Origin of the sequence: Paraburkholderia sediminicola, assembly GCF_046027825.1 — a bacterium.
GTDB lineage: Bacteria > Pseudomonadota > Gammaproteobacteria > Burkholderiales > Burkholderiaceae > Paraburkholderia > Paraburkholderia sediminicola_D.
The window spans coordinates 1-57542 of the sequence record NZ_JAQQDU010000043.1 but is presented as its reverse complement, the minus strand read 5'-3'; the positions used below and the strand labels follow the sequence as shown (position 1 = coordinate 57542).

At 60.6% G+C, this 57542-nt stretch carries 49 protein-coding genes and 1 pseudogene; 30 read left to right on the top strand and 20 right to left on the bottom strand.

Going from position 1 to position 57542, the window contains the following annotated elements:
• The first annotated feature begins 33 nt into the window (after positions 1-33).
• The 3 genes from PQQ96_RS22910 (at position 34) to PQQ96_RS22900 (ending at position 4275) form a co-directional block, all read left to right on the top strand.
• Positions 34-753, top strand: a complete 720-nt coding sequence (locus tag PQQ96_RS22910; protein WP_408296931.1) for a hypothetical protein — start codon at positions 34-36, stop codon at positions 751-753.
• A 483-nt stretch (positions 754-1236) separates the two neighbouring features.
• Positions 1237-2817, top strand: coding sequence for an isocitrate lyase (locus tag PQQ96_RS22905; protein ID WP_408296930.1), 1581 nt, complete (start codon positions 1237-1239; stop codon positions 2815-2817).
• 504 nt (positions 2818-3321) lie between these two features.
• Complete coding sequence (locus PQQ96_RS22900) at positions 3322-4275, top strand: alpha/beta hydrolase family protein (RefSeq protein ID WP_408296964.1); 954 nt, start codon at positions 3322-3324, stop codon at positions 4273-4275.
• Between the two features lie 114 nt (positions 4276-4389).
• On the opposite strand, the gene PQQ96_RS22895 is transcribed toward PQQ96_RS22900, so the two are convergent.
• Positions 4390-5280 (bottom strand): LysR family transcriptional regulator, encoded by an 891-nt coding sequence (locus tag PQQ96_RS22895; protein ID WP_408296928.1) that lies wholly within the window; start codon positions 5278-5280, stop codon positions 4390-4392.
• Between the two features lie 167 nt (positions 5281-5447).
• Here PQQ96_RS22895 and PQQ96_RS22890 point away from each other — a divergent pair, with 167 nt between their 5' ends.
• Positions 5448-7022: an MFS transporter gene (locus tag PQQ96_RS22890; RefSeq protein ID WP_408296926.1), complete on the top strand. Its 1575-nt coding sequence runs from the start codon at positions 5448-5450 to the stop codon at positions 7020-7022.
• Between the two features lie 355 nt (positions 7023-7377).
• Here the strand turns inward: PQQ96_RS22890 and PQQ96_RS22885 are convergent, their stop codons facing one another.
• Positions 7378-8247: an alpha/beta hydrolase gene (locus tag PQQ96_RS22885; RefSeq protein ID WP_408296924.1), complete on the bottom strand. Its 870-nt coding sequence runs from the start codon at positions 8245-8247 to the stop codon at positions 7378-7380.
• 364 nt (positions 8248-8611) lie between these two features.
• Here PQQ96_RS22885 and PQQ96_RS22880 point away from each other — a divergent pair, with 364 nt between their 5' ends.
• A complete protein-coding gene (locus PQQ96_RS22880) occupies positions 8612-10069 on the top strand; it encodes an NCS1 family nucleobase:cation symporter-1 (RefSeq protein ID WP_408296922.1) in 1458 nt (485 codons plus the stop codon).
• Positions 10070-10197: 128 nt separating this feature from the next.
• On the top strand, positions 10198-10581 hold the full coding sequence (locus tag PQQ96_RS22875; RefSeq protein ID WP_408296920.1) for a hypothetical protein: 384 nt from the start codon (positions 10198-10200) through the stop codon (positions 10579-10581).
• A 77-nt stretch (positions 10582-10658) separates the two neighbouring features.
• Here PQQ96_RS22875 and PQQ96_RS22870 read toward each other — a convergent pair whose 3' ends face one another.
• Complete coding sequence (locus tag PQQ96_RS22870; RefSeq protein WP_408296919.1) at positions 10659-11108, bottom strand: hypothetical protein; 450 nt, start codon at positions 11106-11108, stop codon at positions 10659-10661.
• Between the two features lie 228 nt (positions 11109-11336).
• On the opposite strand from PQQ96_RS22870, the gene PQQ96_RS22865 reads away from it, so the two are divergent.
• Positions 11337-12758: a carotenoid oxygenase family protein gene (locus tag PQQ96_RS22865; RefSeq protein WP_408296917.1), complete on the top strand. Its 1422-nt coding sequence runs from the start codon at positions 11337-11339 to the stop codon at positions 12756-12758.
• 85 nt (positions 12759-12843) lie between these two features.
• Here PQQ96_RS22865 and PQQ96_RS22860 read toward each other — a convergent pair whose 3' ends face one another.
• A complete protein-coding gene (locus PQQ96_RS22860; RefSeq protein ID WP_408296915.1) occupies positions 12844-13782 on the bottom strand; it encodes a helix-turn-helix domain-containing protein in 939 nt (312 codons plus the stop codon).
• Between the two features lie 87 nt (positions 13783-13869).
• On the opposite strand from PQQ96_RS22860, the gene PQQ96_RS22855 reads away from it, so the two are divergent.
• The gene (locus PQQ96_RS22855) at positions 13870-15297 is read left to right on the top strand and encodes a cytochrome P450 (protein WP_408296913.1); all 1428 of its coding nucleotides are present in this window, start codon (positions 13870-13872) and stop codon (positions 15295-15297) included.
• Positions 15298-15418: 121 nt separating this feature from the next.
• On the opposite strand, the gene PQQ96_RS22850 is transcribed toward PQQ96_RS22855, so the two are convergent.
• Complete coding sequence (locus tag PQQ96_RS22850) at positions 15419-16393, bottom strand: zinc-binding dehydrogenase (RefSeq protein WP_408296911.1); 975 nt, start codon at positions 16391-16393, stop codon at positions 15419-15421.
• Between the two features lie 92 nt (positions 16394-16485).
• Between PQQ96_RS22850 and PQQ96_RS22845 the strand changes: the two genes are divergently transcribed.
• Positions 16486-17376: a LysR family transcriptional regulator gene (locus tag PQQ96_RS22845; RefSeq protein ID WP_408296909.1), complete on the top strand. Its 891-nt coding sequence runs from the start codon at positions 16486-16488 to the stop codon at positions 17374-17376.
• A gap of 154 nt (positions 17377-17530) precedes the next feature.
• Positions 17531-18223, top strand: a complete 693-nt coding sequence (locus tag PQQ96_RS22840; RefSeq protein ID WP_408296962.1) for a Crp/Fnr family transcriptional regulator — start codon at positions 17531-17533, stop codon at positions 18221-18223.
• Between the two features lie 40 nt (positions 18224-18263).
• Here the strand turns inward: PQQ96_RS22840 and PQQ96_RS22835 are convergent, their stop codons facing one another.
• Positions 18264-19919, bottom strand: a complete 1656-nt coding sequence (locus PQQ96_RS22835) for an AMP-binding protein (protein ID WP_408296907.1) — start codon at positions 19917-19919, stop codon at positions 18264-18266.
• 300 nt (positions 19920-20219) lie between these two features.
• Between PQQ96_RS22835 and PQQ96_RS22830 the strand changes: the two genes are divergently transcribed.
• The 3 genes from PQQ96_RS22830 (at position 20220) to PQQ96_RS22820 (ending at position 23015) form a co-directional block, all read left to right on the top strand.
• Complete coding sequence (locus PQQ96_RS22830) at positions 20220-20945, top strand: nitroreductase (protein WP_408296905.1); 726 nt, start codon at positions 20220-20222, stop codon at positions 20943-20945.
• 88 nt (positions 20946-21033) lie between these two features.
• Positions 21034-21798 carry an SDR family NAD(P)-dependent oxidoreductase gene (locus PQQ96_RS22825; RefSeq protein WP_408296903.1) on the top strand — a complete coding sequence of 255 codons (765 nt, stop codon included), beginning with the start codon at positions 21034-21036 and terminating at the stop codon, positions 21796-21798.
• Positions 21799-21827: 29 nt separating this feature from the next.
• Complete coding sequence (locus tag PQQ96_RS22820) at positions 21828-23015, top strand: acetyl-CoA C-acyltransferase (protein WP_408296901.1); 1188 nt, start codon at positions 21828-21830, stop codon at positions 23013-23015.
• 136 nt (positions 23016-23151) lie between these two features.
• Here the strand turns inward: PQQ96_RS22820 and PQQ96_RS22815 are convergent, their stop codons facing one another.
• Complete coding sequence (locus PQQ96_RS22815; RefSeq protein WP_408296899.1) at positions 23152-23826, bottom strand: hypothetical protein; 675 nt, start codon at positions 23824-23826, stop codon at positions 23152-23154.
• A gap of 253 nt (positions 23827-24079) precedes the next feature.
• Between PQQ96_RS22815 and PQQ96_RS22810 the strand changes: the two genes are divergently transcribed.
• Positions 24080-26026 carry an SMP-30/gluconolactonase/LRE family protein gene (locus PQQ96_RS22810; protein ID WP_408296897.1) on the top strand — a complete coding sequence of 649 codons (1947 nt, stop codon included), beginning with the start codon at positions 24080-24082 and terminating at the stop codon, positions 26024-26026.
• A gap of 96 nt (positions 26027-26122) precedes the next feature.
• Here PQQ96_RS22810 and PQQ96_RS22805 read toward each other — a convergent pair whose 3' ends face one another.
• The 4 genes from PQQ96_RS22805 to gcvA (PQQ96_RS22790) form a co-directional block, all read right to left on the bottom strand.
• Positions 26123-28150: a phosphocholine-specific phospholipase C gene (locus PQQ96_RS22805; protein ID WP_408296895.1), complete on the bottom strand. Its 2028-nt coding sequence runs from the start codon at positions 28148-28150 to the stop codon at positions 26123-26125.
• 325 nt (positions 28151-28475) lie between these two features.
• Complete coding sequence (locus PQQ96_RS22800; protein ID WP_408296893.1) at positions 28476-30143, bottom strand: ankyrin repeat domain-containing protein; 1668 nt, start codon at positions 30141-30143, stop codon at positions 28476-28478.
• 162 nt (positions 30144-30305) lie between these two features.
• Positions 30306-31199 carry an EamA family transporter gene (locus PQQ96_RS22795; protein ID WP_408296891.1) on the bottom strand — a complete coding sequence of 298 codons (894 nt, stop codon included), beginning with the start codon at positions 31197-31199 and terminating at the stop codon, positions 30306-30308.
• 179 nt (positions 31200-31378) lie between these two features.
• Positions 31379-32278, bottom strand: a complete 900-nt coding sequence (gene gcvA / locus PQQ96_RS22790; RefSeq protein ID WP_408296889.1) for a transcriptional regulator GcvA — start codon at positions 32276-32278, stop codon at positions 31379-31381.
• A gap of 144 nt (positions 32279-32422) precedes the next feature.
• On the opposite strand from gcvA (PQQ96_RS22790), the gene PQQ96_RS22785 reads away from it, so the two are divergent.
• Positions 32423-33727 (top strand): adenylosuccinate synthase, encoded by a 1305-nt coding sequence (locus tag PQQ96_RS22785; RefSeq protein ID WP_408296960.1) that lies wholly within the window; start codon positions 32423-32425, stop codon positions 33725-33727.
• A 193-nt stretch (positions 33728-33920) separates the two neighbouring features.
• Here the strand turns inward: PQQ96_RS22785 and PQQ96_RS22780 are convergent, their stop codons facing one another.
• Complete coding sequence (locus tag PQQ96_RS22780; protein WP_408296887.1) at positions 33921-34055, bottom strand: entericidin A/B family lipoprotein; 135 nt, start codon at positions 34053-34055, stop codon at positions 33921-33923.
• Between the two features lie 322 nt (positions 34056-34377).
• Here PQQ96_RS22780 and PQQ96_RS22775 point away from each other — a divergent pair, with 322 nt between their 5' ends.
• A complete protein-coding gene (locus tag PQQ96_RS22775; protein WP_408296885.1) occupies positions 34378-35571 on the top strand; it encodes an alpha/beta fold hydrolase in 1194 nt (397 codons plus the stop codon).
• On the opposite strand, the gene PQQ96_RS22770 is transcribed toward PQQ96_RS22775, so the two are convergent.
• Both PQQ96_RS22770 and PQQ96_RS22765 read right to left on the bottom strand, forming a co-directional pair.
• The gene (locus PQQ96_RS22770) at positions 35568-36572 is read right to left on the bottom strand and encodes a LysR family transcriptional regulator (protein ID WP_408296883.1); all 1005 of its coding nucleotides are present in this window, start codon (positions 36570-36572) and stop codon (positions 35568-35570) included. The two genes, PQQ96_RS22775 and PQQ96_RS22770, sit on opposite strands and share 4 nt — an antisense overlap.
• Positions 36573-36595: 23 nt before the next feature.
• Positions 36596-37375, bottom strand: a complete 780-nt coding sequence (locus tag PQQ96_RS22765; RefSeq protein WP_408296881.1) for an AraC family transcriptional regulator — start codon at positions 37373-37375, stop codon at positions 36596-36598.
• 128 nt (positions 37376-37503) lie between these two features.
• Here PQQ96_RS22765 and PQQ96_RS22760 point away from each other — a divergent pair, with 128 nt between their 5' ends.
• The 4 genes from PQQ96_RS22760 to PQQ96_RS22745 all read left to right on the top strand — a co-directional run bounded on the left by PQQ96_RS22760 (position 37504) and on the right by PQQ96_RS22745 (position 41628).
• On the top strand, positions 37504-38493 hold the full coding sequence (locus PQQ96_RS22760) for an alpha/beta hydrolase (protein ID WP_408296878.1): 990 nt from the start codon (positions 37504-37506) through the stop codon (positions 38491-38493).
• A 9-nt stretch (positions 38494-38502) separates the two neighbouring features.
• Positions 38503-39132: an FMN-binding negative transcriptional regulator gene (locus PQQ96_RS22755; protein ID WP_408296875.1), complete on the top strand. Its 630-nt coding sequence runs from the start codon at positions 38503-38505 to the stop codon at positions 39130-39132.
• 62 nt (positions 39133-39194) lie between these two features.
• On the top strand, positions 39195-40340 hold the full coding sequence (locus tag PQQ96_RS22750) for a branched-chain amino acid ABC transporter substrate-binding protein (protein WP_408296872.1): 1146 nt from the start codon (positions 39195-39197) through the stop codon (positions 40338-40340).
• Between the two features lie 160 nt (positions 40341-40500).
• On the top strand, positions 40501-41628 hold the full coding sequence (locus PQQ96_RS22745; protein WP_408296869.1) for a porin: 1128 nt from the start codon (positions 40501-40503) through the stop codon (positions 41626-41628).
• A 174-nt stretch (positions 41629-41802) separates the two neighbouring features.
• On the opposite strand, the pseudogene proC reads toward PQQ96_RS22745, so the two are convergent.
• A pseudogene (gene proC, locus PQQ96_RS22740) lies at positions 41803-42576 on the bottom strand (pyrroline-5-carboxylate reductase); the annotation flags it as partial.
• A gap of 271 nt (positions 42577-42847) precedes the next feature.
• Positions 42848-43297 carry an ester cyclase gene (locus tag PQQ96_RS22735; RefSeq protein ID WP_408296866.1) on the bottom strand — a complete coding sequence of 150 codons (450 nt, stop codon included), beginning with the start codon at positions 43295-43297 and terminating at the stop codon, positions 42848-42850.
• A 384-nt stretch (positions 43298-43681) separates the two neighbouring features.
• Between PQQ96_RS22735 and PQQ96_RS22730 the strand changes: the two genes are divergently transcribed.
• From PQQ96_RS22730 to PQQ96_RS22720, 3 genes are all read left to right on the top strand, one after another.
• Positions 43682-44359, top strand: coding sequence for an HAD family hydrolase (locus PQQ96_RS22730; protein WP_408296863.1), 678 nt, complete (start codon positions 43682-43684; stop codon positions 44357-44359).
• A gap of 239 nt (positions 44360-44598) precedes the next feature.
• On the top strand, positions 44599-45246 hold the full coding sequence (locus PQQ96_RS22725) for an HAD family hydrolase (RefSeq protein WP_408296860.1): 648 nt from the start codon (positions 44599-44601) through the stop codon (positions 45244-45246).
• A 259-nt stretch (positions 45247-45505) separates the two neighbouring features.
• On the top strand, positions 45506-46900 hold the full coding sequence (locus PQQ96_RS22720; RefSeq protein WP_408296857.1) for a short-chain fatty acid transporter: 1395 nt from the start codon (positions 45506-45508) through the stop codon (positions 46898-46900).
• A 16-nt stretch (positions 46901-46916) separates the two neighbouring features.
• Here the strand turns inward: PQQ96_RS22720 and PQQ96_RS22715 are convergent, their stop codons facing one another.
• Positions 46917-47954 (bottom strand): methyl-accepting chemotaxis protein, encoded by a 1038-nt coding sequence (locus tag PQQ96_RS22715; RefSeq protein WP_408296854.1) that lies wholly within the window; start codon positions 47952-47954, stop codon positions 46917-46919.
• A gap of 369 nt (positions 47955-48323) precedes the next feature.
• On the opposite strand from PQQ96_RS22715, the gene PQQ96_RS22710 reads away from it, so the two are divergent.
• Positions 48324-49625 carry a UDP-N-acetylglucosamine 1-carboxyvinyltransferase gene (locus PQQ96_RS22710; RefSeq protein WP_408296852.1) on the top strand — a complete coding sequence of 434 codons (1302 nt, stop codon included), beginning with the start codon at positions 48324-48326 and terminating at the stop codon, positions 49623-49625.
• 139 nt (positions 49626-49764) lie between these two features.
• Here the strand turns inward: PQQ96_RS22710 and PQQ96_RS22705 are convergent, their stop codons facing one another.
• Both PQQ96_RS22705 and PQQ96_RS22700 read right to left on the bottom strand, forming a co-directional pair.
• Positions 49765-50415, bottom strand: coding sequence for a flavodoxin family protein (locus PQQ96_RS22705; RefSeq protein ID WP_408296849.1), 651 nt, complete (start codon positions 50413-50415; stop codon positions 49765-49767).
• Between the two features lie 160 nt (positions 50416-50575).
• Positions 50576-51610 (bottom strand): MDR family NADP-dependent oxidoreductase, encoded by a 1035-nt coding sequence (locus tag PQQ96_RS22700; RefSeq protein ID WP_408296846.1) that lies wholly within the window; start codon positions 51608-51610, stop codon positions 50576-50578.
• Positions 51611-52060: 450 nt separating this feature from the next.
• On the opposite strand from PQQ96_RS22700, the gene PQQ96_RS22695 reads away from it, so the two are divergent.
• Entirely contained in the window at positions 52061-52360 is a 300-nt protein-coding gene (locus PQQ96_RS22695) for a hypothetical protein (RefSeq protein WP_408296843.1), read from the top strand.
• 28 nt (positions 52361-52388) lie between these two features.
• Here PQQ96_RS22695 and gcvA (PQQ96_RS22690) read toward each other — a convergent pair whose 3' ends face one another.
• Positions 52389-53309, bottom strand: coding sequence for a transcriptional regulator GcvA (gene gcvA / locus PQQ96_RS22690; protein ID WP_408296840.1), 921 nt, complete (start codon positions 53307-53309; stop codon positions 52389-52391).
• Positions 53310-53632: 323 nt separating this feature from the next.
• On the opposite strand from gcvA (PQQ96_RS22690), the gene PQQ96_RS22685 reads away from it, so the two are divergent.
• The 5 genes from PQQ96_RS22685 (at position 53633) to PQQ96_RS22665 (ending at position 57282) form a co-directional block, all read left to right on the top strand.
• A complete protein-coding gene (locus PQQ96_RS22685; RefSeq protein WP_408296837.1) occupies positions 53633-53998 on the top strand; it encodes a CidA/LrgA family protein in 366 nt (121 codons plus the stop codon).
• 23 nt (positions 53999-54021) lie between these two features.
• On the top strand, positions 54022-54711 hold the full coding sequence (locus PQQ96_RS22680; protein ID WP_408296834.1) for an LrgB family protein: 690 nt from the start codon (positions 54022-54024) through the stop codon (positions 54709-54711).
• Between the two features lie 218 nt (positions 54712-54929).
• A complete protein-coding gene (locus PQQ96_RS22675; RefSeq protein WP_408296832.1) occupies positions 54930-55523 on the top strand; it encodes an energy transducer TonB in 594 nt (197 codons plus the stop codon).
• 99 nt (positions 55524-55622) lie between these two features.
• Positions 55623-56129 (top strand): hypothetical protein, encoded by a 507-nt coding sequence (locus tag PQQ96_RS22670; protein WP_408296829.1) that lies wholly within the window; start codon positions 55623-55625, stop codon positions 56127-56129.
• A gap of 430 nt (positions 56130-56559) precedes the next feature.
• Positions 56560-57282 carry a hypothetical protein gene (locus PQQ96_RS22665; RefSeq protein ID WP_408296826.1) on the top strand — a complete coding sequence of 241 codons (723 nt, stop codon included), beginning with the start codon at positions 56560-56562 and terminating at the stop codon, positions 57280-57282.
• The last annotated feature ends 260 nt before the right edge of the window (positions 57283-57542 follow it).

Below are 57542 nucleotides of genomic sequence, written 5' to 3'. Positions count from 1 at the left end.
CTGATTGCTCAACTCGTAAGGAGATCAAGCATCATGAGCATACAAAGTGTAAGTGGTTCGCAAACGAGCACGAACCTGCTTTCTGTCGGCACGACTCGTCGCTCGGCTGGCGGCGGCTGCGAAGCGGCGTCGTCCTCGTCGTCCTCTTCAACCAGTTCGACGGACTCAAACCCGCTGTTGTCGGCACTCGAGGCGGCGTTGTCGGCGCTGGGGATCAGCAGCACGTCGTCGACCACCGCTACCTCGGGTACGTCGAGCACGACGGCTTCTTCGAGCTCGTCCAGCACGGCAGCTTCTTCCACCGCCTCCACGAGCGATGCGACGTCAACCAGTTCGGTTTCCGGCGCGCTGCAGGCTTTTCTCGGGGCGCTGTTTCAGACACTCGGGTCGCTTCAGCAACCGGGCAGTAGTGACGGCTTCACGTCTAACAGCACGAGCAGCTCGACGAACTCGATAGCGACTTCTTCCTATGGGGATATTGGCGGGGCGCTGAATGCGCTCGCACAGCAACTCGGGTCTGGCAGCACGACGAGTTCGAGTGCTGCGTCCACGACCTCGGATGCAAGTAGCGATTCTTCTTCGTCTTCTTCGCAGACGTCGACGCTGCAGACGGATTTTCAGGCGCTGTTGAGCTCACTCGGCGATAGCAACTCGGGCACGTCGTTGCAGTCGTTTGTGCAGACGCTCGCGAATAACCTCAAAGGAAACTCGCATATGCCGACGGTTGGGAGCTTAGTGTCGACCACGGCTTAAGGTAACGAAAGTACAGGCCGTTTTCCGTCCTTCCTGATGACGCCATCAGGAAGGACGGCGGCCAAACGCGTCTGGACGCGATGCCACACGGTGATCGTTGTCGCGTATCCGTGGCCATAGCGATTCAGCGCGTGCAGGTCGCTCATCGTAGTCGATACGTCTACAAAATCATCCCGCCAGCCATCGTTGCTCAAGCCATCCGTTCTTGTCCTGCCACCAACAACCGAAAGCACGTTTCACATTGTGGAATTCGGTTCAAATTTCCGCAGCTTCACCTTCCCGCGCCTTGAAAACATGTTTCACATCGCAATAATCATTTTGTATCTCATTGAAAAATAAGAGAAAAGTATGTCATATGTCTTATATAAGACTGTGATGCAGCGCGTCAAAACGGTCCTACAATTTAGTCATGCAGTTCGCTTCGAAACACGTGGCGGCACACGCAACTATTTCTCAAATGCGCTTTGCTCTTAGGAGATACACATGACCCAATATCAAGACGACATCAAGGCAGTTGCTGGTTTGAAGGAGAAACAAGGCAGCGCGTGGCATGCCATCAATCCCGAGTCTGCCGCACGCATGCGTGCCCAGAACAAGTTCAAAACGGGCTTGGACATCGCCAGGTATACGGCCGGGATCATGCGCGCCGACATGGCCGCCTACGATGCCGACTCGTCCAAGTACACCCAGTCGCTGGGCTGCTGGCACGGCTTCATCGGTCAGCAGAAGATGATCTCGATCAAGAAGCACTTCAACAACACCGACCGCCGCTACCTTTACCTCTCCGGCTGGATGGTGGCCGCGCTGCGCTCCGAGTTCGGTCCGCTGCCGGACCAGTCGATGCACGAAAAAACCTCGGTCAGCGCGCTGATCCGCGAGCTGTACACCTTCCTGCGCCAGGCCGACGCCCGTGAACTGGGCGGCCTGTTCCGTCAATTGGACGCGGCCGAAGGCCCTGCCAAGGCCGCCATCCAGGAAAAAATCGACAACCACGTCACGCACGTCGTGCCTATCATCGCCGACATCGACGCGGGTTTCGGCAACGCCGAAGCCACCTACCTGCTGGCCAAGCAATTTATCGAAGCGGGCGCGTGCTGCATTCAGATCGAAAACCAGGTGTCGGACGAGAAGCAGTGCGGCCACCAGGATGGCAAAGTCACCGTGCCGCACGAGGACTTCCTGGCCAAGATCCGCGCGATCCGCTACGCCTTCCTGGAACTGGGCGTGGACGACGGCATCATCGTGGCGCGTACCGACTCGCTGGGCGCAGGCCTCACCAAGCAGATCGCCGTGACCAACACGCCGGGCGACCTGGGCGACCAATACAATTTCTTCCTCGATTGCGACGAAATATCGGCCGACGCACTGGGCAATGGTGACGTCGTCATCAAGCGCGAGGGCAAGCTGCTGCGTCCCAAGCGCCTGCCTAGCAACCTGTTCCAGTTCCGCGCCGGCACGGGCGAAGCGCGCTGCGTGCTGGATTGCGTCACCGCGCTGCAAAACGGCGCTGACCTGCTGTGGATCGAAACCGAAAAACCGCATATCGCCCAGATCGGCGGCATGGTCAGCGAGATTCGCAAAGTCATCCCGAACGCCAAGCTGGTGTACAACAACAGCCCGTCGTTCAACTGGACTTTGAACTTCCGCCAGCAGGTGTATGACGCGATGAAGGCCGCAGGCAAGGATGTGTCCGCCTACGACCGCGCCCAGTTGATGAGCGTGGAATACGATCAGACCGAATTGGCGACCGTCGCCGACGAAAAGATCCGCACCTTCCAGGCCGACTCGGCGCGCGAAGCAGGTATCTTCCACCACCTGATTACGCTGCCGACCTACCACACGGCCGCACTGTCGACCGACAACCTGGCCCGCGAATACTTCGGCGACCAGGGCATGCTGGGTTATGTGGCTGGCGTGCAGCGTAAGGAAATCCGTCAGGGCATCGCCTGCGTCAAGCACCAGAACATGTCCGGCTCGGACATCGGCGACGACCACAAGGATTATTTCAGCGGCGAAGCGGCCCTGAAAGCGGCGGGTAAAGACAACACCATGAACCAGTTCTGATACCCGTCATACCCCAAGCAAAACGCCAACCCACAGGTTGGCGTTTTTTTATCCGGCGAGATCCTACCCACGCCGGTTTCTTCCGCCTCTCAAACCTCTTAACCCTCTCAACCCTCGCAGGCCGCTGACGCTCCTCACATCTCTGATGTCTCCCACGCTCCGGACGTCGGGCACATCACGTCTTTCGAGTGCGCCTCGCAGCACCCGCATGCCTCGTGGATCTCGCGCACCGCGTTTGCCACGAAGAAGGCCCGATCGAGCAATGGCTACAGCGACCCAGCAAGCCACACAGATCAACACGACAACATCCGTCGAAAAACTCATTCTTTCGCAATTCTTTCATTTTTTGCCGGTGCCTACGTGATCGACAAGGTTACCGTCAAAACATCGCCCTTCGCGCAAGAGAATAAAATCTGGACCTGGTCGAGTTCAGCCTTTGAGCAGTTTCGCCGTGATACCGCCAATCAGCGTATTGAAAGCAGACAACTTGCCTCTCAAAACTCTATGAAAACGTTCATATCCGCCGTTCTGTTGTGCCTGGCTACGACAATCGCGCACGCCGCGGGAATAAAGTTCGTTCAAATTCCGCCTGATGCCAACGGCCCGGCGTTAAGAGCGATGGTGTGGACGCCGTGCGCAGAGCCCTCCCAGGAAGTACCGATCGGGCCATATGTCCTGAAGGGGCGGCGCGACTGTCCGACCGTGGGCGATAAGCTTCCCCTGGTTGTCATTTCACACGGCCATGGCGGATCATTCCTTGGCCACCATGATCTTGCCGAGACGCTTGCCGACGCGGGCTTTGTCGTAGCCGCAATCAATCATCCAGGCGATACATTCTCCGATTCGAGTCGCGCGGGCGAGATGTCTGAGTTCGTCGAGCGACCGACCGACATAAAACGTCTTATCGATTACATGTTGAGCGCCGCGCCCGACGCAGCCAGAATCGACCCGGAACGGATAGGTTTTTTTGGCTTTTCGCGTGGCGGCTACACGGGGCTGGTGCTGGCCGGCGGCAACCCGGATTTCCTGCACGCCGATGTTCCCTGCCCGGAACCCGCCCCGATTTGCGGCCAGATCCGACGCGGAGAGGTACCCACCGATCCTCTGACGCATGACGCGCGGATCAAAGCCTTTGTCATCGCGGACCCGCTCAATGTATTCCCAACCGCGGAGAGCCTGAACAATGTGAAAGCGCCAATTCAGCTTTGGGCGTCTCAGTTCGGCGGCGATGGCGTGCTGCCGCACAACGCTCCCGCACTCGCCAACGCCCTTCCTCACAGACCTGACTATCACCTTGTTTCCAACTCAGCGCATTTCGCCTTTCTTGCACCATGCTCCGAGGCGATGAAGAACGATGAGCCGGAACTCTGCGTAGATGCGAACGGCTTCGACCGCATAGCCTTTCACAAGCAGCTTGACGACATGGCGCTGACGTTTTTTCAAGCGAATCTTCGGTAGATTCCAACCTGATCCGCCAGACCGCACGTGTTAGATAGGTCGGCGCGGCGAGCGGCCATTGCACCTTGAAAGCTGCTGATCGTGCCGTGAAGCAGAACATAGTGAGCGGTCGATTCAGAGGCCCCGAAACAGTTGCGCGCACATGAAATCGACGAACACCCTAAGCTTCGGCGACAACTGCCGACTCGATGGCCATAGGATCGAGAACTGTCCTGGCGCAATCCGAAGCTCGTCGAGCAGCGTCGTGAGCTGGCCTGTCGCGAGCGCGTCGCGTACCAGAAAGTCCGGCATATACCCAATGCCGAAGTCCGCGATGACAGCTGCGCGCAGCGCCTCCATATTGTTGCAGGTCATCCCGGTGCGCAGGTTTGCAGGCTCACTGCCATCCGCCAACAGTTCCCACGGCTGGAGCTTGCCCGTTGTGGGAAAACGGTAGCGCACGCACGCATGCTCTTCCAGGTCGCGCAGCGTGCGCGGCGCGTCAGCCTGCGCGAGATAGCCAGGTGAAGCGCACAGCAAGAAGCGGAATGCGCCGAGACGGCGTGACATCAGGCTCGAATCGGTCAGTGCGCCGCTGCGAATGACGGCGTCGAAACCGCCTTCAACGACGTCCACGAGCCGGTCGTTGAAATCCAGATCCAGTTCGACATCCGGATAGCGCCGCGTGAATTCCGGCAGCACGGGCAACAGGAATCGATAGCCGATCGCGGGCAGGCTGACGCGCAGCTTGCCGCGTGGCGTTTGTGCCGCCTCTGACAGCACGGCCTGGGCATCGCGTAAGTCTTCCAGTATCCGGTGACAGCGATCGTAGAAGTGACGCCCCTCATCAGTGAGCGTGACCTTTCGTGTGGTGCGGTGAAAGAGCCGCACGCCGAGCGATTGCTCCAGCTTGGCAATCGTCTTGCCGACCGCCGACGCCGAGACGCCAAGCTTCTGGCCGGCGGCGACGAAGCTAAGCGCTTCCGCCGTGCGCACAAAGGCGACGATTCCGTTGAGGTTTTCCATCCCGCTACGACACCCATCAAGACGACTGAATTCAGGAATTTAACTCCTTTATCAGCGGAATTCCACGGGGTTTTTCTCCGATTGAATCCGGATTATCGTTGATCGCTCTGCCGGGTAGTGCGCGTCCAGGAGGCGTAACGCGGACCGGCTTCCTTTGGGGAGCGTCGATGAGCCACACTTTTTCTTCCGTTTCATTGGGGCGGCCGGTCGCCATTCTCACGGCCGTTTGTCTTGCTGCGCTCGCGTTGCCGCTCAGTTTTTCGGCGGGCGCGCTGGCAACACCCGCGATCGGCCGGGAACTCGCGGGTGGCCCGGTCGAGATGAACTGGATCACGAACGCGTTCATGTTGACCTTTGGTAGCTTGCTGATGGCGGCGGGGGCGCTCGCGGACCGGTTTGGACGCAAGCGCCTGTTTGCGATCGGCGTAAGCGGATTCGCGCTGGTCTCGCTGTTGCTCGGCTTCGCGCCGTCGATCCTGGTTGTCGACCTGCTGCGTGCGATGCAGGGCGTTGCTGCGGCGGCTGCGCTGGCGGGTGGGACGGCGGCCCTCGCACAGGAGTTCGATGGCCGCGCGCGTACCCGGGCATTCAGTCTGCTCGGCACGACCTTCGGGCTTGGGCTTGCATTCGGGCCCGTGCTGGCGGGTTTCATGATCGAGCGCTTCGGTTGGCGAGCGATCTTCGCGACGGGTGCCGTAGTGGGCGCCCTGTCGCTGTTGTTTGGCGTGCCACAGATGCGAGAATCGCGCGACCCGAACGCGCAGCGCATCGACTGGGCGGGAATCGCAACGTTTACCGGCGCGTTGTCGTGCTTCACGTTCGGCGTGATCCAGTCCTCGGAGAGCGGCTGGTCGAACCCGCTCGTCGTCGGATTCCTGTTGGGCGCGGCACTGCTGGCCGCCGCGTTCTGGGTCATCGAAACACGCGTCGCGCGGCCCATGCTTGATCTGTCATTGTTCCGCTATCCGCGTTTTGTCGGCGTGCAAGTACTGCCGATCGCGACCTGCTACTGCTATATCGTGCTGCTCGTCGTGCTGCCGCTGCGTTTCGTCGGGGTCGACGGCGACAGCGAGATCGACGCGGGCTGGCTGATGCTCGTGCTGTCCGCACCGATGCTCGTCGTGCCGCTCGCCGCCGCGATGCTAACGCGCTGGATGTCCGCCGGGGTCATCTCGGGCATCGGCCTGTTGATCGCCACGGCCGGACTGTACTGGCTGACCATTGTGTTGGGCGGCGGCGCGAGCCATGCTGTCATCGCGCCGTTGCTCACCATCGGTGTTGGGGCAGGGATGCCTTGGGGATTGATGGACGGACTGTCGGTGAGCGTCGTGCCGAAGGAGCGTGCCGGGATGGCGACAGGTATCTTCAGCACCACGCGTGTGGCAGGCGAATGCATTGCACTCGCAACGGTCAGCGCAATTCTGGCCGCACTGACGCAGGCGCGCGTGCAGTCGACCCTGGGACACCAGGCCCTATCCGCCGACGTGGCCGAAGCCGCAGCGCGACTTGCTGCAGGCGATCTCAATCGAGCCTCGACACTTCTTCCGGACGTGCCTCGCGCAGCGTTGCTGCATATCTATGCCGACGCATTCGGTCTTTTGCTCGGTGGGCTGACTGTGGTCACGCTGCTGTGCGCGATTGCGGCGTTCGTGATCCTTGGCCGCACGCGTGCTGACGAGGATTCGTCGGTGGATCGCGAAAGGCGTTCACGCGTGATGACGAGTGATCGCGAACACGCCTGACTTGTCGTCAGTTAAAAAAAGGCCGCAGACGGTGCTGCGGCGAACAAACACACACGCCGAACGTTGGGGACGCTGACGTGTGTGTTCATGCTATCCAAGCTCGCTGCGGGTGCAAATCGGGTATTTCGTATGAAGTGTTCGGCCGCCTTGCCGAGGCTTGCAGGACGTGCCTGTTGCCATACCTGTGCCGAATGGACGTCGCGAAAACGCCACAGGATCGCGCATCGCGAACTTCTACCGGGCTGTCATACCGTGGTCGCGGGTGTGCCGGGGTTCAGCTTGTCCAGCGTGATCGGCAGGCTTCGGACCCGCATGCGATATTGAGGGACGCGTACGGCCGCATCGAGATGACCTGCTAGTGCGGCAGGGTTCCAACTGAACCCGGATCGGCGAGCCATTGTGAGATGGTGGACAGCACCTGCGTCTCGATGCCTAAAAAGCCATGCGGCGACTTCGCCCCGCATTCATCGGCGCGAACCCTGCCGCGCTCGCTGCTTGATACCGCCAGGAACTGAAACCGGTTGTCCTCAGCGAGCGTACGGGCCGCGCTAAACGGTGAAACCCGACATCCGTCATTTTCGTTCGACACCACCAGGACCGGTGTAGCGCCCACGTCCCAATGCATGCCAGAAAGTCCAGACTCGCCACGCGTGCCGATCGTGACGGGCGAGGTCAGGACATACGCGTCGGCCAGCCGTGGTTCCCGGTGGAGCACATTGCCAACCGAAATCGTGCCCCGACTGGTACCCACCAGAGCGATCTTTGCGGCAGGAAAGCTTTGCCGGAGAGCAGCGACAACGACGTGTATGTCCTGAGCGTGCGCTTCGCTTAGACGGAACGCGTCATTCATGCCGGATGATTGATCCGATGGCGCATCGACGATAGCAGACGCATCGCCCGCGGAAGTCCAGTATCCAGCGGTCCGAACGAGGAAGTTTCCCTTCATTGTCGTCGGACCGGCCTCGTCAAGAGCGACCACACCGTCATCTCCGGCAAACAATACGATGACCCATGGCGGAGCATTGGCTGGCTGCTCGATGAAGATAGCCTGGGTCTGTGGCCCCCGGACTGGTACCTTCGTCAGTTCACCTGAATACGCCGGTAAAGCGGTGATGACCGTGCATGCGAACGCGCACACTGAGACCGCGAATCCAAGCAACGGTTTCCAGGGCCTGTCGTTGAAACAGGTCAGTGGCCTTGCACGTGTGGCGTTCGTATTGCGCATTCTGAAGACCGCATGATTATTCCATTCACAGCATACGTGAGTTGGATATGGGGGGGCAGCAGCAATAACCTGCAATGAAGCACAGGTTTGGCCATCTGGTCTCGTTTTTTTGTCGGGCAATAATAACTTCGCTGGATGGTCTCGTGAATGACAACGGCGAACTTGCGACGGCGCCCATCGTGCGTGGGAATAGGCGCATGGCTTGCGCCAGCACGCATCTCGATCAGGGTTAACCCATTCGAATCGATGCGGCAAAGCGCATACAGTTTTCTTACATACCCACTGGCTTCAGACGCGGAGGCATCTCCACCCAGGAGTGCCCAGCGGTGTTTCCTCAGTTCCACGAACTCAAAGGAGATGACAGATGGAAATCCGCGATCCTTCCCCCGGCCTTTACAACGAAGATCTCGCGCCTGCAAGGCAGCGCAACTGGGGCGCCTTCAGCATCTTCAATGTCTGGACCTCGGACGTGCACAGCCTCTGGGGCTACTACCTCGCCGCCAGCCTGTTCCTGCTGTGCGGCAGCTTTATCAACTTCGTGCTGGCGATCGGGCTCAGCTCGCTGGTGATCTTCGCGCTCATGAACCTGATCGGCTACGCCGGCGAGAAGACCGGCGTGCCTTATCCGGTGCTGGCACGCGCCTCCTTTGGCGTGTGGGGCGCCAACCTGGCAGCCATGGTTCGCGCCGTGGTGGCCTGCTTCTGGTACGGCGCGCAGACGGCGGCCGCCTCGGGTGCGATGGTCGCGCTGCTGGTCCGCAACGACAGCCTGATGGCATTCCACAAGGACACGCAAGTGCTCGGCCACTCGGGGCTGGAGGTGATCTGCTACGTGGTCATCTGGGCGCTGCAGTTGCTCATCATCCAGAAGGGCATGGAGACAGTGCGCAAATTCCAGGACTGGGCCGGTCCCGCAGTGTGGGTCGCGATGCTGATCCTGGCGATCGGCCTGTGCGTCAAGGCAGGCGGCTTCTCGTTTTCCCATGGCATTCCGATGGACGTGCTGCTCCAGAAGACGGGCGACGCCGGCGTGAGCGGCGAGCCAGGCTCGTTCTGGGCGCTGATGGCCGTGGGCGCGACCTGGATCACCTATTTCGCGGCGCTATACCTGAACTTTTGCGACTTCTCTCGCTATGCGAAAAACCGCGACGCAGTGAAGAAGGGCAATCTGTGGGGCCTGCCGGTCAACCTGATCGCGTTCTCGCTGGTCGCTGGCGTCACCACCATCGCCGCCTTCAAGGTGTATGGCGAAGTGCTGCTCCACCCCGAACAGATCTCGGCCAAGTTCGACAGCTGGGTGCTGGCGCTCATCGCGGCGCTGACCTTCGCAATCGCCACGCTGGGTATTAACGTGGTGGCCAACTTTGTCTCGGCCGCGTTCGACATCTCCAACACGTTCCCCAAGCAGATCAGCTTCAAGAAGGGGGGCTACATCGCCGCGGCCATCGCGCTGGTGCTCTATCCGTTCGCACCGTGGGAGGGCAACGCCGCGCACTTCGTCAACGGCATCGGCGCCACGATGGGCCCGCTGCTGGGGATCATTCTGGTGGACTACTACCTGGTGGCCAAGGGCAACATCAACATCGCGGCGCTCTATCAGGAGCACGGTGAGTACCGCTACGAAGGCGGCTGGAATGTCAACGCGCTGGTCTCCGCGGCGGTCGGCAGCGTGTTCTCGACCTTCCTGCCAAACTTCACCAACCTGCTGCCGGTCTGGTGGAATACCTATGGGTGGTTCTTTGGCGTGGTGATCGGCGGTGGCATGTACCTGATCATGGCGACGCTGCGGCCGCGTACCGCGATCGCACCGACCGGCGCTTGAGGGTTTTCCAGTGGAGCGGGCAGGGGGACGCCCGAGTGCTAGTGCGCGAATCAGGCAGGGCAACAATGCTGATGGTTAACCGTCGTCGGTCATGCTAGGATTTCTCGCAAACAACTCCGGAGACTGCTATGCCGTTCATCTGCGAAAATGTTGAATGTCGCGCCGTGCTGGCCCGCGGGCAGGTCAGATCCATCCAAGAGAACGAAGGGTGGTGCTTCTACTGCCCGGACTGCAAAACGAGGAACGCGTTGAACGATGTCGGCGCGCCGGGCGGTCCTGTCGAGTTGATTCAGCCGGAGAGATCGGGTCTCCCGCATAAAGTGGTTGCAACGGCCCGACCCTTGGAGGACGGCAGGTACGCGGCGCAATTACGCGTACAAAGGGCGCTCGGTATGAAGGGGACTTACGCGGTCGAAGAACATTGGGAACAACTGGGTGTATTCCCCGACCCGCGCGAGGCCGTCGCGCATGCAAAGTCTATTGCGGCAGACTTGCTGGACCGCAAGGCATAGCCCCGAGGGGAGCACTGGATTCAGCCGGGCGTACCGGCTGCGGATGTCTACGGCCAGCCCATGGCCGTGGACATCACTCACGAAGCTTCGGCGGGCGCGAGCTTGATAAATAGTTTGGCTGCTTCATTGCCATGGGACAAAGCACGTAGTGCGAGGGTGAGCGCTAGCTGCGCGTCGTGGGCGACGGCGCTGCGGTCCTGATCGAAGAGCTTGACGGCGTGGCGCATATGCTGCGCCGCCTGATCGTGAAGCTCCGCTGCCGTGGCGTGAAGTTTTGCCGCGTCTGCGCTGTTTGCACCCGAGCCGGTCGACGCAGGCGGCGTACCGGCGCTGTGTGCGCCCGCAACGTGTGCCTGATCGATCGCGTGCAAGGTGTGGCCGTGGGCCATCATCGCCTCGTGTGCAGTGTGGGCATAGTCTTTACCCGCCTCGAAATGCCGCGATGCAGCGCGGTGGTATCGCGCGGCCTGTTCGTGATGTGACGCCGCCGCTTCAAGATGTTCTTTTTTGCTGTGCTTCGTGCTCATACCGGCTCCTGTAAGACTGTGGGACCGACTCCGATGACGACCGATTCGAAGAAGCAGTGGCGGGTCGGAAGCCACAGGCCCCAAATTTACACGCACTTGCGCTATCGATGACGTTTTCGAGTGGCCGTCGATGCTGACAGGGTGTTGTCCGGCGCGATCCCCATCTGCTTAATGGCGGCCTCGGCAACCGTACAGTACCGGCTGACCCAAAGAAACCAGGAGACTCCCGTGGCTTTGCCCTTTCCCACCGACGATCCCTTTCTCACCGGCTACTACGCGCCGCTTCACATGGAGTGCGACGCACCAAATCTGCCGATAACCGGCGAGGTGCCCAAGGCACTGCGCGGCACCCTATACCGTAACGGTCCGAATCCGCAGTTCGCGCCGCGCGGCCCGTACCATTGGTTCTCGGGCGACGGCATGCTGCACGCATTTCACATTGACGAGGGGCGCGTCGCTTACCGCAACCGTTGGGTTCGCACACCCAAATGGATCATGGAAAATGCCGATGGGGAAGGCATGTCCGGGTCGCTGACCCATCGGCACCTGACAGACCCGGCTTTGCTCGAACTCAACTCCACAACGGCCAATACCAATGTCATCTGGCATGGCAACCGTCTGCTGGCACTCGAGGAAGCGCACGCACCGTTTGAAGTGGATCCGTTCTCGCTGGAGCCCCGCGGATACCACCATTTCGAGGGCAAGCTACCGGGCAAGATGACGGCGCATCCTAAATGCGATCCCCTTACCGGCGAGTTGGTCTTTTTCGCTTATGCAGCGCGCGGCCCTTTTACCTGCGATCTGATGCTTCACGTAGCCGATCGCGAGGGGCGCTTGCAGCGTAGTCTGCATCTCGCGGCGCCGTTCCCAAGCATGGTCCACGACTTCGTCGTTACCCGCACACATATTATCTTTCCGATCTTCCCGCTCACCGGTTCAATGGAGCGGGCGCAGAGCGGTCTTCCGCCTTACGCCTGGGAGCCGGACAAAGGGACGCATATCGGCATCTTGCCGCGAAACGGGACAGCGGCGGACGTGCGCTGGTTCGTCGGCGATCCCTGTTATGTCTTCCACGCGATGAATGCATTCGACGACGGCGAGCATATCGTCTGCGACGTGATGAAATACGATGTCGCGCCCTTATTTCCGCGACCCGATGGCACGCCAGTGAGCGACGAGTCACCGCAGGCGCGACTCGTGCGGTGGACCTTCGATCTGACCGGCAATACGACGAGCTTCTCGGAGCGACTGATGGACGCCCGCTCAGGCGAGTTTCCCCGGCTCGACGAACGGTTTGCCATGTCGCGATACAGGCACGGCTATTTCAATTCCGCCCCGGTGACCGAGGGCATCAAGGGTGACGACGCGCGTGGAGGGTTGGCTCACATCGACCTGAGCACCGGCCGTACCGCCGAATGGCTCCCCTCCATAGGCGATTACTGTAGTGAACCGATCTTTGTCGAGCGCCATGCGGATGCACCGGAAGGAGACGGCTGGCTACTCAGCGTTGTCTGGCGTGGCAATGAGAACCGCAGCGATCTAGCGGTATTTGATGCAGCCGACATCGCGGCGGGTCCGATTGCATTGGCACATCTGTCGCATCGCGTGCCTGCCGGTTTTCATGGCAACTGGCGGAACGCTTTGAGTTGAGCGCCGTTCGTCGATGACCGATATGCATGAATTGCTCAAGCTACGTCGACGGGTTGAGCAATCATGCATCGCGCGTCTGCGCAGGTCATACCCATAGCCGATACATCCAGAACGATTCGTCTTCGATAAAACGGTGTGCGAAATCGCTCGGCGAGAAGCCGGTGATGCGCTTCACCGCGCGGCTAAAGTGAGCCTGATCGGCAAAGCCTTCGTCCTGGGCAAGCGCCGCCCAATCGAAAGCTTGTCCTGCGTCGAATTGCTCCCGCGCGGCGAAGAATGCACCTTCTGTTTTCACGAGTGATTGCCACTCACGCAATGATCGCCCGCTGTACGATTTGATACGCCGCTCTACCTGACGCGGACTATGCGTTCGTCGCCATTCGCCGGCCTGCCAGGCCAGCCGCCCGACCCAACGACGGCCGGCCTGGCGCAGCGAGGACATGGCAGAGCCGCGCCCTCGAGTTGCCAGCCAGCGCGGTGCGAGATACTGCTCCAGCGCTGCCAGTGTCGCCGCATCATTATCGGCATTGAGCAACGCCTCATGCAGCGGTCGCCAGGTGTCGCCGAACAGTTCCGGGGCAGAAAGAAAACGATCGTGAACGGTGGATAAATCGACGCCGAGTAATGCCTGGGCGACATCGGGGGTGAAACACACCATGCCCCCACGGCCGCTAGTCGGCGCCCAGCTTGCAGTCGGCCTGGACTGACTGCCCGACAGCGTGAGCGCCGTACCAAACGGCCGCCATATCGGGCCGTCGGTGGCATGTTCCACGAGCCCTGCGTCGAGCCCCTGGTACCAGGAAAGACATACGAGCGGCGACGCTGGGAAATGGGTTATACGCTGCGCGTCACTCAACGCGAAGCCACGCGTATCCCGGCAGATGATTGCCACGACCGCGTCTTGCAAAGCAGACCGTGGGAGATACAGCCGTGAATGAGGACTTTGGCCGTCGTTCAATGCTCGCGGAGCACGTTCAGACCGGGCGGGGCACAGTGGCAGCGTTGCTGTCAGATTAGCGGACATGGCTGAGCAGTATAGGTAAGCGTCGGGTGCCTGTCGATGTCGTTTGCGTTCAAGACAACCCTTTCAGCCGTGCTGACAATGTGGCACATGACGACCCGACCTTCATCCCACTGCCCATTCCATGCCGGCACACAGGCGCCCGTACCGCCGCGCCATCCACCCGGTGTATGGCCGCCCGGGCCACGTGCCGCCCTGACCGGCTGGGGGTTTCTGAGCCGGATGTCGCGCGACTTGCTCGGTACGCTTGCCGAATGGCAACAGGCGTTTGGCGACGTGGTGCATCTGCGTTTCTGGCCGGAGCATGCGGTCGTGGTCGCCGATCCGCAACTCGTGCGCGAGTTACTGGTGACGCACCACGATTCGCTCCGCCGCTGGGAGCGGGCTACGCAAGTATTTGCTCAGGTGCACGGACACAGCGTGTTGACCGCCGAGGGCGGCGCGTGGCGCGACAAGCGGCATGCGCTGCAGCCAAGCTTCACCCCGAAAGCAGTGCAGACTTTTGTTTCGACGATCGCTGCCGAGACTGATAAGGCACTCGCGCAGTGGCCGACTCACGATCCCGACTGGCCGGTCGAAAGCAAGCTGACATCACTCACTATGGACGTCATTGTGCGAATGATGTTTTCGGATGAAATCGGCGAGGACGCACGAGATGCCGAGAAGGCCGTACGCACGATCAGTGAGGCAGCCGACGCCGAATTCTACTGGCCTGCAAGCTGGCCCGACTGGGTGCCATGGAAGCGCAGCAAGAGACGATGCCTGACGGTGTTGAAGGGCTTGATCGATCGCCGTCTTCAGGCCCGCTTGAGCATGCCGGACGATACCTGGCCCGACGACCTGCTGTCCCGTCTTCTGCGATTGCATCGGGACGATGAAGCGACGTGGTCGTTGCAGGCGGTGCGGGACGAGTGCATGACGACGTTCCTGGCCGGGCACGAGACCACTGCTGGGACGCTGATCTGGTGGGCGTGGTGCATGGCTTCGAACCCGGCGGCCCAGGCTGGCGCGCGCGACGAAGTCGAGAGGACGCTGCGCGGCTGCGCGCCGACGACGGAGACCCTGCCAGCGCTGCGCTACCTGACGCAAACCATCGAGGAAACGCTGCGCCTTTACCCCGCTGCACCCGTGCTGATCAGTCGTCGCGCGTCGGGCCCGATCGCCTTGGGTGATTGGCATTTCCCCGCCGGCACGCTGTTCATGCTACCGGTTCAGTTGATGCATCACGACCCACGATGGTTTCCTGAGCCCGCTGCCTTTCAACCCGAGCGTTTTGCCACCGATGCACCGCGAATTCCGCGCGGCGCCTACCTGCCATTCGGCACAGGTCCACGCGTTTGCCTCGGACAACACCTTGCTATGGCTGAAATGACGGTTATCGCTGCAATGATGTTGCAACGCTTTGCGCTGTCAGTCCCGGATGGAATGGCGCATCCCAACCCCGTGATGAACGTCACCCTGCGGGCAGATCAGCCCGTGCGTCTGGCACTCACGTCGACCGTCTCCGAGGTAACCTGATCCAAGGCAGTCGACCAACGCACGCCTATTGGCATCAATCTTGTCCGGCCATGAAGGGCCATTGGCCGCGATGCCTTCGGAGGATCACTCCCGAGCCTTCCGAAGGCGTTCAAGAAATGGCTTAGATGACCACGACAAACTTACCCGCGGCCTCATTACGCTCCATCAATTCATGAGCAATCGGTACCTCGGCGAGGCTGAATATGCGTGAGGGTCGACTTTGATAACAACCGCTTGTGGCCAGCTCGACGATGTTCTGCATTGGCACATCCGATAGCGGAAAGTCTGGAGTACCGAACATGAAGCTTCCGAAAAAACTTAGCTGAACGCCGCTTGGCATCTGGCCGAGCGGATCGAACGCGGCTATTGGCGTGAGGCCGCCCAGAAATCCGGCCAGGCACACGCGGCTGCCACGACGCGTGGCGCGCAGCGAGTCGAGAAGGGTGCTGTTACCGATGAGGTCAAGCACCACGTCGGCCTTACCACCCGGCCATCCCCGCGCCGCGCATAACTCACCGGCGCTTGTCACCACATCTGCGGCTCCCCGCGAGCGCAGCATGGCTTCGCAATCCGGGCGGCGCGTGGTGGCAATGACCGTCGCGCCGAGTTGGGCGCCGATATCGATCGCCGCCAGCCCGAGGCTCGAGGTACCCCCGCGCACGACGAGTCGCTGCCCGGGCTGTACTTCGAGGTTCCGGTGAAGGCACGTCCACGCGACCGCGTAAGCTTCCGGCAGGGTGGCGAGTTCAGCCCAGTCAAGGGCAGTGTCAACGGCCACCACATTGGTGGCGGGTACGACGACGTATTCCGCATAGCTGCCGTCGATCGTTCGCCCCATCCCGCCCATCAGCGCGACGACCGTCTGGCCCTCGCGCAGGATCCCGGTCGCATCCGACACCACAGACCCGACACATTCGATGCCGCTGATTTCCGCCACCTCTCCCCATAGCCCTCGCCGCATGTAGAGCTCGGCGCGGTTCAGACCAAACGCCCGAACGCGAATCAGGACGCAGCCGGGTTGGAGGGCTGGGCGTGGCCTCTCGACGATGTGAAGCACCTCGGGACCACCAAACCTGTTTCTCACGATTGCCTTCATGTCGATCTCCTCATGGGGAGACTGAATGGTAGGATCGATATTCGTCGAAGAAAATTACTATCTTTCGACAAAGACTGAAGGCCATTTCTACAATGAACGAGCCCACGTTTTTACAGTTGCAGTGCTTTGCGGCGCTGGTTGCCGAAGGCAGCTTTGCCGCGGCTGCAGCGCGGTTAAACCGAACGCATCCAACGGTCCATGCGGCGGTGAGGGCGCTTGAAGCGCAAGTGGGAATGGTCTTGCTGGACCGGGCCGGATACCGTGTCACGCTCACCGCGGAAGGCACGGCGTATCACGAACGGGTGATGCAGTTTCTTCGTCAATATGAAAATCTCCGGCGCGAAGCGGCGCAGCTTGCTGCCGGACAGGAGGCCGAGTTACGCGTCGTGGTGGGCGACTTGTGTCCCTTGCCCGAGACGCTCGGCACGCTCAAACGGTTCTTCGAGGCGAGTAGCGGCACGCGCCTGACGCTTCTGTTCGAGGCGATTAGCGGTCCTTGGGAACGGCTGCAGAACGGCGAGTGTGACCTGATCTTCCATCACCTCGACAAACCGTCGCCCGCAATCGAATCGGTTGAACTGTTCGAGGTCAAGCTGGTTCCAGTCGCCGCGCCTGGGTATCTCAAGCAATTGACTGTCGAATCGCTCGCGCCAGCCGACTTGAGACCCTATGTCCAGTGCATCATCCGCGATACGAGCAAGCGACCCTCGGACGCCAACTACTATCTGATCGAGGGCGCCCCAACGTGTACCGTGCCCGACCAGTTGATGAAGCGCGAGTTGATTGTCCAGGGACTCGCGTGGGGACACATGCCCTATCACCTCGTCGCGGGCGACCTCGAGGCAAAGCGGCTTGTATCGCTCGAGGGGCGGCACCTGCAGGGCGCGACACTCAAACACTACGCGGCGCGGCTTCGAGATGCCGCGCACGGTCCCATTGCGCAGCGTCTTTGGAGTGAGTTGCTGGAGCGGGCCGCAGGTTGAACGCGGGCTTGCTATCGGGTTGCGAAAGCGCTGACTATTGGCCGCTGCTCGGGGCCGGAGCTTTGAGCCTATTTCAATCCAGCTAGTCGCCAGTCAACGTCGGCCGGCAAATGGTTACACTAGGACCTCCAGGTCATTCGAACCTAACTTGGCTATGCCTCTGTCAGTTGAGTTGCAGTACTTCATATCACGCTCCGCCTGGTCTGCTAAATTGACACAGGAGGAACTCGCTCGCGTCCAGAAAGATGCCTTTCAACGATCGTATTCTGCTGGCGCCCTGGTCTGTCATCGGGGAGCCCCTGCGGATCATTGGCTTGGCGTGATCGAAGGGTTAGTGAAGGTCGATACGGTCTCTAAAGGGGGGCGGGCCACAACGTTCGCCGGCGTGCCGGCCGGTTCCTGGTTTGGGGAGGGCGCTCTACTAAAAGATGAACCTCGCCCATACTCGGTGGTAGCGCTGCGCGACAGTGAAATCGCGTTCATTCCACGCAGCACAGTTGAGTGGCTGCTTGACAATAGCCATGCGTTCAGTCGATTTGTCATCGATCAACTCAACGCCCGGTGCGGATACTACGTCGGTCTGGTTGGAAACCTCCGTTTGCATAAGGCGTCTGCAAGAGTCGCTTTCTGTCTCGCCGAACTGTTCAATCCGCAACTCTTTAGCGCTACTGATCTGACACTGGGTCTGTCGCAGGAAGAAATTGGACGCCTGTCCGGCCTTTCCAGGCAGAACACCAACCGGGCGCTTCACGAGCTCGAAGATGCGGGGCTTTTGACGATCGAATATGGCTCAGTGCGAATTCTTGACCTGGCCGGGCTTCGGGATTTTGCCCACGCTGAAGATTGATGATGCCGTGGGCGAAAACCGTGCCGCAGTAGTAATTTGGCTATGCGTGAGATAGCTTCGTAATGGCATCCCGGCTGCCAGCCTGCGCTCGAAGTCGGAACTTCTGAATTTTTCCTGTGCCTGTTTTTGGCAAGGTGCCGTACACGATCCTCACAGGACACTTGTAGTGAGCGAGCCGCTCTCGACAGAACGTAATCAGCGCTTGTTCCGAAGGTGCATCGATACCCTGTTTCAATTCGACAAATGCACAAGGCACTTCACCCCACCTGGCATCGGGCTGCGCCACCACTGCCGCGATGAGTACTGCCGGGTGTTGGTGTAATACGTCCTCGACTTCTACCGATGAGATATTTTCGCCACCCGAAATGATGACGTCTTTCGAACGATCCGTGATCTGAATGTATCCGTCCGGGTGCACCAAGGCAATATCGCCCGTGTGGAACCAGCCACCCTCGAAGGCGTTTCGGGTCGCCTCCTCGTTCTTCAGATAGCCTTTCATCATGACATTGCCGCGCAGCAGTATCTCTCCCTCCGTCTTTCCGTCTGCGGGAACCGGCTCAAGCGTGACGGAATTGGCTACCCGCATGGCTTCGAGTCCGGAAGCCCGCTGACCTTGCCGCGCCTTCAGGCGCGCCTGGTCCTCGTTGGCCAGTGCGTGCCAGTTTGCCTGGATGAAGCAACTGACCGGCGTGCCGGACGCTTCGGTGATGCCGTATACGTGCTCAACCTCGAATCCCAGCTCGCTTACGGATTTCAACACGGTTGCCGGGGGCGGTGAACCCGCCGTGCGCACGCGCACGACGCGCGGCAACGGACTCCGCTCGCTGGTGGGCGCGTCGGCCAATGCGGCCAGGACGATTGGCGCCGCACAAAAGTGATCGACACCGTACTCGCGGATGGCTCTAAATATTCCCGCCGCGTTGACCTTGCGCAGACAGACATGGGTGCCACCCGCTGCTGTCACTGCCCAGGCGAAGCACCATCCGTTGGCGTGGAACATGGGGAGGGTCCAGAGATACACCGGCCCGCGCGGCATGCCCCAGTCAATCAACTGGAGCATGCTCATCAGTTGAGCCCCACGGTGACTGAAGACGACCCCTTTCGGGTCGGAGGTCGTGCCGGACGTGTAGTTCAATGCGATGGCGTCCCATTCGTCCGCGGGCCATACGCCTTCGAAGTCTGGATCACTCTCTGCCAGCAATTGCTCATAGTCAAGTTCACCTATTGATGACCCCGGCGGCGCTTCGAGATCGGCAATGTCAATCACGAGCGGCTTATTCGGAACGTGCTCGAGTGCGTCCGCAGCAAGGGCGGCGAACTCACGATCCACAAGAAGAACCTTGCATTCCCCGTGAAGCAGGATGAACCGGATGCCGTCGGCATCCAGCCTGCAATTGATCGTGTTGAGTACGGCTCCGCTCAGCGGCACCCCGAAATGCGCCTCCACCAACGCGGGCGTATTAGGCGCAATGATCGATACGGTGTCGCCGCGCGTGACGCCTCGCCGGACGAGTGCACTGGCCAGCCGGCGGCAGCGGCTGCGCGTCGCCGCCCAGGTCTGGCGCATCGCGCCATGCACGATAGCGATACGCTCTGGAAACAATTCGGCGCATCGATCCAGTGAGTGCAGCGGTGTCAGCGGCACATGGTTGGCTTCGTTTCGATCGAGTCCGCGCTCGTAGATTGGGGTGGGCATGTTATGTCTCCTCGCCGGGATGTGAAAGTGTGTCGGATACAAGCGTTGCCTGGGTGCAACCTCTGAATCGGGGCGCTCAAACCTTGCGGCACCACACCGAATTTAAACGTTGCGCTGATCCGGAACTGTCCTGAACAAGACACTCCTTCTGTTCGTTGAGGACGATGGGTTACCGGATGTCGATTGTCATGTTTGAGACAACACGTCCTTTTCTGCCTCGCTAATCTTGCTCACAAGGCAATGCTGCCGTGCAACGGAGTTGCGCGGATTTGCCGACCTTGGAGACAGATGGAGTGACCGATGAAGAGAAGTGACACACCACCGGCGATGGATGCCGATGCGCTGCGCAAGGCCATCGAATGGGCCATCCTGTCGCGTCGCAGCGTCAGGGCGTTTCTGCCCACGCCGGTTCCTCAAGAAGCGGTGGAATCGATACTGGACATAGCGCGGTTCGCTGCCACGGGCGTCAACATCCAGCCTTGGCGCGTACATGTCGTCACGGGGCGCGCCAAAGACCGCATCTGTGCCGCGATCCAGCGGGTGAATGACGATTCGGCATTAGACGAGACATGCACGGACGAGTGGGACTATTACCCGCGCGAATGGATATCGCCCTACCTTGAAAGAAGACATGCAGTGGGTTGGACGCTTTATGGGCTGCTTGGCATTGAGAAGGGCGACAAGGAACGAATGCAGGCCCAGCACAGCCGCAACTATCAATTCTTTGACGCGCCTGTCGGATTGTTTTTCACGATCGACCGCGTCATGCAGCAGGGAAGCCTGCTCGACTACGGCATGTTCCTGCAGAACATCATGATCCTCGCCCGTGCCCATGGCCTGAGCACATGCCCTCAAGCGGCATTCATGAAGTACCACAAGATCATCGCCGATCAACTTCGATTAGAGGCGAGTGAGAGGTTCGTCGTCGGTATGAGTCTTGGATTTGCGGATACCTCATGCATCGAGAACACCCTCGTCACGGAGAGGGCAGAGGTCGGCGCGTTCACAACGTTCTATCCGGATTAGCGGTGCACATCGGAAGCGAATCGATACGTCAGTTAGCGGCCCGCATACCGAATGCATCCGCGGAGCGTCACATGAAAGGAAAACGGACATGCAGATCAGAGACAACGTATTTGTAGTGACTGGGGCTGGTTCTGGCTTGGGAGCGGCCACAGCGAACATGATCGTCGAGCGGGGCGGCAAGGTGGTTCTGGCGGACGTCAACCCCGACTCGGGTGACGCCATCGCCGCGCAGCTAGGACCCAATGCCCGATTCGTTGCCACCGACGTCACCAGCGAACAGAGCGCCAAGGCAGCTTTTGCAGCAGCCATGGAAATGGGACTCCTCCGGGGACTCGTCAATTGCGCAGGTGTTGCTCCCGCCGAAAAGATCATCGGCCGTGGAGGAATCCACAAGCTGGAGTCGTTCGCTCGAACGATCAATATCAACCTGGTGGGCAGCTTCAACATGATCCGCATGGCGGCGGAGATGATGAGCGCCTGCCCGCAAGAGACCGCCGGCGAGCGTGGCGTCATCATCTGTACAGCGTCGGTGGCCGCGTTTGACGGACAGGTGGGGCAGGTAGCCTACGCCGCTTCCAAGGGCGGTGTTGTCGCGATGACGTTGCCACTCGCGCGGGAACTCTCCCGCTACGGCATCCGGGTCATGACCATTGCGCCAGGCATCATGGAAACCCCAATGCTGCTCGGCATGCCCGCTGAAGTCCAGGAGGCGCTGGGCAAAACCGTGCCGTTTCCAGCCCGAATGGGCAAGCCAGCAGAGTACGCCGCTCTGGTGGAACACATCCTCGCAAACGAATACCTGAACGGCGAAGTCATCCGCCTCGACGGCGCCATCCGTATGGCCGCCAAATGAACCACATCCCTCTTTCCAGTGAGTAAGCCATGTCCAAAGATCCCGTCGTTATTGTTTCTGTCGCACGTACCCCTATTGGCAGCTTCCAGGGGGGTCTCTCCAGTTGTACGGCGCCACAGCTCGGCGCCGTCGCCGTAAAGGCCGCTATCCAGCGCGCCGGCATTGGCGTCGACAAGGTGCAGGAGGTCATTCTGGGTTGTGTGCTGCCCGCCGGCCTCGGCCAGGCCCCGGCGCGTCAGGTGGCAATCACCGCCGGCTTGCCTCTGTCGGTAGGCTGCACCACGGTCAACAAGGTGTGCGGTTCCGGCATGAAAACTGCCATGCTGGCCCACGATCTACTGATGGCCGACAGCAACGAGGTCATTGTCGCGGGCGGCATGGAGTCCATGACTAACGCGCCGTACTTCATTCCAAAGGCACGAGGGGGCTTCCGCCTTGGTCACGGACAGATCCTCGACCATATGTCCTTCGACGGCCTGGAAGACGCTTATTTCGATAAGGGCCGTGCCATGGGGACATTCGCTGAAGAGTGCGCCGAGTCCTACGGTTTCTCGCGAGAGGATCAGGATGCCTACGCAATCGAATCCACCACCCGCGCCCAGGCTGCGATTCGGTCCGGTGCCTTTGCATGGGAAGTCGCTCCTGTGATGACCTCCGGCAGAAAGGGCGAAGTCCTGGTGGAGCACGACGAGCAGCCGTCCAGAGCTAAACTGGACAAGATCAAAAGCCTGAAACCCGCTTTCAAGACCGATGGCACGGTTACCGCCGCTAACTCCAGTTCGATTTCCGACGGTGCTGCCGCTTTGGTGCTGATGCGCCTTTCAAGTGCCGACAGATTGGGGATCAAGCCGCTAGCCGTTATCGTCGGGCACGCCACCCACTCTCAAGAGCCGAGGCTGTTTACCACCGCTCCCGCGGTCGCGATGGAGAAACTCCTGTCGAGGATCGGATGGACGACGTCCAGCGTAGATTTGTGGGAAATCAACGAGGCATTCGCGGTCGCCGTCATGGCCGCTATGCGGGACATGGCGCTCGATCACGGCAAGGTCAACATACACGGCGGCGCCTGTGCCCTCGGTCACCCCATCGGCGCTTCCGGAGCGCGCATTCTGGTCACCTTGCTTGCGGCCCTCAGATTAACGGGAGGAAGGCGCGGCATTGCCAGCCTTTGCATCGGCGGTGGCGAAGCCACTGCCATGGCTATCGAGATGATTTAACGTAAGTGGCGGTGGACGGCAAAGTCCGTTCCCCCGCGCGCTGACTCTCCAATTTCGGTGGCCGACACAGCGGACGACATGCCAGATGCCACTCATTCTTCTCGTTGCCAGCGGGCTTCGGGAAGAAGGATGCTCGCTATGGTTTCACCGCGTATCGCACTAGTTCCGCTGATGTTGTCGCGGGTGCGCCCTTTCCGGCCATGCGGCCTTGAAACTCCTCGCGGACAACGCGCTTGACGGTCGGGGCATACCACAGTGTCTCCTCCAGCGGTCCACCCCCAACGCCAGATTGCGGCGACCAGACTCCGGTCATTCTGATCCTGATCGCGGAGAATGAGCCTGCCTTTGTCTTGATCTCCTCCACACCTTGCACTTCGCACTGGGCTCGCCGCAGCACAGTCGTGCCCGCTTCGCCGGAGGCCTGGCAGTCCGCCTCATAGCGCGTTCCGGCTCGCAGCGGAAAACGAAGCGCGATACCGCAGGCGTGCTGGGCGGCCTCGTTGGGAATCACGTTTGCTTCAGAGGTCAGTTCGACGCGCCCGCCTCCGGGCCCTATCAGAAGAGAGGCACTCCCATCGGCACGGACGGACGTCACGGTTTGCGTGATGGTTTTGCTTTTCCCGGATAGCAGGTCTGACCACAGATAGGTCCAGGTGTCTCCGGTCCTGTAGTGCGGCGCATCCTGAGGCAGAAGGATGGACTCTGCGTCGGCCGCGGAACTGGTCGAAGCGTTAAACCCCGCCGCCAGCAGGCACGCGGCCGCCCAGGAGCCGATATGCATGGACAAGCGCTTGCTTTCGATTGCTTTCATGTCTACCCCTCCTGTTGGTGGACCCTGATTCATTCGTTATGCATAACGACATGCCAGGACAACGCGAAATAGTACCTCTTGCGCGCGAGGGCGAGGGAAGACTGCAATCCACGTCCGCATGCAAAGTCGCGGTGCGGCTTGTAAAGGCGCAACGAGTTGCATAGGGTCATACGTGGGTCATCCATCACGAATTTGAAATCTGGCTGGCCGACCATTCACATGAATGGTCACTACTTTCTGGAGAGCATCAGTCATGGTCGAGAAAAAACGAATTCGTGCAGCGCTCCTCGCCGCAGCGCTTCTTGCCGCAGCAATCGCCACGATTGCGCCGGCGTGTCAGGCGGAAAACTCCACCGACTGGCTGGCGAACACCTATGGCACCCTGGCCGCCCATGTGGGTAACACGGCGCGTTCCATGTGGATCGCGCCCGAGGGTGTCATCTATACGGCATCCATGTGGGACGAGTACGAGGGTGGCGTCGCTATCTACCAGGCCGGCAAGAGCCTCGGCTCGATCGGCGCGCACGGCGAGTTTCAGGGCAGCGCGATCACGGGTAATGCGACGTCGGTCTTCGTCGCACTGCAGCCCGGTGGGACGTACGGAAGCGGTGCGGTGGGACGATACAACCGCACCACCAAGGCTCGCGATCTTTTGATTCAGGTCAGTGCGTTTAACAACCTGCCTCGGGTCGACGTGGTCACCGGACTTGCCACGGCGGGCTTGCTCCTCTATGCGAGCGACTTCTATGGCAATCGCGTCCGGATCTTCACGACCGGCGGAGTCTGGAAGCAGGACATCAACGTCTCGGGCCCGGGCGCTCTCGCACTGGATGGCGCAGGCAACGTCTGGGTCGCGCAGAAGAGTGAGGGCGCGATCGTCGGGTTCAGTCCTACCGGCGCCCTGTTGAACACCATCCGGATGCCCAGCGGGTCGCAGCCATCAGCGCTCTATTTCGATGCGTCGTCGGGGCAACTCATGGTCGGGGACGAGGGCCCCGACATGAACATCAAGCGCTACACGCTCTCGGGCACGCCGACGCTCGCCGGTACATTCGGCATTCAGGGCGGTTATCTCGACACCACGACGGGAATCAAAGGTCAGGTTGGCGACAAGCGCTTCACCCGCGTCGCAGGCATCGGCAAGGACACCGCAGGCAACCTCTATGTGCTCAACAACCCGTGGGGCGGAAGCTGGGACCTCGGTCGCAACGGCGGTACCGACATTCACTCCTACAGCAGTTCGGGTCACCTGCAATGGAAGCTTCAGTCTCTCAACTTTGAGGGGATCGCCGCTGCGGACCCGGGTACCGACGGCGTCTACTTCTATGGAGGCACCAACATCTACACCGGCACCGCTGGGGGAACCTTCGTAGCGAACACTGTCGATCCGTTCACCTACCCGTCGGACCCGCGCATCAACATGAACGATCGCGCACGAGATGAACACTTCGGTCAACTGGCCACCGTCGGTGCCAACCGGATCCTCGTGGCGACCAGCCAGAATCCCGATACCTTCTACTTCTTCCACTTCAATGCTGCAAATGGCTACATCGCCATACCGGACGCCACGCTTCCCGGTACGGCGTTCAATACGACCGCATTGGTCAGGGACGGATTCTGCATCGACAGCAAGGGGGGCGTGTGGGCCGGCCTCGACAAGACCGGTTACATCTACCACTACCCGCTGAACGGCTTCGACGCCAGCGGCAAGCCAAGCTGGGGACCCGGTATCCCCATCCGCATTCCCGAGAGCATCAAGCCGTTGACGCGCATCGTCTACCTCGCGGACAGCGACACCATGATTCTCGGACAGGGCATTGTCGGGAGTACGGACTGGACGTCGATCGGCACACGGATCGAGGTGTATCACGGCTGGAGCGCGGGCAACACCACGGCGCCCAATCCGGTGATCAACCTCACCCACGCCGGCGCCAGGTCGATTGACGCGGCCGGGAGCTATCTCTTCGTCGGCTACTGGTTCGGCACCGGGCAAGCCTTGCCGAACATCGACGCCTTCAATCTCGCTACAGGCAACCTCGACGCCACGCTGGTCAACACCAGCACCGGTACCGTGGACGCCAGCAGCGCCATCGATTCGATGTACGGCATCAGGGCATACCTTCGATCGACGGGCGAGTACGTGGTCACGAAGAACAACGTCAAGGGTTCCAGCATCACCGTTTATCGCTGGACGCCCTGATTGTGCGTTTCGTCCGTGGGAGACGCTTGGGCGGATTCGCAGTTGTGCTCTACAGACCACAGATTGCGAATCCTGGTCATACCTCGTTTCACCGGCTCACGCTGCGGCCGGATCGCTGATCAGATCGCTGCCGTTCTCTAACCGCCCTGCGAAGCGGCGTAAGAATGCAGATTGCACATCGACCGTGACACTGAAGTCGTACCAGTTGCCGCTTTCCACGACAGACCAGTTCGTGTCCGCGACACCGCCCGCTTTTACCGTGAACGTCCAAGGTCCGTCCTTGCGATATGCATTCGACGCCACCGTGAACGTGCACGGACCGCTGCCGCTATTCATCAGCGTCAGGTGGACGGCGCTGTTTGCGACGTCATAGCCCACGCGAATCTCGGGATTCGCCACAGATGCGGCCGCTGTCGCGGTCACCTCGCCGCGGAACAATCTGAGAAAGCCATTCGCGCCGCGCAGCGCCAGCGCGTACCGGCTTCCCGTCAACGTCGAACCGCGCCATGAATCCGTTAACTGCTTGCCAGGATCGACCGCGTAGCGGCGCGGCGGATTCGCAGGTGTCGCGAGATCATAAGCGGAGAACGCCGCGCCTTGCGCACCGCTGTTTGCGATGGTCATCCAGAACGTGGCGCCAGCCGGATCGACCCGTCCGCTCGCGTGGAATTCGTACGGCAGCGCGCGCGAAGGTCGTGTGCCGGGCTCCTGCTTCGGCATGGACTGCGTGGCCGGAACGGTCGGCGCCGGCAATGAACCGCACTGCTGATCGGCGGCCGCGACGTAGCCGCTTGTATCCGGCAAGCTCGGCCAGTCAGCGTCGGCACGCCGGAAGTTGAACGCCGACGTCAGGTCGCCGCAGACCGAGCGACGCCATGCGCTGATGTTCGGACAGTGCACGCCGAAACGTTTCTCGATGAGCTGGATAATCGATGTGTGATCGAAAACCTGCGAACACACATAACCGCCCTTGCTCCACGGGGAGATCACCGTCATCGGCACGCGAAACCCCAGGCCGATGGGCTGGCCACCAGAGACTTCGCCTGTCGTCGTCATCGTCGTCAGTCCTTGAGCGGAGGAAGCGGGTGGCGCTGGTGGCGGAGCGTGATCGAAAAAGCCGCCCTGTTCGTCATAGTTCAACAGGAACACCGTTTTCGACCAGACGTCCGGCCTCGCGACCAGACCTGCCAGCAGTCGCGCTGTCATGTCTTCCCCGTCGGCCGGATGGTAGTTCGGGTGCTCGGACAATGGCGTCGGCGCGATGACCCAGGACACCTGCGGCAAGCTTCCCGCCGCAATATCCGTGGCGAATGCCTGCGCGATATCCGGTACGGTCGCCAGCCCTTTCCTGTGCAACGCGCTGCCCACTGGCGCGGCCTTGAAATTCTGAAACCAGGCAAGCGCGTTGTCGTCGAAGTTGTCGGCCTGCTGATAAACCTTCCAACTGATACCCGCGGCTTCCAGCGTTTCGGCGAAAGTCGGCCAGCTAAATCCCGGCGCTGGTTCAAGGTTGCCCAAGGTCGGCGACTGGCCCACGGACAGCCCGTTGCTCCCGCTGAAAACGTGCAGACGGTTCGAATTAGTCTGCGTCATCACCGACGCGTAGTACTGGTCGCAGATCGTGAACGCGTCAGCCAGCGCGTAATAGAAGTTCAGGTCGCTACGCGTGAAGTAACCCATGCCGAGACGCGGCGGGCGCGCCGTATTCCATGCGTTATAGAGACCTTGATTCCAGATTGCTATGTCGATCGCATAGTTCATCGCGGGGGCGTCCACGCACATCGCGCTGGTGGTCGTCGAATCGATGCGGAACGGGAGAATGTAGCCGGCCGGATTGCCTGGGTATGGCTGTTTCCAGACCGGGGCGCCGTTTGGCAGCGTAATCGCCATGCGGTCGTTGAAGCCGCGCACGCCGCGCAGGGTGCCGTAGTAGTGGTCGAACGAGCGGTTTTCCTGCATGAAAATGACGATATGCTGGATATCGTCGATCGTGCCCGTCACGTTCGCTGCGGGCGTGGCGAGCGCGTCGCGGATCACCCCCGGCAAGATCGATGCGGCTGCCGACGCTGCGACCGAGCGGGCCGCGAGGTGCAGGAACTGACGTCTCTGGTTCGAAATTTTCATCGTGTCACCCTGGAGAATACAGAGCGCGCGTACGTGTCCGGTACAGCGCGCGGCGCGTTCATCGGGAGCTTCTTCGGTTGTTGGTCTCGGGCGCGCAGTGCAGCCTCGATGCGGAGGACGTCGAAGCGGCGTCCCTATTGGAAGCTGGTTGACTTGCCGTGCCCGTTTATTGACTACATTGCGTCATTCTAAGAGCGACTTGTGCGTTAGACCAGACGAGACAGCGAGCCAGCCGTGTCGCGTTGGACTCGGTCGCCCCCGCGCAGCGATTTGATGTCAGAGGACATTCAAAAGCATTGCGTGGGCGACAAAGCCATGACACGGGTCAGCTCGGTTCAGAGGTTGCGCCGCCACCTCCGAGCAGCGCCTCCGTCACGTCCTCGGAAAACCGTTTGGGCTGACCGTCGATGAGTAGCCGTTCCGGGTTTGACGGATCCCGCTCTACCTTGGGAAGTCCGTGAGCCACGAGCGCGCGAGCACAACCGATCCAGTCGGGGTTCACTGGCCCTGTTGGCTCGTTGACAGAGGCCCAGGACAGTGTGCCGAGCACGTCGTCTCCGAAGCCTTGCGTCTCACGCCAGCTAGCGCCGTGAGAGAGCAGGAAAGCCGTCAGCTCCGCGTCGCCACGAAAGACGGCGTGGTTCAGCGCTGTCGCGTCCCAGTCACCTCCACGCGCGGCGATGGGCCAGCCGAGTTCGACCATGGCCTTGACCGCCGCGCTGGATCCCCATGCCGCGGCATCCGGAAGTAGCCGAAGCCGGTCCTCCGGCAATGAGCCGGGCAGCTCCGGATGTTGTGCCTGGATGCGGCGCGCCTCGGTCGCGTCAGCGCGGGCACAGGCGGCCACGAAGTCATCCTCCGCGGTGAGATTCTCCTCTGCCCCGTAGGCGCGCAAGAGCTCCACGACTTCCGTTAGACCGACCTGCGTCGCCAGGCGCCAGGCACTGATGCCGGCGGGCGTTCGCGCCTTGGGATCGGCACCGGCAGCAAGCAGTGCGGCAATATGGCCGGACGATCTGCGCACGGCGATCGCACGCAGAAGCGGAGGACCCCAGACTTTCGTGGGTCCTTCTCCGGCCGGTTCGTTAGCGTCGCCGCCATGAGCCAGCAGGAGTTCGAGCGCGGCCGGGTCCGGCATGTCAAGCGCTCGCCGCAACGCATTCGTGCCGGTCACGCGCGCGCCGTTCTGGAGCAGCAGGCGCGTGCAGTCCGGGTTCTCCAGCGAGTGATAGAGCGATTCACCGTCATTGGGGTCGGCGCCGGCCTGCAGGAGCATCTCCGTGAGAGCCGGATCGCGGAGCACGCCAGCCGCACCATAAAGAGCGGAGAGTGGACCCATCTCATCGGGGGTGGCGAGAGATGCCGGTGGAAACCGGTTGCCGATAAATTGGTTGGGATTGGCCCCGGCCTGCAGAAGATACCGCGCGCACTCGCGTAGCTGTACGGCGAACTCCGGCAGCAGTCCCAGGTGTGAGTGTGTCACTGCGACGAGTGACGGGAGCTTCAGCGGTCCCCCCGCACGGTTGATCCAATCCGGATCGGCTGCGATGGTCCGGGACACCACGTCGAGATGCCCCGCTGCGCAGGCGACGTAAGGGTCGGTGGCGAGAAGCTCGGGGTATTGCTGCAGGAGCTGAGCTGCAACACGTGGCCGTGCCGCGTCATAGGTGCCGGTGGCGTCGCCGCCATAGACGAGGCCAAGCCAGCGGCGTACCCGAACCGCCTGTTCGTGATCGGCGAAGGCGCTTGTTTCGACATGCAGGGCGAGATCCGCCCAGGAAGAAAAGCCATACTCGCGTGCGATGCAGGACTGCGCATCGTGCAGGCGAAGTTGAAACGCTATCACTTCACTATCCGTGCGGTGCGCGGCGGCGGGAAGATTCTGGGCGAAGCGTGCGATCGCGGCTGCGTTGCCGTTGCGGTAGAGACGCAACAACTCCTTTGCCTGCTTCTTCAGATGGTCAAGATTGGCCTTGGGAGGCAGCTTGTTCATGGCGGATCCTCGTGCATTTAATGGCCGAAGGTCCGCAATACTGCCAGCACAAAGGATGGTGAGATTTGTGACGCGCTGCTACAGGTGGGTTCAACCCTTTCCGCGGACCCGGAAGCGGCCTGCACCGCTACTCGGGATGCTATGCGATGGCATGCAGCGCCGTCAACCCGGTTTCGCGCAATTCAAGGTCGTTCTGGAGCCATCGCGTCTTCTGTATATCCCGATTGCAAGGCCAATGATAATCACCGTGATCGAGACCAACTCGACGGGATGTATCTGCTCGCCGATCAGCAGAATGGATGTGACGATGCCAAAGACTGGAATCATGAGGGACAAGGGTGCGACCGTCGAAACCGGGTAGAGCTTCATCAGTGAGTTCCAACCCCAGTACGCAAAGTGAGTCGCGAGGTAGGCCTGAAACACCAGCGAGAACAACGCGACGCCATCCATGTTTCGCCAACTCATCAGGAATGGATGCGCTCCTTCCAGCCACCACGTGCCGAGCAGTAAAGGAATCGGCGGAAAGAGGCTGGCCCACACCATAAAGGAGAAGATCTCCTTCACTCCGGACTTCTTGATAATCACGTTACCAACACTCCACGCGACTGCGCTCAGAACGATCAACGCGATACCAAAGATCTGGTGTGCGCCTTTCTGAGCCAGGAAGATCCCGGCTAGCCCAAACAGAACCGCGATCGCGCCAATCCATTGCGCAGGACGTAACGTCTCGCGAAACAGAAATGCTCCCCAAAACATCGTGAAGAATGCGCTGAGCTGGATGATCAGCGACGCGATACCCGGCGCAACACCCGCCGCGATTCCGTAATTAATCGCGCCCCACATGCCGACGCCAAAAATCAACCCGTACGCCGCGACGTAGCCGAAATGGACCGATGGTCTGCGGATGAAAAACACCAACGGAATGGCGGCCAGAGCGAAACGGACGCCGGTCAGCACAAACGGGTCCACCGAATCCAAACCGAGCTTGGTGATCGGAAAATTGATGCCCCATACAAACGTGACTAATAACGCCAGGGCGAGATGCTTCTTCTCCATGCTTTCTCCAGGTAACGACATGCTTTAACGGGCGTTTTATTTAACGCTCATGGGTTACATCGTAGAGGCGACGGAGTCGGCCCGCCTTCGGTATCGGGTCATTGGATGTCGAATTCGGGCCGTGCCCAATACGATGCTCGATCCCCGCGAAGCTGGCGCGAAATAGCGCGCAATGGCCACTATGCAGTGCGTGAGAAACGCTGCCCCAGTTCGCGCAACCACGTCAGAAAAGTATTGATGGCGGGATCCTCAAGTCGTGCATGGTGGACGTAGCTGCAGTAGCGCCATGCCGGCAAGGCCGGGCCGTCGAACGGATACACGAGACGGCCCTCCTCGACATCGAGCGCTACAAGCGCGGTCGGGCCCATCGCAATACCCAGACCATCAATGGCGGCCTGCAGGGTCAAGTAAAAGTGGTCCAGTTGCTGGGAATTGCGTGCGGCAAGTCGAGGGTTGCCGCACGCCGTCAGCCATTCGTCCCAAAGGCCGGGATAGGTCGCCGTGTGCAGCAGGGTGTGATGCGCCAGGTCGGAGACATGGTGTATCGGATGAGATTCCAACACCTTGGGCGAGCATACCGGCAGTCGGACTTCCGACAGAAATTCGTTGACTACGTACCCTGCCGGTTTCTGCTCGCTGCCGCGAATGGCCACATCGCATTCGTCGCGCAGCCTTTCGATCGGTTCTTCCGAAGTAGTCAGTCGGACTTCCACCGCCGGATGGGTCAGTTGGAAGCTGGAAAGCTGCGGCAATAGCCATCGCAACGCGAAAGTCGTCGGCGCATTGACCCTGATGATCTGCTGTCGCGTGACCCGGAGCTGTTCATTGGTGGCCAGCGCGATGCGGTCGAACGCCGCCGATATCTCCGACAGGTAAGCGCGCCCCGGCGCGGTGAGTACGACCCTTCGGCCGCGGCGTTCAAACAGCTTGTGTCCGAGCCAGGCCTCCAGTTGTCCCACTTGCCGGCTAACGGCCCCGTGCGTGACGCACAGTTCGTCGGCTGCGGCCGAAAAGCTCTCGACCCGGGCGGCAGCTTCGAATACGCGCAGTGCGTTCAACGGTGGCAGACGACGTGGCATACGGCGAATCTCTATGTGAGTTTTCCTGACAGGTCTGATGAGTTTATATCGATTTTCGTGGCGGCCGTAGTCCAATATATTGCGCTGGTTGGCAGCAGATCGGGTTCTGGATCTGTTCGATTAAGTCACCAGGAAGACTACCGTATGTCGAATGTTGTTGTGGTTGGCGCGCAGTGGGGCGATGAGGGCAAAGGGCGGATCGTGGATTGGCTTGCCGAGAAGGCGGACATCGTTGCCCGCTACAACGGTGGTCACAACGCCGGTCACACGCTGGTGGTGAACGGCCAGACCTACAAACTGGCGCTGCTTCCCAGCGGTATCGTGCGCGGAAAGCTTGGTCTGATCGGCAACGGCGTTGCCCTTGATCCCGAGGCGCTGCTTGCGGAGATTGACCGTATGGCCGCGCTGGGCATCCGCGTCACGCCAGAGGTGCTGCAGATCGCAGAGACGGCTACGCTTGTCCTGCCGGTCCATCGCGCGATCGACGCCGCTCAGGAACGCTTGCGCGCCAGGCCGATCGGTACCACGCTGCGCGGTATCGGTCCGGCATACGAAGACAAGGTTGGACGCCGCGGCTTGCGCGTCTGTGACCTTGCCGAACCGGAACTGCTCGCCCAAAAGCTTGATGGATTGCTTGAGCACCATAACGCATGGTTCCGCGGCCTCGGTCTGGAACCTTTCCAGCGAGACCCGATGTTGAGCGATCTGCTTGCCATGGCGCCAAGAATCCTGCCGTTCATGGGACGCGTCTGGGAACAGCTCGACAACGCCCATTCATCGGGCAAGCGCACGGTATTCGAAGGCTCGCAAGCCGTGATGCTTGACGTGGACTGGGGTAGCTATCCCTATGTGACTTCGTCGTGCACCGTGGCCGCTGGCGCGGCCAGTGGCACCGGCATCGCCCCCGCGCACCTTGGGCAGGTACTTGGCGTGAGCAAGGTCTATGCAACGCGTGTCGGCGGAGGTCCATTCACGTCCGAAGTGGATGGAACACTCGGTGACGTGCTCAGGCAGCGCGGCGGTGAGTACGGCGTCAATACCGGCCGCCCGCGGCGCTGCGGTTGGTTGGATACTGTGCAACTGCGGCAGAGCAGCAAGGTCGCCGGCATCAACCTGCTAGCGCTGACCAAGCTCGATGTGCTCGATGGCTTCGATTCGGTGTACGTGTGCGTAGGCTACGAGCTTGATGGGAAGCGCATCGACTATATGCCGTCCACCAACGCCGAGCAGCAACGCCTGCGGCCGGTTCTCAAGCGCTTTGATGGCTGGGACGGTTCGACCCGGGGCATCCGGTCTTATGGGGACCTGCCCCGCGAGGCCGCGGCGCTGATTGAAGCGATTCAGCAGGAAGTCGGCATTCCTGTATCAATGGTGACCACAGGCCCGGAACGTGACGACGCGATTGTCTTGCGCTCTCCATTCGCGGAAATGGAAGGTATTGCAATCTGATTGAACCGTTATTGAGCAGTCCGACATGACTCATGTGGGCCGCACTGAGCCGGTTGTCGTCGGGCTCAGTACGGGCCGGCACAAGTCGGTTGTCCGTTGCCAGGCGCCGCGAGTATTCGCGACTACCTGGCAAACGTGCGCCCAGCAGGGTAGACCACACTGTCGAACCGCTGGCCCGTAGCGCCAGCGCTGGTTATTTTGAGTCCTCAGCGGTGTTATGGATGGCCTGGCCGCCCTTCGAAATGTCTTCGCCCGCACCCGCAACGGTGTTGCAGGCCGCGATGAGTGCGGTACAAGCGATCAGAAACAGAGTGATGAGTCGCGTCATGTTGTTCTCCTTACACAGAGTTTGGGCGGCGGCAGGTCGTTGCTAGCCGGAACCCGCATGGGCGTCGTGCACCTATCCGGGCTAGCGCGGACCCTTCGCATGAGTTTTATCGTAGGCGAGACGTCAGCCAGCAGCGGCGTCGCAATCCCGCCTGTCCTTCCGTAGTAGCCTCCACAATTCGATCTCCCCACGATCGACTGCCGATAGCAGAATGGTGATTATCAAGTATGGCGACGGAATCTAAGATGTCTCCATGGTTCGGGTGCAGCACGAATCGTTCCCGCTACTGCGCCGTTGGCGCACCAGATCAAGGAGCATCGCAATGGATATCCGTACGAGAGGCACGAGGATTAACGTTAGGGAACAGGGGGCCGGGAAACTGGCTCTCGTGCTTCTTCACTACTGGGGTGGATCGTCCCGCACATGGGACGGCGTTGTCGGCGAGCTATCGAGCCAGTACCGGACCATCGCTCCCGACCATCGTGGATGGGGTGATTCGGACGCGCCCACGCACGGCTACGCAATTGCCGATCTGGCGAACGATGCCCAGGACGTTATCGAGGCACTGAATCTGCGGCGCTACGTCCTGGTCGGTCACTCAATGGGCGGGAAAATAGCGCAATTGCTTGCGTCGCGCCGACCTGGCGGACTGGAGGGTGTCGTGCTGGTCGCGCCTTCACCGCCTTCACCAATGCTCCTTCCGGACGGGCAACGCACAATGATGGCTGCGGCCTACGATTCGCGTGAATCGATCGGCTGGGCGCTCGACAACGTACTCACCGCAAATCAGCTTACGCCCGCAGATCGGGAGCAGGTCATCGTCGACAGTCTGCGCGGCGCGCCGCAAGCCAAGGCCGCGTGGCCCAATGCCGCAATGCTTGAAGACATCACGGGCGACGTCGGGTCCATCAATGTGCCCGTCATGGTGATTGCAGGCGAACTGGATCAGGTCGATCGTGTAGACACCTTGCAAAAGGAACTGCTGCCCCGGATCACAGGTGCGCGTCTTCATGTATTGCCGGGCACCGGACACCTGTCTCCGCTTGAGGCTCCCTCCGCCCTCGCGACGGTGATCCGCCAGTTTGTTGGCGAACTGGAATCACGCGCTGGTACCAGTACGCCCAACACACCGGAGCAGGTTCCGGCCGCCTTCGATATCGCATTCAACGCGGGCGATATCGAGAGCCTGCTCGGCTTGTTCACCGATAACGCAACGATGCGGATGGCAGACGGTGAAAACACGGCAAGCGGTCTGGAGGCGCTGCGCCGTCAGCTCACGGAAATCGTAAAGACAGGGCCACGCCTCCGCAACCATGTGCGGCTTTCGCTCGTCAGTGACGACATCGCGCTGTTACTGGTCGACTGGACCGTGGCCATGACGCTGCCGGACGGCCAACACGCCAGTCAATCCGGCACCGCTACGCAAGTCATGACGCGTGGCGACGATGGGGGATGGAAGCTACGGATCTCCAACCCACTCGGAACCAGCCTCGCTGCCGAGTATTCCGGCGTCTAGTCTCCGCTCGCGTTGCCGTCCCGGCGTCTATGAGCCGGAATGTTTGGTTCGGGCACGCCGAGGGATCGACGCGCTCGTACAGGGCGTTGTGGCGTGATGTGATCCCACGGTGGCTCGTCGCCAAATGCAGTGACCAGATAGTCAAGCAAGTGGCGTACTTTGAGAGGCATATGACGTGCGCTCGGATAGACCGCCTGGATCGTCAGTTCCGAAGTGTGGTACTCCGGCAGCAGTTCGATGAGCTTTCCACCCGCGATCTGCTCTCCGAACACGAATGTCGGCCCGTAGACGATGCCGGCTCCGGCGAGCGCCGCTGCAAGCAGCATCTGGGTATTGTTGGCTGCCATCCGGCATGGACCACTGATAACGTGTGCACGAAGTTGCGCGTCGACCAGCGTCCAGTCTCCAACGGAGACGGCTTCGCTAAACGTGAGCCGCGGTGCCTGCCGCAGGTCGTCCGGGCTGCGTGGTGTTCCGTGACGTTTGAGGTAGTCCGGGGACGCGCAGATCACCATTCGACACGGTGCGAGCCGGCGTGCGACCAATCCTGAATCGGGCAATCGCCCGATTCGTACCGCAACGTCTACGCCGGCTTCGAGCAGGTCGACATAGCGGTCGCTCAGTGACACTTCAATGTTGACGTGTGGGTGTTCCTCCAGATACTTCGCGAGGACTTCACCGAGATGCATCGCCCCGAAAGTGACTGGCGCGGCAATTCGCAGCACGCCACGTGCGGTTCCGTGAGCATCGCCCGCCTCGCGATTGGCCTCGTCGTAGGCCTCGAGAATTCGTTTGCATCGCTCGTAATAGACGTGACCGATATCAGTCAGGCTGAGACGACGTGTGGTGCGCTGGAGCAACCTCGCATTCAGCTCAGCTTCGATCGCGCTGACGTACTTGCCGGCCATCGCAGCGGATAACCCGAAGCGCCGCGCAGCGGCGGCGAAACTGCCTTCATCGACTGCCGCGACGAATACTCCAATGCCAGTCAAGCGGTCCATTCGTTCCTCGATAAGGGACTATCCTAGTCCGCGCGCTCATTCAGATACGCGGTGGGCGCAACGCCGAAGCTGCGGCGGAACATCGCCGTGAACGCACTCACGCTGCCATAGCCGACTTCAAGTGCTGTCGCTGTCACCGACTTCCCTGTGGCAAGCAGCGCCAGTGCCTCGAAGATGCGCGCCTGCTGGCGCCAGTCCGAAAAGCTCAAGCCCGTTTCGTTCCGGAACGTGCGCGTGAACGTGCGACGCGACATGTTTGCGAGAGCAGCCCACTCGTCGAGATCGCGCACATCGTCGGGCGCTGCGACGAGCGCGCGGCACACGCGTAGCAGCCGCTCATCGGCGGGCATCCGCATGTACAAGGGCGCGGTCGGCAGACGCACGATCTCGTCGAGGATCAGCAGCATCAGACGCTCGTCGCGTCCGCCCAACTCGTATTCGGTCGGCACCAGCATTGCTTCGAGAATCAAGGTGCGCAGCAATTCCGATACCTCGATCACCTTACAACGCAACGGCAACGGCTGACCCACGGCCAGCGGCTCGACATACAAAGTGCGGAACGACACGTCCCCGCGAAAGATGACTTCATGCTCGACGCCGCCCGGTAGCCACACCGCGCGTTGCGGCGGCACGGTCCACGTCCCCTCGTCGGTCACTACGGTCAGCACACCCGTGGTTGAGTAAAGCAACTGCGCCCGGCGGTGCTTGTGCCGGCCGTCACGGCTGCCGCTGCGGTACTCGACCGCCATCGCTGCGACGGGGCGCGCCACGTCCTGATAGTCGCTCGATTCGATGCTGCGCATGAATGGCCCGATCGCTACATAAATCGACCTACTCTAACATGCGGGCCGAATACTGGCTGCCTATATTTCAGCGTCCGCAGCCTCTCACATGCGGTGCCTTCGAATCGAACCCAATCTTGACCCCACTTATGACCGCACCCTCCATCACAGTCTCCGGCGATCCGCTGGAACCCGGTATCCGCCGGTTCGTCGATAGCGTCACGGCGGCTTACGCGCGGCAGCCGGACCTGGACACGTTGCCGCTCGCCGCTCGCCGTACCGTTGCAGAACAGGTCCGGGCGCCGTGGGCCGCTGGCGGCCCAGCCATGGCGCGCGTCGACGATATCGATGTGCCTACGCCCCATGCGGGTACGAGCGTCCGTGTGCGTGTGCTGCGTCCGCCTCTCGAGGGCGACCTGCCGGCCTTTGTCTATTTGCACGGCGGCGGCTGGACGATGTTCAGCCTCGATACGCATGACCGGCTGATGCGTGAATACGCGGCACGCGCGGGCGTCGTCGTGATCGGCGTGGACTATGCGCTCGCGCCCGAGCATCGGTTTCCGGTCGCTATCGATCAGGTGGTGGACGTGATCCAGTGGCTCGCACAGCCCGGCGCGCTGCCAGGCGTCGATGTGCAGCGTCTGGCCATCGGCGGCGATTCGGCAGGCGCAAATCTCGCGATGGCAAGCGCGCTTCGTCTGCGGGACATCGGCCAAGGCAATCTGCTGCGCGCGCTCGTGATCAACTACGGCGCGTTCGATCCATCGCCTTCCTATCAATCGTACGAAGCATTCGGCGACGGGCGTTACCTGCTGTCTTCGCACGAAATGAGGCAGTTCTGGCGCAACTATCTGCGCGATGCCGAGGACACTCGCGACCCACTGGCCGCACCGATCCTCGCAGACCTCGACAATCTGCCGCCAGCCTTCTTTGCGATCACCGAACTCGACGTCCTGCGCGACGAAAACCTGCGCATGGCCGAGCGGCTACGGGATGCGCAGACGGACGTCACACAGGTCGTTTATCCGGGCACCGTCCACAGCTTTCTCGAAGCGGTGTCGATTGCTGCAGTGAGCAACACGGCGCTCGACGACACCAGTTCGTGGCTGCGCACGCAACTCGCGTCACCCATTCAATAAGGCCCAGCCATGTACTCCAAGCCCGCCTTCGCCCCGGCAAATACGCACGAAGTACACGACTTTATTGACCGGACGGTGTTCGGGACACTCGTGACGAAGTCGCCGGACTCGCTCGTTATCTCACACTTGATCTTCATGGTCGATCGCACCCGGGGGCCGCATGGCACGCTCGTGTCGCATCTTTCAAGGGCTAACGAACACGCCAGTCTGATTCTGCAGGGCGCCGAATCGGCGGCGATCTTCGTCGGCGAGCACGGCTACATCTCGTCATCCTGGTATCCCGGCTACCCCGTGCGCGACAGCGCGCCCACCTGGAACTTTTCTGTCGTCCACTGCCACGGCCGCCCGCGCGCGCTGGACGCAGACGGCGCGACCGCGCATCTGCGCGACGCCGTGCGGCATCTCGAACAGGGGCGCGACAAGCCTTGGGGCATCAACGAACTCGGCGACGAGGGCATCGCGCGGCGCGTGGCAAACATCGTGGCGTTCGAACTGCCTATCGATAGCCTGGAGGCGAAATTCAAGCTCGGCCAGGACGAACGCCTGCCCGACACACGTGCCGCCATCGAGCATCTGCAGCGCGACGGCGGATGTCCGTTGGCAACGCGAATGGAGGAGAAGAACCGACATCGAAATTGACGTATCGACGTGACATGCGCGGTCCCGATCTGCTGGATCTCTTCCCTTTTAAACGAGACATCATGAAAACGATAAAACTTCATCCTCTGTTCGTCGCCGTTACGGCGGCACTCCTGTCGGCGCATATGTCCGGTGCGCTCGCCGACCAGGTCGTACGCATCGGCTTCTCGGCGCCGCTGACCGGCGGCAGCGCGCACGCCGGCAAGGATCAGGAAAACGGCGCGCGCCTCGCGATCGAGGAGATCAATGCCAGCGGTCTCGTCATAGGCGGCAACAAGGTCACGCTCGCACTCGATTCGCAGGACGACGCGGGAGATCCGCGCACCGCAACGCAGGTCGCACAAAAGCTCGCCGACGACAAGGTCGTTGCCGTGATCGGACACATGAATTCGGGTACCTCGATTCCAGCGTCGAAGATCTACAGCGACGCGGGTATTGTCCAGATCTCGCCATCGGCGACGAACCCGCAGTACACCCTGCAGGGATTCAAGACGACCTACCGTGTCGTCGCGACCGATGCACAACAGGGACCCGCGCTCGCCACCTACGCCGCCGGTTCACTGAAAGTGAAACGCGTGGCGGTGGTCGACGATTCAACCGCCTACGGCCAGGGGCTCGCCGACGAGTTTGCAAAGAAGGCGAAGGCACTGGGCGTAACGGTGCTGTCGCACGACGCGACCAACGACAAGGCCATCGATTTCCGCGCGATTTTGACGAAGATAAAGGGCGAATCGCCCGATGCGATCATGTACGGCGGCCTGGACGCAACGGCGGGCCCGTTCGCGAAGCAAGCGGGGCAACTCGGCATCAGGGCGAAGATTCTCGCGGGCGACGGCGTCTGTACGGAGCAACTGGCGGATCTCGCGGGCACGGCATCCGATGCAATCGTTTGCTCCGAAGCGGGCCTCGGGCTGGAGAAAATGCCCGGCGGCGCGACTTTCGTGAAGAAATACGAAGCACGCTTTCACCAGCCGATCCTGATCTACGCCCCGTTTTCATATGACGCCGTTTATATCGTTGTCGATGCGATGAAGCGTGCGAACTCGACCAGCGCCGACAAGATCATTGCGGCAATGCCGCAGACCGACCATTCCGGTGTGATTGGCCAGACGCAGTTCGATGAGCACGGCGATCTGCGCCACGGCGTCATTTCGCTTTACACCTACCGGGCGGGCAAGAAGACGCTACTGGATGCCGTGAAGATGTAACGAACGCCTAACAAGCGTGGTAAGCGCCACATCAATATATTAGTACTACAAATCACAAATTGAAGAGCGCGGCGAAACGAAGATGCTTCGTGCGCACCGTCTTTCCCATGCCGCATAGGCGGCATGGATCGCAGGTTAATTGACCGACAAAGGGGTTTCCATGAGGAAGATCGCAGTAGTCGTAGCGGTGAGTGGCACGTTCGCACTGACCGCGCATGCGCAAAGCAGCGTCACGCTATACGGTATCGTCGAAAATGGCGTCACCTACGTGAACAATGCCGGGCACGGCTCGGTCGTCGCACTGGTGAGCGGCGTCGAACAAGGCAGCCGCTGGGGCCTGAAGGGATCGGAAGATCTGGGCGGCGGGTTCAAGACCATCTTCCAGCTAGAAAACGGCTTTAATGCCGACACTGGCAAGCTGGGCCAGGGCGGTCTGCTGTTCGGCCGCCAGGCTTACGTCGGGATCGACAGCGACAGGTTCGGCACGGTCACGCTCGGCCGCCAGTACGATTCGATTCAGGACTACTTGCAGCCGACCACGATGAACGGCAACTGGGGTGCCTATTTCTCGCACGCCGGCGACATCGACAACTCGGATAATGGCTTTCGCATCAACAATGCGATCAAGTACAACAGCCCTGTTTTCGCTGGGTTCCAGTTCGAAGCGCTGTATTCGCTTGGCGGCGTGGCCGGATCAGCAACGGCAAACAACACGTTCTCCGCGGGCATTGGCTATACGAACGGTCCGGTCTACCTCGCGGCGGTCTACGAGAGCGCGAAGACACCCGCGACACAGTTTGCCGACGGCAACTTTGTGGCGAACCAGGCCACGCCGAGCGCGAACGGGCCGTTCGGCTACGTCGGTCAACCCGCGAACATGCAGGTGATCGGTGTGGGCGGTACCTATACGATCGGCAGCGCGATGATCGGGCTCGACTACACGAACACACGGTTCGGTTCAGCCAATGGCACGAACAGTTCAGTGATCTTCGACAACTACGAGCTGTGGGGGCAATATCGGGTGACACCGGCCGCTACGCTTTCGGCGGGCTACACGTTCACTGCGGTGCGGGTCAATTATCTGGACAGTGGCAATCGACCGAAATATAACCAGTTCAATCTGATGGCCGACTATGCGCTGTCCAAACGCACGGACGTCTATCTGATGGGTGTGTATCAGAAGGCATCGGGCGGCGCGCTCGCCGATATCTACGACGGGTTCCCCGCAGGTCAATCGAGCAGCACGAATCAGTTGCTCGCACGCGCGGGAATTCGCGCGAAGTTCTAGTTCAGCCGGATACCGTACTGAAGGGGCGTCCGTCACGACACTCACGGCGTCATGCGTCACGGAACCGGAGCATAGCTGAGCAGTCTCCAAGGCAGGTTTTGGATGGCATCGGGCTTCACGGTCCTCGCCATCCTTTTTTGTCTGCGGGGCGTTGTTACTGCGCGCCCAGTTCGTCGCCGATCTGGCTAGCGCGCCGTTGATGATGGCTTCTTTGACGTGCTGCACGTCGAACGCGTTGAGCGCGGCAGCGGTCGTGCCGCCGCTGGAAGTCACACGCTCGCGCAGGACACTGACCGGTTCGACCGATTCGACAGCCAGTTGCGCTGCGCCGCGAAACGTCGCGACAGCAAGCGTCGCGCTTTGCTTTTCGCTCAGGCCGAGTCGACGCGCTGCTTCCTGCAGTGCCTCGATGAAATAGAACACATAAGCCGGTCCACTGCCTGAGATCGCGGTGACGGCGTCAAGGCTCGACTCGTCGTCGAGCCATAAATGCGCACCCGCCGCACTGACGATGTTCTCTGCCACCTGCCTGCCCGACGCATCGACGGCGTCAGTCGCTGCGAGTGCTGTCATACCCATACCGACCAGCGCTGGCGTGTTCGGCATCGCACGTACCACGCGGCGGTACTCGCCGAGCCATTGACATAGATCGCTAAGACGCACGCCTGCCGCGATGCTGATGACCAGTTGCGCGCCGAGGTGCGGCGCCAGGGTTTCGGCGACCATCTTGAGCGCCTGGGGTTTGACGGCCAGCACGATGGCGTCGTAACGCGCAAGCGCGGCGTCGATAGTTGCGCTGCTCGTAACCGCGAACTGATCGGCTACACGATGGCGCGCGTCTTCGTTCACATCGATGACGTACAGGTCGTTCGGTGAGATGCCGCGTCTGATAAGGCCGCCAATCAGTGCGACGGCCATGTTGCCGCCGCCGATAAAGGCAATTTTCATAGGTCTGAAGGTGTCTTGAATGGGAGTGGCTACTGCTAAGGCTTGCAGCCTGCGCAAGCGCAGACGATGCTAGCAAGCTATACCCGAATACACTCCCGCGACGGGGCCGAAGTGCGTCGCAGTTGGGCCATGTGCATCGCTTTTCGTGCGACCGAATGGCATTTCAACCGGCATATGCGTGAAGGGAATGAAATCCTGAATGCAGCGCATCGCGCGCTGCATTCAAATACACGCGGCGTCGCTGAAAGATATCGGCGCGCCGCGCCCTCGCTCACGCTGCGTTGATCAGCCCGAGTTGCTGCAGAGCCGTTACGCCGTCGTCCAGTCCGATTTCTTCAACGATCTTGCCGTCCTTAAGACGGAGTACCGTCGTGCCGGTGAAACGCATTGTGCGGCCGGTTGCAGCCGGCAACGATCCGATGAGGAAATCGTTGAATGCCGGGCCGGTATGCGTGCCACCACCTTCCCAGCGGCCGACTACATAGTCCCCTTCTGCGATCAGATCAGCGGCGCCCCAGAAGTTGAGGTCCGGGAATGCTTCGCGGAAACCGGTCATGAATGCCTTGATGTCCTCGCGGCCGCGGCGCGGGTCGTGCAGCGAGTAGCGCAGAAGCATATCGGGAGCAGCAAGTTCGTCGACGATATCGAGGTTGCAGGTTTTGCCCCAGAAATCGGTGAACCAGCGGCCTACGATCGCTTTGTTGTCATCTTCTTTGGACATGGTGAATTCCTCATTGACTGTGTTTGAAGAAGAGAAGCACGATCGCCTCTCTCTGCTTGAACAATAGCGACGCAGGCCGTCAGCAGCCCCCCGTTTCTTGCTGCAACATTCGAAGACCCGCCATGCGGTTTGTGGTGAGGAGCGGCACGATGGCTTGCCGTTTGTACCCAGCCGCGCCGGCGGCTCCGGCAAAGCGAAATCTGTCCGCGATGGTCATCAACCACAGAGCAGCAGGATTGGCATCCCTACCACTGGCTTCGCTCGCGAAGCCAGTGGTAGGGATGCACACTGTGCACAGTTTCTGCACGACACAGGCCTCGCTTACGAGCTTCCGCTGATTTGATACAGTGCGGACTCTCGACGGGAGTTCAGGGAGTGAAACCAATGTTCGCCGCTGCGATCTTCGACATGGACGGCCTGCTCGTCGATTCCGAGCGCACGATCATGGATACATGGATCAGCGTGGGGCTCGACCTTGGCATTGCATTGGCGCCTCGCGACTATCTTCGAATTGTCGGCAGGTCGTCTGCGGAATGTGAGTTGATATTGACTGAACTGCTTGGTGGAGCCGCTACGTTTCGGGAAGCGTTGACCCGAGTCAGGGAGCAATTGAGCAGGCCATCGGCGCATCCGATATTTCCGCTGAAATCTGGCGCGCAAAGCCTGCTGGGTGAACTAGCGCGCGTCGGCGTTCCGTGCGCCGTTGCTTCCTCATCACCTCTCGAGGAGATCAAATCCCGCCTTGGTCGGGTAGGTATCCTCCATTTCTTCAAGGCGATCGCCGGTGGCGACGAGGTTGCTCGGGGGAAACCCGACCCGGCAGTCTACAGACTGGCGGCCCATCGACTAGGCGTGTCCGAGGACGCTTGCCTCGCCTTTGAGGATAGCGAGAACGGTGCGCGCGCGGCGGTTGGCGCTGGCATAGCTGTTGTCACGGTGCCGGACCTGATCCATCCGACCGACGAGGTCGCTGTACTGAGCTTCCGGATATTGCGGAGACTCGACGGAGCGATTGAATTCGTCCCGGACTGGTTCGGGACGCACGACATGAGCGGGACGTGATTTCGTTCTGAAGAGTCGGCGTCTATGATTTTCACGACGGTTGCCGCGACGGCTTCCCGGATAAACTTGCGGAAGAAAACGGAAATGGAGGATCGGTGATGGTCGGAGAAGAACAGAATGATAAGGAAACTTCGCCGCCCGCCGCGCGCATAGGGGATCGCTGCGCACACGGCGGCACGATTATCCTTGGTTGCCCGACCGTGCTGATCGGTGGGTGATCAAACTTCACCCTGCCACCTATGACCATTAGAGCCGTGTTCTTTGATGTCGGCGAAACCCTTATCGATGAGAGCCGTGACTGGGGTGGATGGGCTGATTATCTTGGCGTGTCCCGCTTATCGTTTTTCGCCGTACTAGGCGCTGTCATCGAACGCGGGGAACATCATCAGGCTGTGTTCAGGATTATCCGGCCAGACATCGAATTCTCGGAATTGCGCCGCCAACGCCGAATGCAAGGCGACGTTTATTCGATCACGCCGGATGATTTCTATCCCGACGCGATACCCTGTTTGACGCGTTTGCGAAATGATGGCCTGCTCATCGGTATTGCCGGAAATCAACCCCTTGAAGCGGAACACGCGTTGCGCACGCTTGGCGTGCCGGCCGACATTGTCGCGTCGTCTGCTTCGTGGCATGTGGAGAAACCCGCCCCCGAGTTTTTTGAGCGTGCGATCACCGCTACACATGGCGTTGCCCCATCAGAAATCGCCTATGTGGGTGATCGGCTCGATAACGATATTGAACCAGCGCTCCGAGCTGGCATGGTTCCAGTTTTCATACGCCGCGGGCCGTGGGCACATGTGCAGTCGACGTCCCGGCGTTTTCCTGTTCCTCCTCACGTCATCGACGAACTCACATCGCTGCCGGAGCTTCTGCGTCGTCTGTAACTTTTCCGGCTCTGAATAGGGCGGCTGTGACCGTCCGCTGCACGCGCACTCACAACGCCGTCCTGACCTTCCTTGGCAACAATCTGCAGGTCTCGGGAATCATCGCAGTGGCCGGATGCTGAAGCGCGGAGCAGAATGTACTTTATGGCACACCGGCGGCGTATGGCATTTGTCAGCCGAGCACGCCTGATAGCGTCAAGCGCGGGTGCCGGGAAGGGAAGTGTTGTCCCAGAAGCCGGCGACCAAAGGACAAGAAACCATGAACAAGAGAGACATCGACTCAGCCGACGCAGATCACAGCGCACGCCGTAGAAACGTCGTGGCGGGCCTCGTTTATGTGTTTGAGCAGGTTATGCCGGACCCGTTCGTCCTTGCAATTGGCTTGACCCTGGTGGTAGCCCTGCTGGCGGTGGCCTTCGCGCCGCATGCTTCGTTGGCGGTCATCCTGACCTCCTGGTACGGTGGCACGTTCAACATTCTCGGCTTTGCGCTGCAGATGATCCTGATTCTGGCGACTGGCTATGCGATTGCCGACGCGCCCCTCGTCCAGCGCGGCTTGCGGGCGATGGCTGCCGGCGTACACACGCCGACCCGCGCTGCGCTGCTGGTTTTTCCGATCGTCGCGATGGCCGCGTGGCTCAACTGGGGGCTCGGCCTGGTTGTGGGCGCACTCCTGTCGCGCGAAATCGCCAAGCGCGTGAAGGTGGATTTCGCGTGGCTCGTCGCGGGGAGCTACTCCGCGTGGTCGGTCTGCAATAGCGGTTTGTCCAGTTCGATCGCGTTGTCACAGGCGTCGCATGGCAATGCGTTGAACCTTGTCGAGAAAGCCACCGGGCAGGTCATTCCGCTGAGTGAGACCGTGTTCGCACCTTTCGTCTTCATCCCGACGGTGCTGGTGGTTGTCATTATGACGGCAATCTTCATCTGGATGCACCCGAAGCAGGAAGATGTGGTCGCTTTCAACGAAACGCAGCCTGAGCCTGCAGCCGCTGCAGAGGCCGATCCACATGCCCGCGATTCGAAGGCATCGTCCTTCGCTGCCCGCGCGGAACGGTCAATGCTCGGCACGCTGTTCCTGCTGGTGCTGGGCGTCGGCTATCTCGCGATGACGTGGAGCAGCAAGGGCTTCGAGTTGGATATCAACACCACGATCCTGATCTTCCTGCTGGTAGGGCTGGCGCTGCAGCGCACACCGATCGCTTATGCCGATGCGATTCGCCGCGCCGCGCGGCAGACCGGATCGATGCTGCTTCAATATCCGATGTACGGCGGCATCATGGGCATCATGACCGGGACCGGGTTGGCGTCGACGATCGCCAAGACGTTCGTGGCCATTGCAACGCCGGTCACGCTGCCCGTCTTGAGTTACTTGAGCTCGCTGATCATCACGCTGCTCATTCCCAGCGCAGGCGGACACTGGGCTGTGCAGGGGCCGTTCGTTCTTCCCGCCGCGCTCAGCCTGCACGCTTCGGTTGCGCGCACGGCCATGGGGGTCGCCATGGCCGAAAACGTCTCGAACATGCTGCAACCTTTCTGGGCTGTACCCGTGGTTGCGATCGCCGGCATTCGCATCCAGCGCGTCATGGGCTACACGGCGATCACGTTTGTCGTATCGCTCGTCATCTATGCGGCGGCGCTTTGGCTGATTCCATGATCCGCTTGCCCAGGGCTTAAGCCGGAGGCGACTGCACGATCACGCCGTACCACCCCAAGCCGCGATAGCTCTCATAGCCTGGGGTGGCGGCGAACGATACGGTGCGGCCATCCGTCAGTTGATAAAAACCTGCCGGGCGGCCGTCGGTATTCAGACGGAACTGTTCGTCCAGCACGCCTTTATCGTCCGAACTCGCAATCACGCGATGCGACGCGTTGACGATCATGCAGCGCGTGCGGCGCCATTCCTCGTCCGTGAGCCGCACGCCTTTGACGACCGCGGACGCTTGCGGCGCCCAATCGAAAAAGATCACCAGCGCACCGAGGGGTTTGCCATCGACCGCGCCGTTTTCGCGGATCGCTGTCGCATAGGTCGCGACGTGCGCGTGCTTCAGAAGCGGTAGCGCCTCGATATCGCCGGCAACAAAGTCCGCGCCGGAAGGCGTTTTCATCGCATCGCGAAACCAGCTGGCTTCGGCGACATTGCGGTCATGCACCGCATACATATCCGGCCGACCATTCGCGACCACATTGCCGGCCGCGTCGACGATCCATAAATCGCGGTACACGGTGTAGCTGTCGAGAATCACCGACAGGCGGCGTGACGCATACGCTCGCGTTTCAGCGCTCTTATGGGCGAGACAGTCGACCACGGCGGAATCGGTCGCCCACCAGCGCACGTCGCAGGAACGTTCGTACAGATTGCGGTCGATCACGTCGATCATGTTCAGCGCGAGATCGGCACAGCGCTGGCCCTCGTGCGAGCGCAGCCGTTCGATCATGCTGTCGCCGAGATCGGTCAGCTTGGTCAGCGAACCCGCGAGTTCGCGATTGAGTACGGTGGTGATTTCGCCGATCCGCGCGGACACATGCTTGACCTGATTCGCCACGACCGCAAAACCGCGGCCCGCATGGCCGGCGCGCGCCGCTTCGATCAAGGCGTTGAGTGCGAGGAAGGTGGTCTCGCGATTGATGTCGTTGATATCGGAGATCTTGCCGGTGGCGAGCTTCTTGACGTGATGCGTCAGTTCGACGATTTCGAGCGGATTCGACATGGCCTGGTCCCGTTGTTTGCAATGTTGTGCCTACATAAAAGCAAGCATTGGGCCGGGTCGATTCCACGGGCGTCGCGGGCGTAGTCATGCACGCTGCAAACGTTTGGTGATACCTGTGATGGTGCAGGCAGACGATGCGATAACCGGCGGCGCACCGGGTACGTGCATCGGATACAGGAACTCCGCGACACAACTTCCGGCCCCTTATGAGCTAACCGTTGCCCGCTTAAGCGGGTGAACGAATTGCAAAAGCCACACAGCGATTCTTCCCCACTTAAAAAGCGGCCCCGAAATCCCGAACTATCTTCCTCGCGTTGTCCAATGGCATGATGTTGGCCTCGCTTCTTAATTCCCCCACCTCTCCCGAACATGTCGAATCTGATCGTCCATGGCGGCCTCCCGTTACGCGGCGAGATCGTGCCATCCGCCAACAAGAACGCTGTCCTGCCCATCCTCTGTGCCACGCTGCTGACCGATCAGCCACTCCGTCTCATCGGCGTACCTGAAATCACCGACGTCAAGAAGATCCTTGAGATTTTTCGGACGCTGGGTAGCGATGTGTCGATGGACTTTGCTACCGGCATCCTCGATTTGCATCACCACGCGACGGTATTCGATCCGGTCGCGCACAGGTTGCCTGAGGAGATGCGTTCTTCGATCATGCTGGTCCCACCGTTGCTGGCGCGTTTTGGCGTCGCTCGTCTGGAGAACGATGTAAAAGGCTGCACGCTAGGCGTACGCGAGATCGATCCGCACGTTGAGGTGTTCGAGCGCTTCGGCGCATGCGTCGAGCGCACTGCCGACTCGCTCATCGTGCGCGCAAGCACGCAAATGGTTGCCAATCATCATTGGCTTGACTACGCATCGGTCACCACCACCGAAAATTTCGCGCTCTGTGCGGCGTCGGCCGGCGGCACGTCGACGTTAGTCAATGCAGCATCGGAACCGCATGTGCAGGAGTTTTGCCGTTTTCTGGCCATGCTGGGTGTCCCAATCGATGGCATTGGTACATCGCGTCTGAGCGTAGAAGGCGGCCACAAACTCGGCGGCGGCGAGTTTCGGTTCAGCGAGGATTTCCACGAGATTGCGACCTTTCTCGCGCTTGGCGCAATCACTGGTGGCGACATCGCGGTCAGAAACACCGCGCCCGAGCAGTTCCCGTTGATCGACCGAACCTTCGCGAAGTTCGGCGTGCAGGTGGAACATCGAGATGGCTGGTCGCATGCCGTTCGGGAAGGTCCATTGCGAGTGCGCCGGCCTTTCACCCAGAATATTCTTACCAAGGTGGAAGCGGCGCCCTGGCCGTATCTGCCCGTCGATCTGCTCCCCATCTTCATTGCGCTTGGCGTGAAGGCTGAAGGCAGCGCGATGTTCTGGAACAAGGTCTATGACGGCGCGATGGGCTGGTCCGTTGAACTCTCCAAGTTCGGTGCGCACGTGTTCCTGTCGGACCCGCATCGTCTGATCACGTTCGGCGGGCTTCCGTTGAGTCCCGCGAAAGTTGAGAGTCCGTACATCATCCGCGTGGCAATCGCGCTACTGATGGTCGCCGCGAGTATCGAGGGACGTTCGGAAATCATGAATGCACTGCCGATCCGCCGCGCGCACCCCAACTTTGTGGAAAATTTGCGCTCGGTGGGCGCAAATGTGGAGTGGACAAGCAGCGAGTGACCATCCTGTCGGATCACGACCATCATCGCTCGTGAGCACCTACTGAACTCACGAGCGATCGAGCAGGTGTCTGTCTAGCTTGGGCCGCCCATCAAGGGACGTACGGCCTGATGCTGACGAAGACACCTGAGCGACCGTTTCAGGTTCCAGCTTCCACACTTACCCGACCACCCGAACGATGGGCGGCTTCTCGGGCAGGCGATGCTGCACGTCCCCGGACGAACTGAAGCGTCGCTTCAGCGACGCGCCAGCCAAGATAGCGTGCAGTGGCGAGATCCGATTCGGGCGGCGCGGTGTCAGGGCCTTGATCCGTATTCGATTGCGCACCAGCGCCCAGCCAGAAGCCAAGGCGATTCAGATCGTCTGCCGAGCCCATTGTTGAGTTATTCGCGGGAGGCAAGCCAAGACTGACCCAATGCATACCGTGCTGGGCGGCAACCAAGGCAAGCTGGACAAGCGTCGCCAGCTTGTCTCCGGCGTGCGCGCCAGAGTTTGTGAATCCGGCGGCAATCTTGTCCTTCCACAGAAACCCCTTGGCCATGACCGCATTGGATGTCGCTTCTTCGAAGACTTTGAATTCGGCTGACACTCCCGCCGTATAAGTCGGCGAGCCGAAAATGATCGCATCGGCCGTCGCTAATTCGTCCCAGCGCGTTTGCGCATCTTCGCAGGCTAGAAGAATTCCCGTTGCACCTGCCGTGCGGTCGACACCTTCTTTCACGGCTGCGGCTTGCCGTGCCGTATGACCATATCGACTGTGAAAAACAATGGCTACGCTTGCACTCGACATGCATTTCTCCTGGAATTTGACTTAAATCTCTCGTTTCGTTTGGTCTCGCTCGCCCCCATGATGGATAGATGGCGCGTTCATCGACATCTGGTCGGTCATATGCCCCGCCGCCCACCCGGTCCGAACGAATGTTTTCGCGGGCGCAGTGACAGACCTGGGGCTACAGTTCGACTAGCACCACACCTTTGAGCCTTCCCGCACAAGCCTCTTGCAATGCCTTTGGGGCATTGTCGAGTCCGCTGAAGGTTGTGCATGGAAGGCGAATCGTGCCTTCATGCCGCCATTCGTTCAGACGTTGCATCCATTCGTCAAACGCGCCAGGGTCGTCTTCGCATGCGCTATAGCCGCGCAGGGTGATTCCCTTGATCGGGAGCTGAAACGAATCGATCTCGGTCGGCGCAATGGAGGTCGAGCGTTCAGCATTCAGTTCAGCGATGAGGGCACCCAGGATCACGAAGCGCGCACCTTCTCGCGCCAGCGCGACCGCAGCCGTCAATTGCTCGCCGCCGACCATATCGACGAAGACATCGATGCCGTCCGGCGCGGCTTCAGCCAGTTGCGTGACGAAGGGCCTGCCGTCGCGAACGATCACCGCGTCATAGCCGAGCTCGCGCTTCATCCATTCAGCCTTGCCCGGGGTGCCCGTGCTGCCGATGACGCGTCCGGCGCCGAGCCTGCGCGCAATCTGTCCCGCCATCGATCCGATCGCCCCGGCACCGCTGGAAACGAACACGGTATCGCCGCGCTTGACGTGCGTGCCCCGCGTCAATGCGGCATAGGCGGTCCAGCCGGGGCCAAGGTAAGCGGCCGGGTCAAGGCGGTCGCGCTGCAACACCGTGCATTGACGCGCGTCGGCCACCGCATAGTCGCACCAGCCCAGCGAATGCAAGACCGTGCCGCCCACCTGTAGCCCGGATTCGGGCGTCGCGGCAATCACTTCGCCGATAGCGGCATCGGCAAGGGCATCGCCTGGCTTGAGCGCAGGAAAGGGGATACCTTTAATTTCCTTGGCTTCGCGGCTCGCCATTAATCGCGTCGACACGGAGATGCGGAACCACCTGTTGCGTAGCATTACCTGGTGGGGCGCCAATGGCGGTAGTGTCGTCTCGACAAGCGTGAAATGAGCCGACTGCAGCTTGCCTTCCGGATGGGCAGCGAGCGTGACTTGCCGTGAAACTCGGGGCAGCGACTCCATGCTGGGTTCCTTCTACTAGGGGATGGCAGTGGCACCGCGCATCACACTTTGTTTACGCAGGTATATATGAATTTTTGCGTGGATCCACGGCCATGGCTACTCGCTTTTCCGCACCCCCTCAATCGGCCCGCAGAGCACCCAGGCAGCAGCGTTCGCGAGCAACCGTCGATGCGATCATCGAGGCGGCGGCTCACGTTCTCGCCACGCGAGGCTGGATGAAGTTCACGACAAACGAAGTCACCCGGGTCGCCGGCGTCCTCGGCCAAAGCCGGCGTTCGCGCGCCGGAGGCGGGAACGCGGGCTAACTGAGACGTACGGTCAAGTGTGTTCGAGCGTGGCTGAAACAATAGAGACGGAATGACGCCGACGAGCGTCCCTGCACAGGACAACGTTTCCTGAATGCGGTATGTGCCGTTCCGTTCGAAAAATATAAAAAAGGCCTGAGAGACTATGAGAATCAAAAGCAAATGGGGAAGGGGTATTCACGAAGGAAAAGTCGTTTCCGTCGTAGACGGGAAGCGGATTTTCATCCATCTACGGTCGGCGATGGAGACGCAATCGCTGAGCAAATTGGCATCCCGTCGAGGCCAAAGCGTGCTGACCGCCGCGATCGACAATGTGCACAAAATAGTGGATCACATGAGTGAGCCATTTGCCCACGCGAGACGAGACGACGTTGTCGTTCTGCTTTATGCCAGCGACGAAACCCGACTAGCGGCACTCGCCGTGCTCGGTCTGAGTGAGGCATAAGCAGCGCTCCACCGTTACGCCGGTCGAGTCAAACTAAGGGCTTCGCCTCGCTCTGAAGCTCTTCGAACAGCCAATCCCGAAACAGCTTCACCGTCGATGTCCGGCTCTTTTCCTCGGCGCATACAAAGTGAAAGAAGAGCCCCGTCGGGATCTCCGGTCCGAACGGGATCGTCAGCCGTCCGGCCAGCACGTCCTGCGCGGCCAGCACGCGCCGGCCCAGTACGACACCTGTGCCTTCGACCGCCGCCTGGAGTGCGTGGTCCGCGTGATTGAACAACACACCGCGCGTCGCATCGATTTTCATACCCGCGTGCGTGAACCACTCCGACCAGCCCGTGGCCACCGGGTCGACCATCCGCAGGGATTCGTCGTGAATCAAGGGCACGCGGGCGAGATCGTCGGGCGTGAGCGGCTGATCTTGGGCGTTGCGTAACATCGGGCTGCACATCGGCACCACGGATTCCTCGATCAGACGCTCCACATGTAAGCCCGCCGTATCGATGCGGCCAAAGCGAATCGCGACATCCACCCCCTCCTTGACGAAATCGCAGAGCGCCAGCGAAGCGGACACGCGCGTTTTGATCTCGGGGTGCAAGTCGGTGAATTTCGAAAGACGCGGCACGAGCCATTTGGTCGTGAACGCAGGGCCCGCCGTGATGACCAGCCGCTGTGAATCCCGAGTCGTATCGACCCAGGTCATCGCGCGCGTCAGATGGGTGAACCCGAGGCTGACTTCCTGGAAACAGCGCTTGCCGTGCTCAGTCAGCTCGATCGCGCGGTTCGAGCGGGAAAACAACTCGACGCCGAGGTACTCCTCGATGGTGCGGATCTGATGGCTGACGGCGGCTGGTGTGACGCACAACTCTTCCGCGGCTTTCTTGAAGCTCATATGGCGTGCGGCAGCTTCAAACGCGCGCAACGCATTCAACGGCGGCAATCGATATTTCATCACATCCAGACTTTAGCCAAAGTAACGCAAGCGCAAGGATTATTGACGCTTTTCCAGGTATTAGAAAGTGATATTCAAGTCGCATAACGCCTACACCTCGCGCGATGCCGTCGCGCGGATGGCCGATCAGTTGACCGCGAACCTCGAGGCTTTCGCTGCGGGTGCGCCGCGCATTTGAGTCGCCTAACGGCCGAGCGGGGCCGGCGTGCAACAAAAAAAACTAATCCGAGGCTGCGAATTGCTCGCTTTTCCCGCTAACCGGCTGATGCCATAGTCGCATCTAACCGGCGCCACTGTGGCGCCGCTTCGGATAGAGAGTCCTGATGATGTTCGGCTTCGCTTTTTATATTGCCATGTATCTCGTCGGCAGTTACCTGTCGACGCGATTCGCGCTACCGGTACCGGGGGCGATCATCGGACTCGGCCTGGTGTTCGCCGTCCTGACCCTGCGAGGCAAAGTGGACGCACCGCTTAAAGTCTCGTCGGATGTATTGCTGCGCTACCTTGCGTTGATGCTGGTGCCGACCTGCGTTGGCGTCGTCAACCTGATTCACAGCGTGCCGCCTGGCATCCTGAGCCTGATCCTGGTGCTGGTTCTCGCGCTGGTGGCTGGCTGTCTCGCCACCGCATGGATCGCCAACACGCTGCTCGCGCGCCGTCACGCCGTGACCGGTCCGGTCGCGTCATAAATTCCCACATACCGATGCTTGCTATGACGATTTTCAGCAGTTCCCTGGGTCTCGTTGCGCTGACGATCGCGGCCTACTCGGCCGGCAACTCGCTGTATCTTCGCTCGGGGAAGTTACCCGTGCTGCAACCGGTCATGATCGCGACGATTGCGCTGGTGGCCCTGTTGCTGAGTACCGGCTTACCGTACAGCCAGTACTTCAACGCCACCAGCATGCTGCATAGCCTGCTGGGTCCAGCGGTGGTCGCGCTCGCGGTGCCGCTCTATGAGAACGTGCACAAGGCGTGCGCGGTGCTGCTGCCAATCGTGCTTGCGACGCTGCTCGGCGGCCTCGCGGTCACCGGCAGTGCGCTGCTGCTGGGCCATGTGTTCGGGTTGAGTCCGTTGATGGAACGGGCGCTCAGCACCAAATCCGTCACGACGCCGATCGCCCTGTCGGTGGCTGACAAGATCGGCGGGTCGGTACCGCTGACAATCCTTGGCGTATTCGTTACCGGGCTGGCCGGTGTCACCTTGACGCCGTTCCTCCTCAAAGCCATTGGCGTGGACAGTCCGGCCGTGAAAGGCTTTACGCTCGGCGTGACCTCCCACACCTTCGGCATTACGCGTGCTGTCGAGTTCGGCTCGGAGGCCGTGGCCTTCGCCACGCTCGGCATGGCGCTCATGGGCTGCGCTTCGGCGGTCCTCGTTCCGGCGATTTTCCGTTTGTTCTGACCGACCAACCGGGCTTTGCTTGCCGATCGTCAGCTAGCCACTGCGATCGACGGCGGCCTTTCTCAACTGTTCCCCGGCGGTAGCAGGCCCTGCCTCCTTGCGGTGGCAGGGCCGGGTTGCCGCCTGCCGTGATGAGTTCAACGGACCGTGTGCGGCCAGGAGTCGACACTCGAACGACAACACCACATCGTTGACAATGCATCGTTTGAATTGCTGTAATGCCTTTCGGTGTTCTGGTCAGCCTTTCCTTCGGAGTCGTTGTGCGAGAAAAAACACTTGCTCTTGTTTTAATTCCGCTCGTGCTCTCCTTACTGACCGCATGCTCGGCCGAGGCGCCGGGAAACAGCAACAAACCTCTGATACCGTCGGCTGACGACGTAGCGAAACGTTGCCTGGCTTATGCAGCAGGCAGCGGCGGACCACCTCTGACGGTAGGCGAAATGAACGCGTTGCAATGGCGTCGCTACGTCAGTTGCGCGTTGACCAGCAACGTGTTTGTGGATGCCAATAGCGATCTTGGCAATCCGGACGCGATCGTATCTCTCCGGCTTAATTCTGACGGTTCGATTGGCTCTGTCACGCTGCTACACACGAGCGGCAACGACGCGTGGGACGCCGCCGTACAACGTGCGATTGTCGCTGCTTCGCCGTTACCGCCAGCATCGCCCAATCAAAACGTGTCGAGGGTCGACTTCCATCTTCGGCCTCGGCATCGCCCGCTCGGCATTGGAGGCAGCACAGGCCTCACGGGTGCAAGCCATTGGTCAGTCGAGCATTGCATAACAGTGGGACGTGCCGGCACGTGCGAATAGTGCTTCCCGGCCTATGCAAACGCTGGGGACAAGAGTCCTGTTGTAGACGTCACGTGCGTGAAGTGCACGAAAACGATACTGATCACACGAGGGTTAAATGTGCGTAGCTTCGCAAATTACATGCTTGGTGCCGGCGCCATACTTGCGATAGCGCTGTATAGCGCCAACTCTCACGCTGAGGACGCCGACCGCGCACAACTAATCAGTCAACTCATCCAGAGCCAGCAGGGTGACAAGGTGGAGCCCATAGAAACGCAGCTCGCCCGGATGATGATGCTACAGGCGAAGCAGGCCAATCCCAACGTTGGGCCGGATAAGTGGCTCGCCGTACAAGGCGATGTGAATGCGGCGGTAACCAATATGGCGGCCGAAGGTGGTGGGGCAATCGCAACAATGACCCGCGCTGGCGTCGCCAATCTGTCGGATGCGGATCTTATCCATCTGATTTCGATTTATCGCGATCCAGTCCTCGTCAAATACATGAGTGCAGTGTCGAATCCTGTCGTTCAGGCGCAAGTTCGGCAAGCGTCCATGGCGACCGGGCTCCGGGTGAGCGCGTTGATCAAATCGGTTCTGGAGAAGAACGGACTACAGGGCATTCACTAGCCCAATGTCCGAGTGTGTGTCACGTGGTATGTCCGCGTGATCGCCTTCCCGCCGTTGCCGCGATCGCGAGCCGGTTTTCAACCGCCTGTTGCCTTGAAACACCCACTCCGCCTCCCTGCGGCCGACATCGGCGCAATTACATCCATCGAAAAATACAATGTCGATCACCATTGACATTGGCGAGGCGCGCGTCCACAATTCGCATCAATAACAATGTCATTCATCATTGTCTTAAGAATATCCGTCTTTAGGCGTTCGACACCCTGTCCCACGAGTGGGGACCTACGACGCAGCCGAGCGGTTCTCGTCGCCTGACCACGGCTGGCTGACACACGTCGCTCCACCATTCGAGCGCGCATTGCCGCAGTTCAGGAATCTGCATCGGACAGGCGATAGGCCACCGGAGCACACCAACACGAGAGGAAACGGCATGACGAATGATCTTTTGAAGCTGGCTATTGAGGCCCATGGAGGCCTTGCGCGCTGGAATGCGTTCAGAACGCTCGAAGCCGAGATGTCGATCACAGGCGGCATCTGGCATGTCAAGCAGAAGCCAGATATTTTCAGGCACGTTGTTGCCGCAATAGATACGCACGCCCAGCGTGTCGAAATGCGACCTTTCACAGCGCCCGATCGACACGCCCTTTTTACGCCGGGCCGCATCGCTGTCGAATCGACCGACGGGCGCGTACTCGAGAGTCGCGACAATCCGTGTTCATCCTTCGACGGTCATAGCCAGCAGACGCCCTGGGACGATCTTCATGCAGCATATTTCTGCAGTTATGCACTGTGGACGTATTTCAGCACACCGTTTCTCTATACGTATCCCGGCGTCGTGACCGAGGAGTTGTCGCCGTGGCATGAAGACGGTGAGCAATGGCGGCGCTTGAAAGTGACGTTCCCAGGTTCTATCGAAACGCATTCACGCGAGCAGATTTCGTACTTCGGCCCGGATGGTCTGCTGCGGCGCCATGATTACACCGTGGACGTCATGGGCGGCGCTACCGGCGCAAACTATGCGTCGAACTATCAGGACTTTGACGGCATCATGGTGCCGACGACCCGGCGCGTGTTCGCGCGTGACGCTGATGGCCAGAAGATCGACGAACCGCTGCTGGTTGCCATCGATATTGCCTCGGTCTCCTTTCGCTAGGTCCTTAGCGGGAGACGGTTTCCCGGCAGGGCGTGCCGTTCTCTAGTGCTGAAGGTCTCTTGTCTCCGTTCAAACGGACATTCCCGCGACAATGCTAGGTGTCTGTGGCGGGGCGACCTGAGCCGGCCATCGTCAGGCAGAACGCGGCCAGGAAGGGACCTTCGAACGATGATCTCAGATTGTTTAGGTTTGTAGGATGCCTGCCCTTGACCGTGCGCATGGGCGGACGCCACAGGAGCATGCGGGCAGGCGTCGTACAT

Bases quoted from the DNA above. Each gene is read 5' to 3' on its own strand.
- PQQ96_RS22910 (WP_408296931.1), top strand. From the start codon at position 34: ATGAGCATACAAAGTGTAAGTGGTTCGCAAACGAGCACGAACCTGCTT.
- PQQ96_RS22905 (WP_408296930.1), top strand. From the start codon at position 1,237: ATGACCCAATATCAAGACGACATCAAGGCAGTTGCTGGTTTGAAGGAG.
- PQQ96_RS22900 (WP_408296964.1), top strand. From the start codon at position 3,322: ATGAAAACGTTCATATCCGCCGTTCTGTTGTGCCTGGCTACGACAATC.
- PQQ96_RS22895 (WP_408296928.1), bottom strand. From the start codon at position 5,280: ATGGAAAACCTCAACGGAATCGTCGCCTTTGTGCGCACGGCGGAAGCG.
- PQQ96_RS22890 (WP_408296926.1), top strand. From the start codon at position 5,448: ATGAGCCACACTTTTTCTTCCGTTTCATTGGGGCGGCCGGTCGCCATT.
- PQQ96_RS22885 (WP_408296924.1), bottom strand. From the start codon at position 8,247: ATGCGCAATACGAACGCCACACGTGCAAGGCCACTGACCTGTTTCAAC.
- PQQ96_RS22880 (WP_408296922.1), top strand. From the start codon at position 8,612: ATGGAAATCCGCGATCCTTCCCCCGGCCTTTACAACGAAGATCTCGCG.
- PQQ96_RS22875 (WP_408296920.1), top strand. From the start codon at position 10,198: ATGCCGTTCATCTGCGAAAATGTTGAATGTCGCGCCGTGCTGGCCCGC.
- PQQ96_RS22870 (WP_408296919.1), bottom strand. From the start codon at position 11,108: ATGAGCACGAAGCACAGCAAAAAAGAACATCTTGAAGCGGCGGCGTCA.
- PQQ96_RS22860 (WP_408296915.1), bottom strand. From the start codon at position 13,782: ATGTCCGCTAATCTGACAGCAACGCTGCCACTGTGCCCCGCCCGGTCT.
- PQQ96_RS22855 (WP_408296913.1), top strand. From the start codon at position 13,870: ATGACGACCCGACCTTCATCCCACTGCCCATTCCATGCCGGCACACAG.
- PQQ96_RS22850 (WP_408296911.1), bottom strand. From the start codon at position 16,393: ATGAAGGCAATCGTGAGAAACAGGTTTGGTGGTCCCGAGGTGCTTCAC.
- PQQ96_RS22845 (WP_408296909.1), top strand. From the start codon at position 16,486: ATGAACGAGCCCACGTTTTTACAGTTGCAGTGCTTTGCGGCGCTGGTT.
- PQQ96_RS22840 (WP_408296962.1), top strand. From the start codon at position 17,531: ATGCCTCTGTCAGTTGAGTTGCAGTACTTCATATCACGCTCCGCCTGG.
- PQQ96_RS22835 (WP_408296907.1), bottom strand. From the start codon at position 19,919: ATGCCCACCCCAATCTACGAGCGCGGACTCGATCGAAACGAAGCCAAC.
- PQQ96_RS22830 (WP_408296905.1), top strand. From the start codon at position 20,220: ATGAAGAGAAGTGACACACCACCGGCGATGGATGCCGATGCGCTGCGC.
- PQQ96_RS22825 (WP_408296903.1), top strand. From the start codon at position 21,034: ATGCAGATCAGAGACAACGTATTTGTAGTGACTGGGGCTGGTTCTGGC.
- PQQ96_RS22820 (WP_408296901.1), top strand. From the start codon at position 21,828: ATGTCCAAAGATCCCGTCGTTATTGTTTCTGTCGCACGTACCCCTATT.
- PQQ96_RS22815 (WP_408296899.1), bottom strand. From the start codon at position 23,826: ATGAAAGCAATCGAAAGCAAGCGCTTGTCCATGCATATCGGCTCCTGG.
- PQQ96_RS22810 (WP_408296897.1), top strand. From the start codon at position 24,080: ATGGTCGAGAAAAAACGAATTCGTGCAGCGCTCCTCGCCGCAGCGCTT.
- PQQ96_RS22805 (WP_408296895.1), bottom strand. From the start codon at position 28,150: ATGAAAATTTCGAACCAGAGACGTCAGTTCCTGCACCTCGCGGCCCGC.
- PQQ96_RS22800 (WP_408296893.1), bottom strand. From the start codon at position 30,143: ATGAACAAGCTGCCTCCCAAGGCCAATCTTGACCATCTGAAGAAGCAG.
- PQQ96_RS22795 (WP_408296891.1), bottom strand. From the start codon at position 31,199: ATGGAGAAGAAGCATCTCGCCCTGGCGTTATTAGTCACGTTTGTATGG.
- gcvA (WP_408296889.1), bottom strand. From the start codon at position 32,278: ATGCCACGTCGTCTGCCACCGTTGAACGCACTGCGCGTATTCGAAGCT.
- PQQ96_RS22785 (WP_408296960.1), top strand. From the start codon at position 32,423: ATGTCGAATGTTGTTGTGGTTGGCGCGCAGTGGGGCGATGAGGGCAAA.
- PQQ96_RS22780 (WP_408296887.1), bottom strand. From the start codon at position 34,055: ATGACGCGACTCATCACTCTGTTTCTGATCGCTTGTACCGCACTCATC.
- PQQ96_RS22775 (WP_408296885.1), top strand. From the start codon at position 34,378: ATGGATATCCGTACGAGAGGCACGAGGATTAACGTTAGGGAACAGGGG.
- PQQ96_RS22770 (WP_408296883.1), bottom strand. From the start codon at position 36,572: ATGGACCGCTTGACTGGCATTGGAGTATTCGTCGCGGCAGTCGATGAA.
- PQQ96_RS22765 (WP_408296881.1), bottom strand. From the start codon at position 37,375: ATGCGCAGCATCGAATCGAGCGACTATCAGGACGTGGCGCGCCCCGTC.
- PQQ96_RS22760 (WP_408296878.1), top strand. From the start codon at position 37,504: ATGACCGCACCCTCCATCACAGTCTCCGGCGATCCGCTGGAACCCGGT.
- PQQ96_RS22755 (WP_408296875.1), top strand. From the start codon at position 38,503: ATGTACTCCAAGCCCGCCTTCGCCCCGGCAAATACGCACGAAGTACAC.
- PQQ96_RS22750 (WP_408296872.1), top strand. From the start codon at position 39,195: ATGAAAACGATAAAACTTCATCCTCTGTTCGTCGCCGTTACGGCGGCA.
- PQQ96_RS22745 (WP_408296869.1), top strand. From the start codon at position 40,501: ATGAGGAAGATCGCAGTAGTCGTAGCGGTGAGTGGCACGTTCGCACTG.
- PQQ96_RS22735 (WP_408296866.1), bottom strand. From the start codon at position 43,297: ATGTCCAAAGAAGATGACAACAAAGCGATCGTAGGCCGCTGGTTCACC.
- PQQ96_RS22730 (WP_408296863.1), top strand. From the start codon at position 43,682: ATGTTCGCCGCTGCGATCTTCGACATGGACGGCCTGCTCGTCGATTCC.
- PQQ96_RS22725 (WP_408296860.1), top strand. From the start codon at position 44,599: ATGACCATTAGAGCCGTGTTCTTTGATGTCGGCGAAACCCTTATCGAT.
- PQQ96_RS22720 (WP_408296857.1), top strand. From the start codon at position 45,506: ATGAACAAGAGAGACATCGACTCAGCCGACGCAGATCACAGCGCACGC.
- PQQ96_RS22715 (WP_408296854.1), bottom strand. From the start codon at position 47,954: ATGTCGAATCCGCTCGAAATCGTCGAACTGACGCATCACGTCAAGAAG.
- PQQ96_RS22710 (WP_408296852.1), top strand. From the start codon at position 48,324: ATGTCGAATCTGATCGTCCATGGCGGCCTCCCGTTACGCGGCGAGATC.
- PQQ96_RS22705 (WP_408296849.1), bottom strand. From the start codon at position 50,415: ATGTCGAGTGCAAGCGTAGCCATTGTTTTTCACAGTCGATATGGTCAT.
- PQQ96_RS22700 (WP_408296846.1), bottom strand. From the start codon at position 51,610: ATGGAGTCGCTGCCCCGAGTTTCACGGCAAGTCACGCTCGCTGCCCAT.
- PQQ96_RS22695 (WP_408296843.1), top strand. From the start codon at position 52,061: ATGAGAATCAAAAGCAAATGGGGAAGGGGTATTCACGAAGGAAAAGTC.
- gcvA (WP_408296840.1), bottom strand. From the start codon at position 53,309: ATGAAATATCGATTGCCGCCGTTGAATGCGTTGCGCGCGTTTGAAGCT.
- PQQ96_RS22685 (WP_408296837.1), top strand. From the start codon at position 53,633: ATGATGTTCGGCTTCGCTTTTTATATTGCCATGTATCTCGTCGGCAGT.
- PQQ96_RS22680 (WP_408296834.1), top strand. From the start codon at position 54,022: ATGACGATTTTCAGCAGTTCCCTGGGTCTCGTTGCGCTGACGATCGCG.
- PQQ96_RS22675 (WP_408296832.1), top strand. From the start codon at position 54,930: ATGCCTTTCGGTGTTCTGGTCAGCCTTTCCTTCGGAGTCGTTGTGCGA.
- PQQ96_RS22665 (WP_408296826.1), top strand. From the start codon at position 56,560: ATGACGAATGATCTTTTGAAGCTGGCTATTGAGGCCCATGGAGGCCTT.